The sequence below is a fragment of the Dyella sp. genome (genome assembly GCF_035486915.1).
Taxonomy (GTDB): domain Bacteria; phylum Pseudomonadota; class Gammaproteobacteria; order Xanthomonadales; family Rhodanobacteraceae; genus Dyella_B.
Genome location: NZ_DATHMR010000216.1, coordinates 1 through 42,917, shown reverse-complemented (window position 1 = coordinate 42,917; position 42,917 = coordinate 1). Strand labels below are relative to the sequence as shown.

General features: G+C 59.3%; 44 protein-coding genes and 1 pseudogene. 28 read left to right on the top strand and 17 right to left on the bottom strand.

Annotated features, from left to right (window positions below):
- Nucleotides 1-120: 120 nt before the first annotated feature.
- Nucleotides 121-744, bottom strand: coding sequence for a DUF998 domain-containing protein (locus VK725_RS18565; RefSeq protein WP_325319548.1), 624 nt, complete (start codon nucleotides 742-744; stop codon nucleotides 121-123).
- Nucleotides 745-992: 248 nt separating this feature from the next.
- On the opposite strand from VK725_RS18565, the gene VK725_RS18560 reads away from it, so the two are divergent.
- From VK725_RS18560 to hisIE, 9 genes are read left to right on the top strand one after another with little or no spacing between them, the layout of a single operon-like run.
- Nucleotides 993-1,328 (top strand): YerC/YecD family TrpR-related protein, encoded by a 336-nt coding sequence (locus VK725_RS18560; protein WP_325319547.1) that lies wholly within the window; start codon nucleotides 993-995, stop codon nucleotides 1,326-1,328.
- Nucleotides 1,325-2,218 (top strand): ATP phosphoribosyltransferase, encoded by an 894-nt coding sequence (gene hisG, locus VK725_RS18555; protein WP_325319546.1) that lies wholly within the window; start codon nucleotides 1,325-1,327, stop codon nucleotides 2,216-2,218. The genes VK725_RS18560 and hisG overlap by 4 nt, the downstream gene beginning before the upstream one ends.
- Before the next feature lie 10 nt (nucleotides 2,219-2,228).
- Nucleotides 2,229-3,536, top strand: coding sequence for a histidinol dehydrogenase (hisD, locus tag VK725_RS18550; protein ID WP_325319545.1), 1,308 nt, complete (start codon nucleotides 2,229-2,231; stop codon nucleotides 3,534-3,536).
- Nucleotides 3,533-4,594, top strand: a complete 1,062-nt coding sequence (gene hisC / locus VK725_RS18545; RefSeq protein WP_325319544.1) for a histidinol-phosphate transaminase — start codon at nucleotides 3,533-3,535, stop codon at nucleotides 4,592-4,594. Before hisD ends, hisC begins: the two co-directional genes overlap by 4 nt.
- Nucleotides 4,591-5,655 carry a bifunctional histidinol-phosphatase/imidazoleglycerol-phosphate dehydratase HisB gene (gene hisB, locus VK725_RS18540; protein WP_325319543.1) on the top strand — a complete coding sequence of 355 codons (1,065 nt, stop codon included), beginning with the start codon at nucleotides 4,591-4,593 and terminating at the stop codon, nucleotides 5,653-5,655. Before hisC ends, hisB begins: the two co-directional genes overlap by 4 nt.
- Complete coding sequence (hisH, locus tag VK725_RS18535) at nucleotides 5,655-6,245, top strand: imidazole glycerol phosphate synthase subunit HisH (protein WP_325319542.1); 591 nt, start codon at nucleotides 5,655-5,657, stop codon at nucleotides 6,243-6,245. The genes hisB and hisH overlap by 1 nt, the downstream gene beginning before the upstream one ends.
- Nucleotides 6,242-6,970: a 1-(5-phosphoribosyl)-5-[(5-phosphoribosylamino)methylideneamino]imidazole-4-carboxamide isomerase gene (gene hisA / locus VK725_RS18530; RefSeq protein ID WP_325319541.1), complete on the top strand. Its 729-nt coding sequence runs from the start codon at nucleotides 6,242-6,244 to the stop codon at nucleotides 6,968-6,970. Before hisH ends, hisA begins: the two co-directional genes overlap by 4 nt.
- Entirely contained in the window at nucleotides 6,964-7,749 is a 786-nt protein-coding gene (gene hisF, locus VK725_RS18525; protein ID WP_325319540.1) for an imidazole glycerol phosphate synthase subunit HisF, read from the top strand. The genes hisA and hisF overlap by 7 nt, the downstream gene beginning before the upstream one ends.
- A complete protein-coding gene (gene hisIE / locus VK725_RS18520; protein WP_325319539.1) occupies nucleotides 7,746-8,363 on the top strand; it encodes a bifunctional phosphoribosyl-AMP cyclohydrolase/phosphoribosyl-ATP diphosphatase HisIE in 618 nt (205 codons plus the stop codon). Before hisF ends, hisIE begins: the two co-directional genes overlap by 4 nt.
- A gap of 13 nt (nucleotides 8,364-8,376) precedes the next feature.
- Here the strand turns inward: hisIE and VK725_RS18515 are convergent, their stop codons facing one another.
- From VK725_RS18515 to VK725_RS18500, 4 genes are all read right to left on the bottom strand, one after another.
- Complete coding sequence (locus VK725_RS18515; protein WP_325319538.1) at nucleotides 8,377-9,393, bottom strand: C13 family peptidase; 1,017 nt, start codon at nucleotides 9,391-9,393, stop codon at nucleotides 8,377-8,379.
- Nucleotides 9,394-9,413: 20 nt separating this feature from the next.
- A complete protein-coding gene (gene mtnC, locus VK725_RS18510; RefSeq protein WP_325319537.1) occupies nucleotides 9,414-10,100 on the bottom strand; it encodes an acireductone synthase in 687 nt (228 codons plus the stop codon).
- A 108-nt stretch (nucleotides 10,101-10,208) separates the two neighbouring features.
- Nucleotides 10,209-10,769 carry an acireductone dioxygenase gene (locus tag VK725_RS18505; protein ID WP_325319536.1) on the bottom strand — a complete coding sequence of 187 codons (561 nt, stop codon included), beginning with the start codon at nucleotides 10,767-10,769 and terminating at the stop codon, nucleotides 10,209-10,211.
- Nucleotides 10,766-11,413 carry a methylthioribulose 1-phosphate dehydratase gene (locus tag VK725_RS18500; RefSeq protein WP_325319535.1) on the bottom strand — a complete coding sequence of 216 codons (648 nt, stop codon included), beginning with the start codon at nucleotides 11,411-11,413 and terminating at the stop codon, nucleotides 10,766-10,768. The genes VK725_RS18505 and VK725_RS18500 overlap by 4 nt, the downstream gene beginning before the upstream one ends.
- Nucleotides 11,414-11,568: 155 nt before the next feature.
- Between VK725_RS18500 and VK725_RS18495 the strand changes: the two genes are divergently transcribed.
- Nucleotides 11,569-11,901, top strand: coding sequence for a high-potential iron-sulfur protein (locus VK725_RS18495; protein WP_325319534.1), 333 nt, complete (start codon nucleotides 11,569-11,571; stop codon nucleotides 11,899-11,901).
- Between the two features lie 407 nt (nucleotides 11,902-12,308).
- Here the strand turns inward: VK725_RS18495 and VK725_RS18490 are convergent, their stop codons facing one another.
- Both VK725_RS18490 and VK725_RS18485 read right to left on the bottom strand, forming a co-directional pair.
- Nucleotides 12,309-13,769, bottom strand: a complete 1,461-nt coding sequence (locus VK725_RS18490) for an amino acid permease (RefSeq protein ID WP_325319533.1) — start codon at nucleotides 13,767-13,769, stop codon at nucleotides 12,309-12,311.
- 89 nt (nucleotides 13,770-13,858) lie between these two features.
- Nucleotides 13,859-15,346, bottom strand: a complete 1,488-nt coding sequence (locus VK725_RS18485) for an amino acid permease (RefSeq protein WP_325319532.1) — start codon at nucleotides 15,344-15,346, stop codon at nucleotides 13,859-13,861.
- Nucleotides 15,347-15,675: 329 nt separating this feature from the next.
- Between VK725_RS18485 and VK725_RS18480 the strand changes: the two genes are divergently transcribed.
- A complete protein-coding gene (locus VK725_RS18480; RefSeq protein ID WP_325319531.1) occupies nucleotides 15,676-16,218 on the top strand; it encodes an NUDIX hydrolase in 543 nt (180 codons plus the stop codon).
- Here the strand turns inward: VK725_RS18480 and VK725_RS18475 are convergent.
- The 3 genes from VK725_RS18475 to VK725_RS18465 form a co-directional block, all read right to left on the bottom strand.
- Complete coding sequence (locus VK725_RS18475; protein ID WP_325319530.1) at nucleotides 16,215-16,736, bottom strand: 3-hydroxyanthranilate 3,4-dioxygenase; 522 nt, start codon at nucleotides 16,734-16,736, stop codon at nucleotides 16,215-16,217. The two genes, VK725_RS18480 and VK725_RS18475, sit on opposite strands and share 4 nt — an antisense overlap.
- 184 nt (nucleotides 16,737-16,920) lie before the next feature.
- Nucleotides 16,921-18,810: a DNA topoisomerase IV subunit B gene (parE, locus tag VK725_RS18470; protein WP_325319529.1), complete on the bottom strand. Its 1,890-nt coding sequence runs from the start codon at nucleotides 18,808-18,810 to the stop codon at nucleotides 16,921-16,923.
- A gap of 79 nt (nucleotides 18,811-18,889) precedes the next feature.
- Nucleotides 18,890-20,689 (bottom strand): aminopeptidase P family protein, encoded by a 1,800-nt coding sequence (locus tag VK725_RS18465; protein WP_325319528.1) that lies wholly within the window; start codon nucleotides 20,687-20,689, stop codon nucleotides 18,890-18,892.
- Between the two features lie 319 nt (nucleotides 20,690-21,008).
- Here VK725_RS18465 and cyoA point away from each other — a divergent pair, with 319 nt between their 5' ends.
- The 9 genes from cyoA to truD all read left to right on the top strand — a co-directional run bounded on the left by cyoA (nucleotide 21,009) and on the right by truD (nucleotide 30,377).
- Entirely contained in the window at nucleotides 21,009-21,863 is an 855-nt protein-coding gene (cyoA, locus tag VK725_RS18460) for a ubiquinol oxidase subunit II (protein ID WP_414648532.1), read from the top strand.
- Nucleotides 21,864-21,866: 3 nt separating this feature from the next.
- Entirely contained in the window at nucleotides 21,867-23,879 is a 2,013-nt protein-coding gene (gene cyoB / locus VK725_RS18455; RefSeq protein ID WP_325319526.1) for a cytochrome o ubiquinol oxidase subunit I, read from the top strand.
- A 3-nt stretch (nucleotides 23,880-23,882) separates the two neighbouring features.
- Nucleotides 23,883-24,500, top strand: a complete 618-nt coding sequence (cyoC, locus tag VK725_RS18450; protein WP_325319525.1) for a cytochrome o ubiquinol oxidase subunit III — start codon at nucleotides 23,883-23,885, stop codon at nucleotides 24,498-24,500.
- Nucleotides 24,500-24,877, top strand: a complete 378-nt coding sequence (cyoD, locus tag VK725_RS18445; protein ID WP_325319524.1) for a cytochrome o ubiquinol oxidase subunit IV — start codon at nucleotides 24,500-24,502, stop codon at nucleotides 24,875-24,877. The genes cyoC and cyoD overlap by 1 nt, the downstream gene beginning before the upstream one ends.
- Nucleotides 24,878-25,074: 197 nt before the next feature.
- A complete protein-coding gene (locus VK725_RS18440) occupies nucleotides 25,075-26,748 on the top strand; it encodes a CTP synthase (RefSeq protein WP_325319523.1) in 1,674 nt (557 codons plus the stop codon).
- Nucleotides 26,745-27,578, top strand: coding sequence for a 3-deoxy-8-phosphooctulonate synthase (gene kdsA, locus VK725_RS18435; RefSeq protein ID WP_325319522.1), 834 nt, complete (start codon nucleotides 26,745-26,747; stop codon nucleotides 27,576-27,578). The genes VK725_RS18440 and kdsA overlap by 4 nt, the downstream gene beginning before the upstream one ends.
- A 60-nt stretch (nucleotides 27,579-27,638) precedes the next feature.
- Nucleotides 27,639-28,937: a phosphopyruvate hydratase gene (gene eno, locus VK725_RS18430; RefSeq protein ID WP_325319521.1), complete on the top strand. Its 1,299-nt coding sequence runs from the start codon at nucleotides 27,639-27,641 to the stop codon at nucleotides 28,935-28,937.
- Between the two features lie 14 nt (nucleotides 28,938-28,951).
- A complete protein-coding gene (gene ftsB, locus VK725_RS18425) occupies nucleotides 28,952-29,281 on the top strand; it encodes a cell division protein FtsB (RefSeq protein ID WP_325319520.1) in 330 nt (109 codons plus the stop codon).
- Nucleotides 29,282-29,351: 70 nt separating this feature from the next.
- Nucleotides 29,352-30,377, top strand: a complete 1,026-nt coding sequence (gene truD / locus VK725_RS18420) for a tRNA pseudouridine(13) synthase TruD (RefSeq protein ID WP_325319519.1) — start codon at nucleotides 29,352-29,354, stop codon at nucleotides 30,375-30,377.
- 4 nt (nucleotides 30,378-30,381) lie between these two features.
- On the opposite strand, the gene VK725_RS18415 is transcribed toward truD, so the two are convergent.
- Nucleotides 30,382-30,927, bottom strand: coding sequence for a Smr/MutS family protein (locus tag VK725_RS18415; RefSeq protein WP_325319518.1), 546 nt, complete (start codon nucleotides 30,925-30,927; stop codon nucleotides 30,382-30,384).
- A 167-nt stretch (nucleotides 30,928-31,094) separates the two neighbouring features.
- On the opposite strand from VK725_RS18415, the gene surE reads away from it, so the two are divergent.
- From surE to VK725_RS18395, 4 genes are all read left to right on the top strand, one after another.
- Nucleotides 31,095-31,886: a 5'/3'-nucleotidase SurE gene (surE, locus tag VK725_RS18410; protein WP_325319550.1), complete on the top strand. Its 792-nt coding sequence runs from the start codon at nucleotides 31,095-31,097 to the stop codon at nucleotides 31,884-31,886.
- Nucleotide 31,887: 1 nt separating this feature from the next.
- Nucleotides 31,888-32,583 (top strand): protein-L-isoaspartate(D-aspartate) O-methyltransferase, encoded by a 696-nt coding sequence (locus tag VK725_RS18405; protein ID WP_325319549.1) that lies wholly within the window; start codon nucleotides 31,888-31,890, stop codon nucleotides 32,581-32,583.
- Nucleotides 32,583-33,191: a YqaA family protein gene (locus VK725_RS18400; protein ID WP_325319517.1), complete on the top strand. Its 609-nt coding sequence runs from the start codon at nucleotides 32,583-32,585 to the stop codon at nucleotides 33,189-33,191. The genes VK725_RS18405 and VK725_RS18400 overlap by 1 nt, the downstream gene beginning before the upstream one ends.
- 76 nt (nucleotides 33,192-33,267) lie before the next feature.
- Nucleotides 33,268-34,155, top strand: coding sequence for a peptidoglycan DD-metalloendopeptidase family protein (locus tag VK725_RS18395; protein WP_325319516.1), 888 nt, complete (start codon nucleotides 33,268-33,270; stop codon nucleotides 34,153-34,155).
- Here the strand turns inward: VK725_RS18395 and VK725_RS18390 are convergent, their stop codons facing one another.
- Together VK725_RS18390 and VK725_RS18385 are read right to left on the bottom strand one after the other, a co-directional pair.
- Nucleotides 34,156-34,533, bottom strand: coding sequence for an Mth938-like domain-containing protein (locus VK725_RS18390; protein ID WP_325319515.1), 378 nt, complete (start codon nucleotides 34,531-34,533; stop codon nucleotides 34,156-34,158).
- A 9-nt stretch (nucleotides 34,534-34,542) separates the two neighbouring features.
- Nucleotides 34,543-34,839, bottom strand: coding sequence for a YhbY family RNA-binding protein (locus VK725_RS18385; RefSeq protein ID WP_325319514.1), 297 nt, complete (start codon nucleotides 34,837-34,839; stop codon nucleotides 34,543-34,545).
- 74 nt (nucleotides 34,840-34,913) lie between these two features.
- Here VK725_RS18385 and rlmE point away from each other — a divergent pair, with 74 nt between their 5' ends.
- The 3 genes from rlmE to VK725_RS18370 all read left to right on the top strand — a co-directional run bounded on the left by rlmE (nucleotide 34,914) and on the right by VK725_RS18370 (nucleotide 38,246).
- Complete coding sequence (rlmE, locus tag VK725_RS18380) at nucleotides 34,914-35,564, top strand: 23S rRNA (uridine(2552)-2'-O)-methyltransferase RlmE (protein ID WP_325319513.1); 651 nt, start codon at nucleotides 34,914-34,916, stop codon at nucleotides 35,562-35,564.
- On the top strand, nucleotides 35,561-37,498 hold the full coding sequence (gene ftsH, locus VK725_RS18375; RefSeq protein ID WP_325319512.1) for an ATP-dependent zinc metalloprotease FtsH: 1,938 nt from the start codon (nucleotides 35,561-35,563) through the stop codon (nucleotides 37,496-37,498). Before rlmE ends, ftsH begins: the two co-directional genes overlap by 4 nt.
- Before the next feature lie 142 nt (nucleotides 37,499-37,640).
- Nucleotides 37,641-38,246, top strand: a complete 606-nt coding sequence (locus tag VK725_RS18370) for a DUF2239 family protein (protein WP_325319511.1) — start codon at nucleotides 37,641-37,643, stop codon at nucleotides 38,244-38,246.
- A 17-nt stretch (nucleotides 38,247-38,263) separates the two neighbouring features.
- On the opposite strand, the gene arsC is transcribed toward VK725_RS18370, so the two are convergent.
- The 4 genes from arsC to VK725_RS18350 are packed head-to-tail and all read right to left on the bottom strand — an operon-like array spanning nucleotide 38,264 to nucleotide 41,959.
- Complete coding sequence (arsC, locus tag VK725_RS18365; protein WP_325319510.1) at nucleotides 38,264-38,608, bottom strand: arsenate reductase (glutaredoxin); 345 nt, start codon at nucleotides 38,606-38,608, stop codon at nucleotides 38,264-38,266.
- A 29-nt stretch (nucleotides 38,609-38,637) separates the two neighbouring features.
- The gene (locus tag VK725_RS18360) at nucleotides 38,638-40,110 is read right to left on the bottom strand and encodes a pseudouridine synthase (protein WP_325319509.1); all 1,473 of its coding nucleotides are present in this window, start codon (nucleotides 40,108-40,110) and stop codon (nucleotides 38,638-38,640) included.
- Entirely contained in the window at nucleotides 40,107-40,982 is an 876-nt protein-coding gene (gene scpB / locus VK725_RS18355; protein WP_325319508.1) for an SMC-Scp complex subunit ScpB, read from the bottom strand. The genes VK725_RS18360 and scpB overlap by 4 nt, the downstream gene beginning before the upstream one ends.
- Before the next feature lie 50 nt (nucleotides 40,983-41,032).
- A complete protein-coding gene (locus tag VK725_RS18350) occupies nucleotides 41,033-41,959 on the bottom strand; it encodes a segregation and condensation protein A (RefSeq protein WP_414648531.1) in 927 nt (308 codons plus the stop codon).
- Nucleotides 41,960-42,692: 733 nt separating this feature from the next.
- On the opposite strand from VK725_RS18350, the pseudogene VK725_RS18345 reads away from it, so the two are divergent.
- Nucleotides 42,693-42,917, top strand: a pseudogene (locus VK725_RS18345) (PilZ domain-containing protein); the annotation flags it as partial.

The following is a 42,917-nucleotide window of genomic DNA, read 5'->3' as shown; positions in this document are numbered from 1 at the left end:
CGCACGATGCGTTGCGTGGGCACGTCAGTTTCATGCATCGCGACCGCGCGATGGATGGCGATGTGCGGACCGTCTGCGAACTCGTCCAGAAGCGCGCGTTCTCAATCCTAATGCGCTGATTCACTCCGGCTGGGTAGCGCGCAACAAATGGCGCGAGGCCCAGCCCAACCAGATCAGTATCAACGCAATCGCCAGCTTTTCCATCAGTCCATTGGGAAAGATGGATACCAGCACCTGAAACCACAGCACGAATGTCGCCAGCCACGCGAGTACTAGGCCGAAGCGACTTCCTTCTTTCATGCGCTGATCACGCAGCCAGCGGCTCGAAAGCAACACCATGCCGAAGCTCAGCCACAGGAACGTTGCGAGTGTGGTCGAACGGTGAATGATCTTTGCCAGCGCGTGGTACGGCGTATCGGAAAATAATTCGGACGCTGCCACGATTGGCAAAATCAGCCCCGCGCCAGCAAAAAGCAAGGAGGCGAGCAGGCTGCGTCGCGTTCGCAAGGTTGCCTCATGGACGGCCCAGGCAAATGCCAGCAGCGCGGCGGCCATCAGGTAATACACGGAACGAACGTAGACACCACCGGGGCCCCGAAGATAGGTACTCAGTGGGGTCCGTATGAAGTTCAGATCGGTGCGCCAGAACTGTGCAGCGGCGCATACGCCGGTGAAGACGAGAACGGCGATAGCCATCAGGTAAGCCGCACGGCGAATGGTTATCACGTTGCGCAAAGCACTCATCGGATTTTGTCCAAGGGTCTCAAGTCGTTCGGCTGACCTAACCGCGACGCTGGCCGTCGGTTGGGGTTTGCCAGGGGATCAGCTTTGGCGTCAGAACGCATCACCCTTTCCTTGGATGACAGAAAGTATCGTCCGTCCGTTGGTAAGTTCTTGCTCTTTGGGGAATTTCTTCGGTTCAGGCGGCGGGGTTGTGAATGCCTTGTTTGTCGCGTATTATTCCATTCATCGTATTAACGCATTAGTACATTATGAAGCGCCGATCGATCGATCCCGAGACTCCTGATGAATCCGCCAAGGCCAGTTTGTGTCGTGCGTTGCTCTCGTTGAAAAACGAGGAGGAGATGGACGCTTTCCTCAACGACCTGTGCACGCCGGCCGAGCTGGAAGTGCTAGTGGACCGCTGGCGGGTGGTGCCCTATCTGCTCGAAGGTGTGTCATATCGTGAAATTCACGAGCGAACCGCGGTCAGCATTACGACCATCGGGCGTGTGGCGCGCTATCTGAATCAGGGTAGCGGCGGTTATCTTGCTGCCGCAGCACGCGCCGCACGAAGCCGCGCCGCGGCCAAAAGGGCCCGAGCATGAAGCAGCGGGATCGTTTGCGGATTGCCATGCAGAAGTCCGGGCGGCTGACCGAGCCTGCGCTGGACTTGCTCAAACGCTGCGGACTGACGTTTCGTCAGAGTCGCGACAAGTTGTTCTGCTTCGGCGAAGGCGAGCCGGTCGATCTGTTGCTGGTTCGCGATGACGATATTCCGGGACTGATCTCGCAGGGCGTGTGCGATCTCGGGATTGTCGGTCGCAATGTGCTGAACGAGTATCGCCGGGGGGCGGATGCAGATGCTGCTGCGCTTGCCGAATGGCGTCCGTTGGGTTTTGGCCGTTGCCGCCTGTCGATCGCTGTGCCGCAGGAAATCGAGTATCGGGAACCGAGCGATCTGGGTGGGCAACGTATCGCGACCTCGTATCCCGGCCTGCTCAGCGAATGGCTTAAAGCTCAGGATGTGAACGCCACTGTCGTCACGTTAGCCGGTTCCGTAGAGATCGCCCCCAAGTTGGGCACCGCCGATGCCATCTGCGATCTTGTGCAAAGCGGGGGCACCTTGGTCGCCAATCAATTGCGCGAGACCGAGGTGTTATTAGAAAGCGAGGCGGTGCTCGCTGGGCCTGATGCGCTACCGACGGATGAGCGCGGCGACATGATCGAGCTCTTGCTCAAGCGCCTCGATGGTGTGATTCAAGTCCGCGAATCGCGTCTCTTGTTGTTGCAAACCTCACGCACGTCACTCGATGCCGTCACGCGACTGTTGCCAGGCGGTCCCCAGCCGACGCTGCTCCCCGTTGCAGGGCAACCCGATCAGTTGATGTTGCAAGCCCTATGCGCAGGCGAAGTGAGCTGGCGTCAGTTGGAAGAAATCAAAAAAGCCGGTGCACGAGAGATGTTCGTGTTGCCGGTCGAAAAAATGTTGGCGTGAGCTGATTCATATGAAACGCATCACCTGGAATACCCTGGACGAAACCGCACGTCGCGATGCACTGGCACGGCCCGCACAATCCCGCGCAGATGAATTGCGGCGAGGTGTCGAAAAAATCATTGCCGAAGTACGTATTAACGGTGACGCCGCATTGCGAGAGTTTTCCGCGCGCTATGACCGTTGCACTCTCGATGCGATTGAAGTCACCGAAGCAGAATTTGTTGCCGCCGAGGCGAAGTTAGACCCGGAGTTAAAAACAGCGATTCGCGAGGCGGCGGCTCGCATCGAATCGTTTCATCGTGCCTGTGCTCCGCAACCCGTTTCCGTGAACACGGCCACTGGCGTCAGAGTGGAACGCGTATTGCGTCCGATTGGCCGCGTGGGTCTATACGTACCAGCCGGCAGCGCGCCATTACCTTCGACGGCACTTATGCTGGGTGTTCCCGCACACATTGCGGGTTGTCGCGAAATTGTTCTGTGCTCGCCAGCACGTCCTGATGGAACCTGCGACGAAGCGGTGCTGGTCGTTGCGCGCATGGTTGGCGTCCATCGCGTCTTCAAACTCGGCGGGGCACAAGCCATTGCCGCCATGGCCTACGGTACGGAAAGCGTGCCACGTTGCGACAAGCTGTTCGGTCCAGGCAACGCATGGGTGACCGAAGCGAAATTGCAGGTATCCGCCGATCCGGTTGGTGCCGCTATCGATATGCCGGCCGGTCCGTCGGAAGTGCTGGTGATTGCGGAGGCTGAAGCTAATCCTGTTTTCGTCGCCGCCGATTTGCTATCACAAGCGGAGCATGGTCCGGATTCCCAGGTCATACTTGTGAGTCCTTCTGCTACGTTGATCGACAAGGTATCCGCAGAGGTGGCACGACAGTGCGCGGAATTACCGCGCGGAGCTATTGCCGAGCGTGCGTTGGAGCAAAGTCGCCTCATCGAGGTTGATTCACTTGCGCAGGCCGTCGACGTCAGCAACCGGTATGCGCCTGAACATTTGATTCTGCAGGTGAACGCCGCGCGTGATTTGCTGGAACGTGTCGAAAGCGCAGGCTCGGTGTTTGTCGGTGCATGGACACCCGAATCCGTCGGTGACTATTGCAGTGGAAGCAATCACGTATTGCCGACCTACGGTCATGCACGTAGTTACAGCGGTGTCTCGGTGGCCAGTTATCAAAAGCAGATCACGGTGCAGGAGCTGGACCCCAACGGCTTGCGCGCCATCGGACCGTGCGCGGCGACGTTGGCCGCCGCTGAGCAATTAGAGGCGCACCGTCGTGCCGTCACGCTGCGTTTGGCGGCGCTCGGGGTTCGCTTATGAGCGTGTTGGATCTGGCCAGACCGGAAATACGCATCTTGCAGCCTTACTCCTCGGCACGTATGGAAGCGGGGAATGGGCAGATCATGCTTAACGCCAACGAGTCGGCGTGGCCACCCGCGGGCGATGTGGGATTGGGCTGCAATCGTTACCCCGATCCGCAACCGGAAGGGCTGCTCCAGGCATTGGCGACGCTCTATGGCGCGCGGTTTGAACAGTTGTTTGTGGGTCGCGGTAGTGATGAGGCGATCGATCTGCTTGTGCGCGCGTTCTGTCGCGCCGGGCAAGATGCCATTCTGATTCAGCCGCCAACCTTCGGTATGTACGCTGTCTGTGCGCGTATCCAGAACGCCGCAGTGATCGAGGTACCTTTGGCTGACGATTTCAGCCTGAACGTCGACAGGCTGATCGCTGCGATAACTCCTGCAGTAAAACTGGTGTTTCTATGTACGCCGAACAATCCAAGCGGCAAATCCATAGTTCGCTCCGATATCGAGTACCTTGCGAATGCCCTGATTGGCAAGGCACTCCTTGTTATCGATGAAGCGTATATCGAATTTTCCGATCAGCACAGCGCGGTCGACCTGATCAATATCTACGATCATGTCGCGGTACTGAGAACGTTATCCAAGGCGTGGGCGCTAGCTGGAGCCCGCGTGGGTAGCTTGCTGGCAAGCCCGGATGTCATCGCATTGATACGCCGGATCATGCCGCCGTATCCGCTACCGTTGCCGTGCGTATCTGCGGCAATGTCGGAACTATCGGCATCGGGACAGGCGGCTGCGCGCGATAACATAGTCATTGTGCGAGAACAGCGAGAAATCATGCGCGCGGCCTTGGCGCGTATTTCCGGCGTTCGCGAAGTGCTGCCGTCGGACGCCAACTTTCTCGCTGTGCGCTTCGATGATGCCGGTACGGTCTATCAACGATTGCTTATGGCAGGCATTGTGGTGCGCGATATTCGCCGGTATCCAAACTTGAAAGATGCTTTACGCATCACGATTGGCACACCAGAAGAAAATGCACGCGTGCTCACCGTGCTGGGTGGAGAAAAGCAATGAGCCGAAAAATTCTCTTTGTGGACAGAGATGGCTGTCTTATCGATGAGCCGGCCGATGAGCAGATCGACAGCTATGAAAAGCTTTCGCTGCTTCCTGGCGTAATCGCTGCATTGCAGCGCATCGTGGCAGCCGGCTACGAGCTGGTGATGGTCACGAATCAGGATGGTTTGGGCACCGAACGTTTTCCACAAGCTAGCTTCGACGGGCCGCACGATCTGCTCATGCGTATCTTCTCATCGCAGGGCGTGCATTTCCGCGAAGTGCTAATCGATCGCAGTTTTCCGCACGATGGCCTGGATACACGCAAACCCGGTGTCGGCATGATGCGCGAGTATCTGGCGGATGACGGCTGGATCCGCGCCGATTCCGCGATGGTTGGCGATCGAGAGACCGACTTGCAGTTTGCCGCCAATATGGGTGTGCACGGTTTTCGTGTCGGGCCCAAAGGCATTGGCTGGGATGAGATAGCGCATCAATTGCTCGACCGTCCACGTGTGGCCGAAATCGCTCGCAATACCAAGGAAACACGCATCAAGGTGCGCGTCGACCTGGATCGTCAGGCGGATCCTATCATCCATACCGGCTTGGGCTTCTTTGATCACATGCTCGAGCAGATCGGCAAACACGGCGGCTTTGCGCTACAACTCATATGCGAAGGCGACACCAAAGTCGACGAGCACCACACCATGGAAGATAGCGCCCTGGCGTTGGGACAGGCACTGCGTCAGGCGTTGGGCGATAAGCGCGGTATTGCACGCTACGGGTTCACATTGCCGATGGATGAGTCGCAGGCGAGCGCGGCACTGGATCTATCTGGTCGCCCTTACTTTGTTTTCGATGGACAATTTCCCCGCGAACGCGTGGGCGATGTGCCGACCGAACTGGTGCCGCACTTTTTCCGTTCGCTGTGCGACACGCTTGGCGCCAATCTCCACCTGACTGTGAAGGGCGAAAATGCGCATCACATGGTGGAAGGGTGCTTCAAGGCGACAGCGCGTGTGTTGCGCCAAGCCATTCGCCGTGAAGGTGATGAATTGCCAAGCACAAAAGGTGCGCTGTAATGAGCGTGGTGCTCGTCGATGCCGGAGGCACCAACATAGGATCGGTGCGTTATGCGTTGCAGCGTCTTGGCGTCGATGCCGAATTGACGTCGGATGCCGATGAGATACGTGCCGCCGATAAAGTCATATTGCCTGGTGTTGGCGCAGCGGGTCCTGGCATGGCGCGATTGCAGGAATTGCAGCTTGTCGATGTCATCCGGTCGTTGAGTCAGCCCGTACTGGGTGTATGCCTTGGCATGCAACTGCTATGCGAGCACTCGGAAGAGAGCGACACGTCATGCCTGGGTGTTATCCCCGCAAGCGTTTATCGCTTTAAGGAAGCGCCAGGTCAGTGTGTTCCGCATATGGGATGGAACCGATTGTCTGCCGTCGAAGCGCATCCCTTGATCAAGCAGATGGACGACGGCGATTGGGCGTATTTCGTGCACAGCTACGCCGTTCCACTCGGCACGTACACGCTGGCGAGCACGGACTACGGTGACGGTTTTTCATCCATTATCGCCCATCGAAATTTTCACGGGATGCAGTTCCATCCGGAGCGTTCGGCAAGCGTGGGCGCGAAGTTATTGAAGAATTTTCTAGAACTATGAATTTCGAAGTGATACCCGCTATCGACTTGCGCGGCGGTCAGGTCGTCCGTCTTCGGCAAGGCGACTATGCGCAGGAAACGCGTTACGACTCCGATCCGCGAGACCTCGCGGCGCGCTACGCCAATGCTGGGGCACGCTGGTTGCATATCGTGGATCTTGATGGTGCGCGTGCCGGTGATTTGTCCAATCTCGCTGTGATCGAGGCCATGGCCAAAGCGGGCATGCATGTTCAGGCCGGTGGCGGCGTGCGCAGCGAGGAAAATGTGCTTCGATTGTTTGCTGCCGGCGTCACGCGTGTTGTCGTAGGCAGTGTTGCGATTCGTGATCCGAAGAGCGTGGCAGCATGGATGAATCGCCACGGCGCCGACCGTTTCACCATCGCACTGGACACACGCTGGCGTGACGGCTACTGGAGTCTGCCGAGTGCAGGCTGGACAGAAGAAGAGACCCGTACGTTGGATGAACTCGCCCCGTGGTACGCCGAAAAAGGCGCGCGTCACTTGCTTTGCACCGATATCGACCGCGACGGCATGCTTGCGGGCTTCAATATCGATCTGTATCGGCACTTGAACCAAGTCGCGCCGAAACTTGCCGTGCAAGCATCAGGCGGTGTGAGATCGCTGGAGGATATTCGTGCTGCACGCAATGCCGGGGCACGTGGCGTGATTCTGGGACGTGCGCTGCTGGAAGGGCGTTTTACGCTGGACGGCGCGCTGGCATGCTGAGTCGCCGCATCATTCCCTGTCTGGATGTACGCGATGGCCAGGTCGTCAAGGGCGTGCGTTTTCGCGATCACGTTGTGATGGGCGAGATCGTCGATCTGGCTTTACGTTATCGCGACGAAGGCGCCGACGAGTTGGTGTTCTACGACATTACGGCCAGTCCGGAGGGCCGAAGTGTCGACCGAGCCTGGGTAGAGCGTGTCGCGCGTGTCATCGATATCCCATTTTGCGTGGCTGGAGGTATCCGCTCCGTCGGCGAAGCGCGCGATGTCTTGCACGCTGGTGCAGATAAAATTTCTGTCAACTCACCCGCTCTTGAGCGTCCCGAGTTGATCGATGAACTGGCTGCTGCATTTGGTGTGCAGTGCGTGGTGGTGGGCATCGATTCCCTGCGCGATGCGGATGGCGAATGGCGAGTGCGTCAGTACACGGGCGATCCTTCCAAGACGCGATCGCTGATGCGCCGTACGCTCGACTGGGTATTGGAAGCGCAACGACATGGTGCGGGCGAAATTGTTCTCAATTGCATGGATAGCGATGGTGTGCGTAGGGGTTACGACCTCGAACAGTTGAAGAAGGTGCGCGCCATTTGCCGCGTGCCGCTTATTGCATCGGGTGGTGCAGGTGCCGTCGAACATTTCCGTGACGCCTTCACGGAAGCACATGTCGATGGTGCATTGGCAGCCAGTGTTTTTCATAGCGGCGCGATCGCCGTGCCGGATCTGAAGCGCTACCTGCACGAGCAGGGCGTTACCGTTCGCGTGCAGGAGGCTCAGTTATGAGTGTCACAAAGCTCGACGTCGATCAGCTTGATTGGACCAAATCAAATGGACTGCTGCCTGCCATCGTGCAGCACTATTTGACTGGCGAAGTGCTGATGCTTGGCTATATGAATGCCCAGGCGCTTTCACGGACGCAGGTCAGCGGTCACGTCACCTTTTACAGTCGAAGCAAGCAACGCTTGTGGACCAAGGGAGAAAGTTCGGGCCACGTATTGCTGGTGAAATCCATTCGGGCAGATTGCGACGCCGATACGGTACTGGTGCAAGCCGATCCGCAAGGACCGACGTGCCATTTGGGCACCAGCAGCTGCTTCGGCGATACAGCGCGGCCGCCTTTGGGCTTTCTGGCTGAACTCGATGCCTTGGTGGCGAGCAGAAAAGCGGAGCTGCCCGAAGGTAGTTACACGACGCGATTGTTCAGTGGCGGTACGCGTCGCATTGCGCAAAAGGTTGGCGAAGAGGGTGTGGAGACAGCGCTTGCTGCCGTCACCCAGGGTGATGATGACCTATTGGGCGAAGCCGCTGATCTCGTTTTTCACTTGACAGTGTTGCTGCGCGCGCGTGGCTTCGGTTTGGCCGATGTCACACAGGTGCTGATCAAACGCCATTCCTGATGTGTGATCTACTTCATCGGGCGACGTCAGGTGCGCTGCTAGCGGATGGTGGTGGCGGTGTGAACGGCACGGCAGGGCCGGGCGTAATGTCCTTGCGCCACAAAGCGAGTTGCTGCGCGATGCCACTGCCCATATCGATCTGCGGTTCGGACGGTGTGAGTTTGTCTTCGTTCTCCCACCCGGCAATATCGTTCTTGGCCAATTGGAACGCATCGACGAAGTTGTCGGTCTTGTTCAGCGCATCCACCAGCCAAGCCTTGCCGAAATAAGTCATGTCGGAGTCGCTGCCACAGCCGAAAGAGCTGCGATCTGCGCGCGCTGCCGTGAGCACGAGCGTACCCGGGGCACGCAAATCGGGCACAAAACCACCCGAATAACATGCATTGACGATAACCACTTTCCACTTGAAAGGGCGCTTCTTGAGAATGCCGGCAAGATCCGGCGCACCGATCTGATCGAGTGGGATGGGGTCCATATCGACAAGCAGATTGTGGTCCTCATCGCCGTGCGAGGTCATGTAGAGAACCAGGACGTCCTCATCCGGTTTCATCGCGCTGGCCACACCATCCAGCGTGCTTTCAAGATTGCTCCAATCTGCGAGCGGGTGTGATTGCAACGTGGTGGGGTTGTTTTCGAGGACCAGCGCATGCGCGGTGGGACCGAAGCGTTTCGTGAACAACTGCGCGGCGTACTCCGCCTCGTTACGGAACACATCCTCGCCACCGTCACCTGCAAAGGTCACCAGATAGAGATTGGTCTTGCCGGGGACTCGAGGGCTGAGCTGCGTGAGCGCCTGATGCACCATGTTCGGTTGCGCGTACACCACTTGTTCCGGTGACGGTCCTTGGCTTGGCCAGTTGTCGTCGGCATCGCTGTCATCGGAATCGGTGCTGGAACTTGCATTGGCCGGCGAAGAAGCGCTGCTTGCCACACTCGCCGTCGCCACGCGATGCGAAGCCGAATGCCCAACCAACACCATTAGCAGGACGCCAGCGGCGAAAGCGAGCAGGGCAGTCAATACAGTGCGCATGCGTAAACTCGCGACGTGAGTCAGGGTTGGATGGCGTCGAACGTGGTGTAGGCAGGATGCGTGGGTTGTGCGGGAACGGTTAGCGGCGCGCGCACCAGCCAGCCGGTTTGCAGGCCGGCGGCCTTGGCGGCGTCCAGCTCTTCCACGATGTCGGACAGAAACAGCACATGTTCGGGGCGCTCGCCGATGGCCTCGACGATGCGCTGATACGAGATCGTTTCCCGTTTCGGACCGGTTTCCGTATCGAAGTATCCGGCAAAGACAGGAGTCAGATCGCCGGACTCGCTGTAACGGAAAAGCAGCTTCTGCGCGGGTACCGAGCCGGAGGAGTACACGTAAAGGTGCAAGCCTTCGCCGCGCCATGCATGCAGACGCGACGCCACTTCCGGATAGACATGCGCGCGGTATTCGCCGGCTTCGTAGCCTTCTTTCCAGATCATGCCCTGGAGGGCTTTCAGTGCGGTCGATTTGCGGTCTTCGTCGATCCAGCGCACCAGCAGCTCGATGACTTCCTGGCGGCTCGCTTCGATCAGACCTGCTTCCTTGGCGGCTTCATGCAGCCAATGTTGCACCTCGGCTTGGTCGGCGTGGGTTTCGATAAACGCGGGCAGGCGCTTACGCGCATACGGAAACAGCACGTCCTTGACGAAGCTGATCGAGCTGGTGGTTCCTTCGATATCGGTGACGATGGCGCGAATGGCGGTCATGGGCGTAGCTGAGGCATCAGGCTCTCAAGCTTAACCCGCCTCCGGGAACGCGCAAGCGACGAACGTCATAAACGATTGAAAAAATAGGCTGAAACAGGCAGCCGGGATTCAGGCTGCCGTGGCCAGGGGCGTCATGCGCGGGAAGTGGTCCGCGATATCGGAACCGGTGAAGTTCGCGACCCAGCCTTCCTTGTTCGTGAACAGGCGGATGGCCACGAAGTAGGGGGCCTCGCTCATATCGAACCAGTGGCGGGTGCCGTCCGGCACGCCGATCAGGTCGCCTTGCTCGCAAAGCACGTCGTAGATCTTGTCGCCGATGTGCAGCGTGAACTGACCTGCACCCGCAACGAAGAAGCGGACTTCGTCTTCGCTGTGCGTGTGCTCGCTGAGGAATTTCTTGCGCAGCGCCGCGCGATCGGGGTGGTCCGGTGTCAGGCTGATCACGTCCACCGCCTGATAACCCTCTTCGCTCATCAGGCGATCGATATCGTGACGATAGGCAGCGACGACCTGTTCCTGGCTGGCACCCGGCGCGACCGGCTGATTGGCTTCCCACTGCTCGAATCGCACGCCGACTTTGCCCAGTTCGCGGGCGATGTCCTTATGCGCGATGTGTACCGAGGACGGGTTCTGCGGTTGTTCCGCATCGAAAATGCGCAAGCGACTCATGCGTTCAGTCTCCTCAAGTCGAGTTCGCAGCAAAGCAGGAATTCCAGCGCTTCGAGATGACGCCGGGCTTCGGCCATGTCGTGGCCCCAGGTGTAGATGCCATGACCGTTGATCAAATACGCGTGCAGCGGTTTGCCCGATTCGATCCACGCATTCACTTGCGCCACTAGTTCGGGCATGTGCTGCGTGTTGGGAAAGACCGGAATGTCCAGCGCGCTCTCATGCGTGGTGTGACCGCGAATGGCCTTCTGCAATTCCCAGCCTTCCAGTTTCACCGCGCCGTCTTTGGCAAACAAACGCGACGCAACACTCTGCGTGCGCGAGTGCGTGTGCAGCACTACGTTGATGTCGGGCCAGTGGCGGTACACCTGCGTATGCAATTCGGTTTCCGCGCTGGGACGCGACTCGGTGCCGACCGCTTTGCCTTGCATATCGACAAGCATGATGTCGTCACGGCCGAGCTTGCCTTTGTCGCGTCCGGAGATCGTGATGGCTGCGTGATCGGCGTCTACACGCATCGAGAAATTGCTGCTGGTCGCAGGTGTCCAGCCGTGTTGCGCAAGCTCGCGCGCCGCTTCGGCAATAGCGTCGGCTCGCTCGTGAAAGAGCGCTGCGGGAATGGAGGCGGGCAAGACTTGGCTCATGGCAAATGGACGTCCAAACGAAGCATCACTATAGCATGGGGGCGGAAGGTGAAAATGCGAGCTATTCGCGAACAGGCCCCTAGGGCCCTGATGGCGTTACGATGCCCGCGGAGTCGCCGCAATGGAGCGGCATACAAACCGTGATGGGGATTGTTATGTCTGGGCATGAAGATATCGAATCACGTCGTCGTTTCCTCAAGCTTGCTGCCGGCACTGCTGTCGCCGCGGCGCTGGTGACTGGACTGCCGCGCACAGCGCGCGCCGACGATTTGCCGCACCTCTCTGAAGCGGATCCCACCGCCAAGGCGCTGGGTTATGTCGAAGATGCTGCAACGACAAAAGATCCCAAGCACACGGCTGGCAATACGTGTGCCAATTGTCAATTCTATTCAGGTGCGGCGACGGGTTACGGCCCTTGCCAGCTGTTCCCCGGCAAGGCGGTGAGTGCGAAGGGTTGGTGCATCTCACACACCGCTAAGAAAGCCTGACGCGCATTCACGACGCCATATGTTTGTGCAGGCCGGCTACGCGCCGGCCTTTTATTTGCGCAAAAGAAAACGCCCGCACAAGTGCAGGCGCTCGATGAAAACGAAAGGGTGTCGCTAAGAAGTGCTACCCGGACACGTCAGGCTGAGGAGCTGACTCGCCTGACGTGCCGGGTCGCGATCCGGGGCCCACTGCCAAGTGATCAACCCTCGGGCTGTCGATCATACTCCGGTTGACTTCGGAGGGGCGAACCGCGACTGGAAATTTCTGGTGAGACGACTATTTATATATATTTTTCAATGACTTATGACAAATTTACAGATCCATCATTTCATGTCAATAGAAAGCCGTTCGCAACACGTTATTGGTAATTAAAGGAAATTAGGCACTTTTTGCTGGAGATGGACGATTATTTGGTCTGTGCTGAGTTATTGGCGAGACGCAGGTGACTATGGCGAACCCCATAGGCGAAATAAATCGCCAGCCCGATGACTGTCCAGGCGATCATTAGCGCCCAGTTGAACCAGTCCATCGTGGCCAGTAGCGCCAGGCAGCTGAGCACGCCTGCTATGCAGGTGAAGTGCGCCCACGGCACGCGGAAGGTGCGCGGCAGTTCCGGTGACGTGTAGCGAAGAATCAGCACGCCTGCGCAGACCGCGACGAAAGCGATCAAGGTACCCATCGACGTGAGATTGGCGAGCAGGTCGAGCGGAAAGATTGCCGCGAGTATCGCGATGCCGACGCCCGTAATGATGGTATTGAGGTGCGGCGTTCGATGTTTGGGATGAATGCGGCTGAACACAGGAGGCAGCAATCCGTCGCGCGACATGATCATGAAGATGCGCGGCTGCGCGATGATCATGACCAGGATCACCGATGACAATCCAATCAGCGCGCCGACCTCGACCCACGGACGTAGCCAGTTGAGTTCTGCATGCGCCCGGATCGCCGTGACGATGGGTTCGTCCGTACCCAGCTGCGTATACGAAATCAGGCCGGTAAGTACCGCAGCCATCGCCAGATATAAAACTGTGCAGATAACCAGCGACACGAGCGTACCGAACGGCAGGTCGCGCTGTGGGTTCTTGCACTCCTGCGCCGCGGTCGACGTCGCCTCGAATCCGATATAGGCGAAGAACACCATGCCCGCGCCGCGCAGGATGCCATCCCAGCCGTACTTGTGATTACCTTGCGAGGCCGGAATGAAAGGGTGCCAGTTCGCCGGATTCACATAGCGATAACCGGCGACCACGACGAGGATGATCAGGCCCACTTTCAGCGCGACCATGCCCAGATTGATACCGGCGGATTCGCGAATACCGACGTAGCACACCCACGTCAGTGCGAGGACGATTGCGACCGCGGGCAGGTTAATAAGGTGACCCGTCGCCACCAATCCATTGTTCGTATAAGCAAGGGGCGCATCAGAAAGTGAAGGTGGCAGATGGATGCCGACGCTATCGAGCAAACTGGTGAAATAACCCGTCCAGCTGGTCGCTACCGCCGAAGCGGAGATGCCGTATTCCAGCACCATGTTCCAGCCGATAAACCAGGCGACCACTTCGCCCAGCGTGGCATATGCATACGAATACGAACTACCGGAAATCGGAATCAACGTCGCGAATTCCGAATAGCACAGCGCTGTAAAGCCGCTGCAGATCGCAGCAAGAATGAAAGAGATCAACACGGCGGGACCGGCGTGCTCTGCAGCAGCCTGACCCGTCACGACGAAAATGCCGCTTCCGATTACCGCGCCGATACCCAGTGCGGTAATGCCCCAGGGGCCGAGCGTGCGACGAAGGCTGGGGCCGTGCGTCGTATCGGCGTCTTCTGAGAAATCGGTCTTGCGGGCGAAAAGCTGCTTGAGCATGCGTAAACCTGCTTGGTGCTAGGCGCTGAACTATCGAAACATTCGGATAAATGCAAAAGGCCGGCTCGAAGCCGGCCCCTTGGACGTGGTCAGGCGGACTTTTTGCGCAGCTTGCTGTGCGAATAGCCGTAACCGAAATAGATGATCTGGCCCAGCACAATCCACGTCACCATCCAGCGCCAGTGTTCCACGAAGGACTGCATGAACAAATACATACAGGCCAATGCACCCAGTGGGCAAACGATGACCGCAAGCGGTACGCGGAATGCTCGCTTCAGCTCTGGGCGTGTGCGGCGCAAAACTAGCACGCCGATGCAAACCGTCGCGAAGGCCAACAGCGTACCCATGGCCACCATTTCGCCAAGTACACCAATGTTGAACATGCCACCCAGCAAAGCAGCCGCTACGCCAACAACTACGGTGCCGACGTGTGGCGTGCGGAACTTCGGATGGATGCGGCCGAACAAAGCGGGAATGAGACCGTCACGCGCCATCGAGTAGAAGATGCGTGGCTGCCCCATCAACATCACGAGGATCACCGAACTCAAACCTGTGACGGCACCGATCACAACGATCACCTGCAGCCAGTGCAGTTGAGGATAGCCGTCTAGTGCGGTCGATACAGGTTCCGGCGTGCCGAGCAGACGGAAGTCAGTGAGGCCGGTAATGATCGCGGAAACGATGATGTACAGGATCGTGCACAAAATCAGCGAGCCGAGGATTCCGATCGGCATGTCGCGTTGCGGATTCTTGGCTTCGCCTGCTGCGGTAGAAACCGCATCAAAACCGATGTACGAGAAGAAGACGATGGCAGCTGCGCGAGTCACGCCACTCCAGCCGTATTTGGAACCACCTTCGTTGGCGGGGATGAAAGGGTGCCAGTGATCGGGATTGACGTACTTGGCGGCAAACGCGATGAACAACAGAATCACCGTGACCTTAATCGCGACGATGATCGAGTTGACGAAAGCCGATTGAGTGATACCGACGTAGCACAGTCCCGCGATGGCGGCGATGATCGCTACTGCAGGCAAGTTGATCAGCATGCCCGTTGCCTGGATATGTCCATTCACCACGGTAAAGGGCGCCGCGGAGAGTGTCTGCGGTAGTGACACGTCATGACCAATCCAGCCACTGATCAACAAAAGTAGTTTGTTAAAATAACCCGACCAGCCAGCTGCGACGGTGGCCACCGTGAAAAGGTACTCAAGTACGAGACTCCAGCCGACGAACCAGGCGACATATTCACCGAGCGTGGCGTAGGAATAAGAGTAGGCGCTGCCCGAGACAGGCAGCATGGCGGCGAACTCTGCGTAGCAAACCGCCGCCAATGCGCAGGCGATACCCGCGAGCACGAAACTCAGCACAACAGCCGGCCCTGCATGTTCTGCCGCGGCCTGGCCGGTGATTACAAAAATACCGGCACCGATGATGGCGCCAATACCCAGCAAGATAAGGTGGCGAGCGGTCAGCGCGCGCTTGAGTGTCACTTCACCAGGGGCGCCGCCGTCGGGGATATCTCCCGAGCCGCTCGACGATTCCGCAATGGATGTCGTCGCAAAAAGATTCTTCAGCATGTAGCTCCCCCTCTGGGAATGGCAGCTTTTAGTTGTAGGAAGGCCTGTAGCACCGCTCGGGGACACCCCTGCACGCAAGCCTCGAACCATAGCCCAGCGGAGGCCGCAGGTACAAGCTGCATTGCGGCTAGGCGTCGCCGGTCAGCACTCCATTCCAGCAACATTTTTGCCGCGGCCACATGGCACTTGCGTAGCGTGAGTTTTTGCACGGGCTGGCTGGAGATCCATGCGGTCGCGTACGATTGAAGAACATCTTCAGAGCGCGGCTGTTTTATGCATTCCATGCTGTGATTCGTTTTAGTCAGATTTTTTGAATGTCGAGAGATCGTGTGAATTTGCAACAAAGCTTGTTGGATTACGCGCACCGCTACCCCGGTGATGCTCACGCGGCGGACTGTCTATCGTTTCTAGCCAGCGCTTCGCATCCCTTCGATCGCGAGTATGAATCGGGACATTTCACCGGTTCGGCATGGCTTGTGGATGCAAGCGGCAAGCGCGTCTTGCTCACGCATCACCGCAAGTTGAACAGATGGCTTCAGTTGGGTGGTCACGCTGATGGCGACAGCGACCTTGCCGCTGTCGCATTACGCGAGGCTGAAGAAGAATCAGGTATTCCCGGACTTACAATTGAGTACGACATTTTCGATGTCGATCGGCACTGGATTCCCGAACGGACAAATGAGTCCGGACATTGGCATTACGACGTGCGCTACGTCGTGCGCGCGGGCGTGCGCGATACGTTTGCAGTCAGCGATGAATCCCTGGAGCTGGCCTGGGTGCAGATAGAAACGCTCGCTACGGCGCGCGACACCGATGAGTCGCTGCGCCGCATGGCGCAAAAATGGCTCACGCGCGAGGCGAGTGCCTTTTAGCCGTAACGCGCCGGCGCGGGATTGAGATGGCCGCACACTTTGCAGGTGCGCGCATCGTGAGAGGCATAGAAGCGATCGAATACCGGCGGAAAATCGGTTTCGATGTCATTTAGCGTGAAATATTCTTCGTAAAGCTTGCTATTGCAGCGTTCGCAGAACCATAGAAGACCATCCTTCTCGTTCCTCAGGCGTCGCCGCTCGATCACCATGCCGATGGAATCGGGCATGCGTTGTGGTGAATGGGGTACACGCGGCGGCAAATAGAAAATCTCGCCAGCTCGAATGGGAATATCTCGTGCCTGCCCATCGTCCTGCACCTTCAACACCATCTCGCCTTCGATCTGATAGAAGAACTCGGGGCCTTCGTCATGGTGATAGTCGGTGCGCGCGTTCGGTCCACCCACGATCATGATGATGAAATCGCCATCGACGATGCATTTGTTGCCCACCGGCGGTTTGAGCAGGTGACGGTGTTCGGCGATCCAGCGCTGGAGATCGAAGGGCGGCACAAGTGCCATGGCAGAAATCCGACAGGAAAAGACGCTTTACCTTAGCGCTGTAGGTGCTCCAAATGAAGCCTCTTCGGGCTGGTTGGCGCGCCAAGCGCTATCGCGCAAAAAAATTCTTACCGGATGTCCCCCTCCGTAGATGGAAAAAGCGCCGCTTGGGGCGGCGCGTTCATGGCTTATGTCATGGATGTGCTCAGACTTCGAGTGTGGCCAGATCGCCTTTTTCTTCAAGCCAGCTCTTGCGGTCGCCCGCACGTTTCTTGGCCAGCAGCATATCCATCAGCTTTGTCGTACCCTCGGGATCGTCGACAGTAAGTTGCACCAAGCGACGCGTGTCAGGGTAAATGGCCGATTCGCGCAGCTGCGACGGGTTCATTTCACCCAGGCCCTTGAAGCGCGTGACCGTGACCTGGCCTTTGATCTTTTCACGCTCGATGCGTTGGAGCATCGCGGCTTTTTCGTTTTCGTCCAGGCAATAGAACACCTGTTTGCCCACGTCGACACGGAACAATGGCGGCATGGCGACGAACACGTGACCGTCGCGAACCAGCGTCGGGAAGTGACGCAGGAAGAGTGCGCTGAGCAGCGTGGCAATGTGCAGGCCGTCAGAATCGGCGTCGGCGAGGATGATGACTTTGCCGTAGCGCAAGCCGCTCAAATCGTCCTTGCCCGGATCGCAACCGATAGCGATGGCCAGGTTGTGGACCTCCTCCGACGCGAGCACGGAAGTGGATTCCACTTCCCACGTATTGAGGATTTTGCCGCGCAATGGAAGGATGGCCTGAAAGTCTTTATCGCGTGCCTGCTTCGCACTACCGCCTGCCGAGTCACCTTCGACAAGGAACAGTTCGGTGCGCGTGAGATCGGTCGCGGTGCAGTCTGCGAGCTTGCCGGGAAGGGCAGGACCTTGCGTGATCTTCTTGCGCACGACTTGCTTGGCCGCCTTCAGGCGCGCGCTGGCGCGTTCGATCGCCAATTGCGCAATGCGTTCGCCAAGATCGACGTGCTGGTTGAGCCAAAGACTGAAACCGTCGTGCGCGACGCTTTCGACGAGTGCCGCCGCATCGCGTGAAGAGAGACGTTCTTTGGTTTGCCCAGCGAATTGTGGGTCCTGCAGTTTGACGGACAGCACGAACGCCAGGCGTTCCCAGACATCTTCGGGCGCGAGCTTCACACCGCGCGGCAGCAGATTGCGGATATCGCAGAACTCGCGTACGGCGTTGGTCAGGCCCGTGCGCAATCCGTTGACGTGCGTGCCGCCTTGCATGGTAGGAATGAGGTTGACGTAGCTTTCCTGGACAAGCTCGCCTTCTGGCGACCACGTCAGCGCGACATCCAGGCCTTCTTTTTCGCGTGCGATGTGATGTACGAACAGCTCGGCGGGAAGACACTCGGCACCGTCGAGCTCGCCGCGCAGGTAATCGCGCAAGCCGTCTTCGTAGTACCACTCGCTGACTTCACCGCTTGCTTCATCGGTGAGTTTGACATTGAGGCCGGCGCACAGGACCGCTTTCGCACGCAGCAGATGCTTGAGCTTGGGAAGCGAGATCTTCGGTGAATCGAAATATTTGGGATCGGCCCAGAAGCGAACCGTGGTGCCGGTTTTCTTTTTCGGTACGGTGCCGATGATTTTCAGGTCGCTTACGCGGTCGCCATGTGCGAAGCCCATGGTGTATTCGTTGCCATCGCGGCGAATGGTGACCAGCACCTTGCTCGACAACGCATTCACCACCGAGACGCCCACGCCGTGCAAGCCGCCGGAGAAGTTGTAGTTCTTGCCGGAGAATTTGCCGCCTGCATGCAGGCGCGTGAGGATCAGCTCGACGCCTGGAATGCCTTCGTCGGGATGGATGTCGACCGGCATACCGCGACCATCGTCGCTCACTTCCACCGAGCCATCGGTATGAAGGATCACTTCAATCGACTTGGCGTGACCGGCCAGCGCCTCGTCCACCGAGTTGTCGATGACTTCCTGCGCCAGATGGTTCGGGCGCGAGGTGTCGGTGTACATGCCCGGGCGGCGTTTGACGGGGTCAAGGCCGGAGAGGACTTCGATATCGGCGGCGTTGTAGCGACTGCTCATTCGGAGGCGATGACTTCGAGGTGGGTTAAGCGCGAGAGAATGGGTTGCGTCGTCGAACTGGTCAAGCGTCGCATGGCTTTCAAAGTGGCGCGCAGTGTTTTTCCAACCACGCCAGATCGGCGTCTTCCAGCAGAGGGCTCAGCGCGGCGCGAACGTTGGCATGATAGTCGTCCAGCCACGCTCTTTCTTCGGGATTCAGAAGACCCGGTTCCAGAGCGCGGCGGTCGAACGGACAGAGTGTGAGTGTTTCGAATGCATAGAACTCACCGAATTCGGTCTGATCGGCTTCGATCACCACAGCCAGGTTCTCGTGGCGAATGCCGTGACGTGCAGGCTTGTACAGGCCCGGCTCGATCGAGGTGATCATGCCAGGTTCGAGTGGCACGAGTGCGCCGCCGTTGACGGGCGGACGAATACCCTGCGGGCCTTCGTGCACATTAAGGAAGTAACCCACGCCGTGACCGGTGCCATGACCGTAGTCCATGCCGGAGGCCCACAGCGGCGCGCGGGCGAGTGCATCCAGTTGCGGGCCGCTCGCACCTTTCGGGAAGCGCGCGCGGGAAAGCGCAATCATGCCTTTCATCACTAACGTCGCATCGCGCCGCTGTTCGGCCGTGGTGGGACCCAGCGCCAGCACCCGTGTGATGTCGGTGGTGCCGCCAAGATACTGACCGCCGGAATCGATCAACAACAAACCGTGGCGCTGTAGCGTGTTGTGCGATTCCTGCGTCGCGCGATAGTGAGGCAGCGCGCCGTTTTCCATGTAACCGGCAATGGTCGCAAAGCTTTCGCCAACAAAATTGGGTTGTGCCGAGCGTTCTTCGCGCAGCAGGCTGTCGACATCCAGCTCGGTTTGCGTCATCCCGGCGGTGAGGCGTTCTTCCAGTCGGCGAAACGCGCGCACCAAAGCAGTACCGTCGCGACGCATCACTTCGCGGATGTGTGCGAGTTCGTCCTTGCTCTTGTTGGCCTTGAATGCCGTGGAAGGATTGGCACCTTCGAGGAGTTTTGCGCTGACGCCAACCTTTTTCAGGATGGCGCTGACGATGCGGCCCGGATCGAACAATAACGTGTGATCGGCGTTAAGCTCACCCAAGGCATCGCCAATCGTTGCGTAATTGGCGACATGCACGCCGTCGTTGGCGAGCGCAGCAACTAGGCCGTCGTTGAGCTTGGTGCGATCGACAAATAGTGTCGCCCGGCCTTCGGTTTCGACCAGAAGGTGCGCGAGGAAAACCGGATTGCACTCGACATCGCTGCCGCGAAGATTCGTCAGCCACGCGATGTCGTCGAGACTGGACACAAGATGATGCGTGACGTGCTGCTTGCGCAGCGCGTTGCGGAGCTTGTCGAACTTATCGGCGCGGGCTGTACCCGCGAACGTGGCAGGGTGCTCGACAACGGCAGCGCTGGGCAGAGCAGGGCGATCGTTCCAGATCATGCCGGGCAGATCGAGGTCGACACGCAGCTTGATGCCAACGCCGCCGAGCTGACGTTCGATCTGACGTTGCGTGGCTACCGACACGCTGTCGCCAGCAATGGCAATCGCGTCGCCTTGATGCAGTTGCTGTTGCAGCCACGTCAGATGCTCGGGTGCATACGACACGCGCTGCTTCATCAAGGCAACACCGGTGCCCGCGAGTTGTTGTTCGGCTTGCGAGAAGTAACGCGAGTCTGTCCACACTCCGGCTTCAGTCGCCGTAACGACCAGCGTGCCCGCCGAGCCGTCGAAACTCGACAACCATTTGCGCGCCTGCCAATGTGCAGGCAGGTATTCCGAAAGATGCGGATCGGCAGTCGGAACGATGCACGCGGCGACGCCATGTTTGGCCATGGCGTCGCGCAGCGCGGCGATTCGGGCGGGAATGGGTGTGCTCATTGGAGCATGGTAGCAGGGTGCCGGGCGGTCGCCTCATGTGCCTAAAAATCAGGCGTTTTACGCGCGTATGACGGCTCGGTTTCGATTTGCGCACAGGTGGGGCTTGCGACGTTCGTTCGAGGGATGCTAAGCGTCAAACAACGGCGCGGCATTATGTCTCGGACTATTCAATAGATGTTGCGGCGCGATATCCTATGCAGGTCGTCCCCACGACATTCCCCCGTCAGCCTGTCTAGTAGAGTCGTACGTGAACAACCGTTCTCTCTGTGCGTTGCGCTGGTCTTGCGCAAGCGTCGCCGTGTTCCTCGGCGGTTGCAACATGGATGTCCTCGCGCCTAAGGGCGACGTGGGCATACAGGAAAAGTCCCTCATTCTGATCGCCATGGGTTTGATGTTGGTCGTGGTGATTCCGGTCATCGCGATGACCCTGTACTTCGCCTGGCGCTATCGGGCGTCCAACACCAAGGCTACGTACGCACCGAAGTGGTCGCACTCGACCGCCATCGAAGCGGTGGTGTGGACCATTCCGTGCATCATCATCGCGATCCTTGCGACGATCACCTGGCGTACGTCTCACACGCTCGATCCATACAAGCCGCTGCAGTCCAACGTCAAGCCGATCACCATCCAGGCCGTGGCGCTCGACTGGAAGTGGCTCTTCATTTATCCGGACTACGGCGTGGCGAGCGTAAACGAAGTGGCTTTTCCGGCCGGTACGCCGGTGCACTTCGAAATCACCTCCGACTCGGTGATGAATGCGTTCTTCATCCCGCAGCTGGGCAGCCAGATCTACGCCATGGCCGGTATGAACACCGATCTGAACCTGATCGCGAATGAGCCAGGCAAGTTTGCGGGTCTGTCGTCGAACTACAGCGGCGAAGGCTTCTCGGATATGCACTTCACGGCCGTCGCGACGTCGCAGCAAGGTTTCACCGATTGGGTGAACAAGGCGAAGTCCAGCGCGAGCCCGCTTGACGCGCAGACGTATCACGCGCTGTCTCAGCCGAGCGAGAAACAACCGGTGTCGTATTACGCATCCGTCAAGTCGGATCTCTACAACGACATCATCAAGCAGTACATGGGCGACATGAATATGGGCCGCATCGGCGAGTCATCGCCTTCGCAAGCGAGTGCGGCTCCCTCGCCCAACGATCACGCCAAGGCTTCGGAGTAGGCCATGTTCGGAAAACTTTCTTTATCGGCCATTCCTTTCCATGAGCCGATCATTATGGGCACCCTGCTTATGGTGTGCCTGGGTGGTGCAGCGCTGCTCGGCTGGGTGACTTACCAGCGCAAGTGGGGTTATTTGTGGAGCGAATGGTTCACCACGGTGGATCACAAGCGCATCGGCGTGATGTACATCATCATGGCGCTTGTGATGCTGCTACGCGGCTTCGCGGACGCCATCATGATGCGCGCGCAACAGGCAGTGGCCTCGGCTGACGCGGCTGGTTATCTGCCGCCGCATCACTACGACCAGATCTTCACCGCGCACGGCGACATCATGATCTTCTTCATGGCGATGCCGTTCATCACAGGTCTGATGAACCTCGTGGTGCCGCTGCAGATCGGCGCGCGGGACGTGGCCTATCCGTTCCTGAACTCGCTCAGCTACTGGCTGACGGCAGGCGGTGTGGTGTTGATCATGATGTCGATGTTCGTCGGCGACTTCGCCGCGACCGGCTGGCTCGCTTATCCACCGCTGTCCGAGCTGAAATTCAGCCCGACCGTGGGCGTGGATTACTACATCTGGGCGTTGCAGCTTTCGGGCTTGGGTACAACGCTTAGCGGTATCAACTTCATCGTGACCATCCTGCGTATGCGCACACCGGGCATGACGCTGATGAAGATGCCGGTATTCACCTGGACCGCCTTGGTCACCAACATCCTGATCGTCGCGGCATTTCCGGTGTTGACGGTGACGCTCGCGCTGCTCGCGGCCGACCGTTATCTGGACATGCACTTCTTCACGAACGAACTTGGCGGCAACGCCATGATGTACGTGAATCTGATCTGGATCTGGGGCCACCCCGAGGTCTATATCCTGATCCTGCCGTGCTTCGGTGCGTTCTCCGAAATCGTCGCCACGTTCTCGGGCAAGCCGCTCTTTGGCTACAAGTCGATGGTGTATGCCACGGCGGGTATCGGTGTGCTGTCCTTCGTGGTGTGGCTGCACCACTTCTTCACTATGGGCTCGGGCGCCGACGTCAATGCCTTCTTCGGCATCTCCACGATGATCATCTCCGTGCCGACTGGCGTGAAGTTGTTCAACTGGCTGTTCACCATGTATCGCGGCCGCATTCGCTTCAGCGTGCCGATGTTGTGGACGGTAGGCTTCATGGTCACGTTCACCATCGGTGGCATGACCGGCGTGCTGATGGCGGTGCCGGGTGCTGACTTCGTGCTGCACAACAGTCTGTTCCTGATCGCGCACTTCCATAACGTGATCATCGGCGGTGTGATGTTCGGTTGTTTGGCTGCGATGAACTACTGGTTTCCGAAGGCCTTCGGCTTCAAGCTGGATGAGCGTTTCGGCAGGTACTCGTTCTGGTGTTGGCTGGTCGGTTTCTATCTGGCGTTCATGCCGCTATACGCGCTGGGCCTGATGGGCATGACGCGTCGCATGAACCATTACGACAACCCGGCATGGCAGCCGTACCTGATCGTGGCCTTTGCCGGCGCGGGCATCATCGCCCTGGGTATCGGCTTCACCATCCTGCAGCTCATCGTGAGCGTGCGCAATCGTGCGGAAAACCGCGATCTAACGGGCGATCCGTGGGGCGGTCGTACGCTGGAATGGTCGACCAGCTCGCCCGCGCCGTTCTACAACTTCGCGGTGCTGCCGCAGGTTGATGAGCTCGATCAGTTCTGGGCGGACAAGGAACACAAGCGCGCCTATAAGCGTCAGGAGCACTACGCCGACATCCACATGCCACGTAACACCGGTATCGGTGTGTCCATGGCTGCATTCGGCACGGTGCTCGGTTTCGCGATGGTGTGGCACATCTGGTGGCTGGCGTCGCTGGGCCTGATCGGGATGGTCGGCTCGTTCCTGGTTCGCGCCTACGACACCAATATCGATTACTACGTGTCGGGTGCCGAGGTCGAGAAGATCGAACGTGCACGCCTGATTCCGCAGCCGGGCATCGATCACGTGGATCCGGCCAAGGCCGGCCAGAAGGTGGCTTAAGAGATGAACAACGTTACTACTGCAGACCACGGCATCGCCGCACACGGTCACGACGAGCATCACGACGACGGATCCAAGACCCTGCTCGGGTTCTGGATCTACCTGATGAGCGACTGCCTGATCTTCTCAGCACTGTTCGCAACCTTCGCCGTGCTGGCCAACGCCACTGCTGGCGGCCCCACCGGTAAGGAGCTGTTCGATCTGCCGTACGTAGGCGGTGAAACGCTGCTGCTGCTGGTCAGTAGCTTCACCTTCGGCGTGGCGATGCTCAACATGCACGCCGGCAAGCGCAACAAGGTCATGGCGTGGCTCTTCATCACGTTCCTGTTCGGCGCTTCGTTCGTGGCGATGGAGGTGCATGAGTTCGCACATCTGATTCATGAAGGTGCCGGTCCGAGCCGCAGCGCGTTTTTGTCGTCTTACTTCACGCTGGTCGGTACGCACGGTCTGCACGTGACCTGCGGTTTGATCTGGATCGTGGTGATGATGGACATGGTGCGTCGTTTCGGCTTGAACGATGCCGTCACACGCCGTCTTTCCTGCCTCAGCCTGTTCTGGCATTTCCTGGACGTGGTCTGGATTTGCGTGTTCACCATCGTTTATCTGCGAGGAGTGCTGTGATGTCGAACCTACATGCTCATGCTCATGCTGCCGATCACCAGCACGCCAATCACGGCAGCCTGAAGTCGTATATCGTCGGTTTCATTCTGTCCATCGTTCTTACCGCTATGTCGTTCGGCTGCGTAATGTCCGGCGCGGTGCCGCACGACCTGATCCTGCCGGGCATCATGGTGTTGTGCGTGGCGCAGGTGCTGGTGCAGCTGATCTTCTTCCTGCATTTGAGCGCCAAGCCTGGCCAGCGGGACAACCTGTCGATCGGTGTATTCACCTTGCTGATCATCGCCATCGTGGTGGTGGGATCGCTGTGGGTGCTGCACAACATGAATGTGAACATGATGCACCCCGTGCCAACGATGTCGTCGGACAGCCTCGGCTGATCCTCGCTAGCGGCCGGGAAGCGCCCCAATAGGCGCCTGCAGCAACGCCCAGCCTTCGCGCCGGGCGTTCTGCTTTCCGATGTTGAAAATCGGAAAAGGTCGGTGATGGCTGAATTATTTTCCCTATTGTCGCCGCAGCATCTCGCGGCTAGGTCGATCGTCCGCTAAAATGCCGATTTCCAGCACGGCTGCTTTCCATGACCCCCCTGATTTTCGTCACTGGCGGTGTGGTGTCCTCGCTTGGCAAGGGCATCGCGGCGGCGTCGCTTGCGTCCATTCTCGAGGCCCGCGGCCTCTCGGTCACCATGATGAAGCTCGATCCATATATCAATGTGGATCCGGGCACCATGAGTCCCTTCCAGCACGGCGAGGTCTATGTGACCGACGACGGCGCGGAGACCGATCTGGACCTGGGCCACTACGAGCGCTTCGTCCACACCCGCCTGACCGGCAAGAACTCCATCACCACCGGCAAGATCTACGAATCGGTGATCCGCAAGGAGCGCCGGGGCGACTACCTGGGGGCCACCGTCCAGGTGATTCCCCACATTACCGACGAGATCAAGCACTGCATCCACGAGGCCACGCGTGGCTTCGACGTCGCGCTGGTCGAAATCGGCGGCACGGTCGGTGACATCGAGTCCCAGCCCTTCCTCGAGGCGATCCGTCAGCTGCGCATCGAGCACGGTCCGGAAAAATGTCTGTTCATGCATCTGACCCTGGTGCCGTATATCAAGGCCGCCGGCGAGATCAAAACCAAGCCGACCCAGCACTCCGTGAAGGAACTGCGCTCCATCGGTATCCAGCCGGACATCCTGCTGTGCCGGTGCGAGCAGCCGCTGCCGGACGGCGAGCGCCGCAAGATCGCGCTTTTCACCAACGTTCCGGAACAGGCCGTCATCAGCGCCGCGGACGTGGACGTCATCTACAAGCAACCACTGTGGCTGCATCAGCAAGGCTTGGACGACATCGTCGTCAAGAAAATGGGTCTGGATGCCAAACCGGCCGATCTCTCGGGCTGGCAGCGCACGGTGGATGCGGTCGAGCATCCCAAAGACGAGGTGACCGTTGCCATCGTAGGCAAGTATGTCGAACACAAAGACGCGTACAAGTCGCTCGGCGAAGCGTTGCGTCATGGTGGCATCAAGCAGCAGACGCGCGTGAATCTGGAGTGGATCGATTCGGAGCAGATCGAAGCGGAAGGCGCGCAGAAAGTGCTCGGCGCGGCGGATGCGATCCTTGTGCCGGGCGGTTTCGGCAAACGCGGTTTCGAAGGCAAGGTGCTGGCGGCCAAATACGCTCGCGAAAACCGCGTTCCGTACTTCGGCATCTGCTACGGCATGCATGCGGCGGTGGTGGATTTCGCCCGTAACGTTGCTGGCCTTACCGACGCCGATTCCAGCGAGAACGATCGTCATACGCCCAATCCCGTGATCGCACTGATCACCGAATGGACCACGGCCACCGGCGAAGTCGAACAGCGCACCGAGCGTTCGGACCTCGGCGGCACGATGCGTCTTGGTGCGCAGGAATGTCGCCTGAAGACCGGCACGCTGGCACGTCAGATGTATGGCCAGGACATCGTGCGCGAGCGTCATCGCCATCGCTACGAATTCAACAACCGCTATCGCCAGCCGTTCGAAGACCTCGGCATGGTGATTTCCGGCAAGTCGATGGACGACCTACTGGTTGAAATCGTCGAACTGCCAATGCAGAAGCATCCGTGGTTCCTCGGTTGCCAGGCGCATCCGGAATTCACGTCCACGCCGCGCGATGGCCATCCGCTATTCATCGGTTTCGTACGCGCAGCACGCGAATACAAGGCCGTGCGCGAAGGCGAGAAGCTGGCGACTAAGGGAGCCGCAGCATGAAGTTATGCGGTTTCGACATTGGTCTGGACAAACCCTTCTTTCTTATTGCCGGTCCCTGCGTCATCGAATCGGAGCAGTTGCAGGTCGACACCGCCGGCACACTGAAGGAAATCACCGGCAAACTCGGCATCAACTTCATCTTCAAATCCAGCTTCGACAAAGCCAATCGCTCTTCCACCGGCAGTTTTCGCGGCCCGGGCATGGAAGAGGGATTGCGTGTGTTGTCGGAGGTGAAGCGTCAGCTCAACGTGCCTGTGCTCACTGACGTGCACGAATACACGCCGATGAATGAAGTGGCCGCGGTGGTCGATGTATTGCAAACGCCGGCCTTCCTCTGCCGCCAGACCGATTTCATCCAGAACGTGGCGCGCGCCGGCAAGCCGGTGAACATCAAGAAAGGCCAGTTCCTCGCGCCGTGGGATATGAAAAACGTGGTCGATAAGGCGAAAGCCGTTGGCAATAACGACATTCTCGTGTGCGAACGCGGTGCCAGCTTCGGCTATAACAACCTGGTATCCGACATGCGCTCGCTGAGCGTGATGCGCGATACGGGTTGCCCGGTAGTGTTCGATGCCACGCATTCCGTGCAGTTGCCGGGCGGTCAGGGCACGACTTCAGGCGGTCAGCGCGAATTCGTGCCCGTGCTGGCGCGCGCGGCCGTTGCCGTCGGCGTGTCCGGTCTTTTCGCCGAAACCCATCCGGACCCCAGCAAGGCGCTCAGCGATGGGCCCAATGCGTGGCCGCTGGGCAAGATGGAGGCGCTGTTGCATACGCTGCTCGAACTAGATGCGGTGACCAAGCGTCACGGCTTCCTCGAACATACGCTGTAACGCGCTGCGCGCATTGCGCGCACTGACAATCGTTTTTCATTTCCTCGACCTGGATTAGTCATGAGCACCCAAATCACCCGCATTCATGCCCGTGAAATTCTCGACTCGCGCGGTAATCCCACACTAGAAGCTGACGTGATCCTGGCCGACGGCGCGTTTGGTCGCGCGGCTGTTCCCAGTGGTGCCTCGACCGGCACGCGCGAAGCGGTAGAACTGCGCGACGGCGACAAGTCGCGTTACCAGGGCAAGGGTGTGAAGAACGCCGTGGCGAACGTCAATGGTGCGATTGCCGACGCGCTCAAGGGTTTTGATGCGGCGGATCAAAAAGGTCTTGATGCAAAGCTGATCGATCTCGACGGCACGCCTAACAAGGGTCGCCTGGGCGCCAATGCGTTGCTCGGTGTATCGTTGGCCGCGGCGCACGCGGTGGCAGCTTCGCGCAAAGAACCGCTGTGGAAGTACCTGTCGCACGACAAGCCGGGTGTGTTGCCGGTGCCAATGATGAACATCATCAACGGTGGTGCGCATGCCGACAACAACGTCGATGTGCAGGAATTCATGGTCCTTCCGGTCGGTCTTCCAAGCTTCTCCGAAGCGCTGCGTGCCGGTGTGGAAATCTTCCATGCACTAAAGGGTGTGCTCAAAAGCAAGGGCCTCAACACCGCGGTGGGCGATGAAGGCGGTTTCGCGCCGAACCTGCGCTCTAACATCGAAGCGCTCGATACCATTCTCGAAGCGGTGAACAAGACCGGCTACAAGGTCGGTAGCGAGATACTGCTCGGTCTTGACGTCGCCAGCTCCGAATTCTTCAAGGGTGGTAAGTACGATCTCGAAGGCGAGGGCAAGGTTTACACCCCGGAACAGTTCGTCGACGTGCTCGCCAGCTGGGCGCAGCAGTACCCGATCGTCACCATCGAAGACGGCATGGCCGAAGGCGATTGGGACGGCTGGAAGTTGCTCACCGACAAGATCGGCAAGAAGGTGCAGTTGGTGGGCGACGATATCTTCGTCACCAACCCGAAGATCTTCCGCGAGGCGATCGACAAGAAGATCGCCAACGCGATCCTGATCAAGGTCAACCAGATCGGCACGCTCTCGGAAACGCTCGAGGCCATCGCGATGGCCGATGCGGCCAAATACGCGGCTATCGTCTCCCACCGCTCGGGCGAAACCGAAGACACCACCATTGCCGATATCGCGGTCGCCACCACGGCCACCCAGATCAAGACCGGTTCGCTGTGCCGCACCGACCGCGTGGCCAAGTACAACCAGTTGCTGCGCATCGAGGAACAGTTGGGCAGCGCGGCGCGCTATGCTGGCCGCAACGCGTTCCCGAATCTGTCTCATTTGCCCGGTTGAGGTAGCGCCTACCCATGTTGCGTTGGATCGCCTTGATCCTGCTGCTGATACTGATTGGACTGCAGCTGAAACTGTGGTCCAGTCACGGCGGCATGTCCGAGGTGGCCAGTTTGCGTGTCGCGGTGAAGAAACAGAGCGACGAAAACGACAAGCTCGTCCAACGCAATCAGGCGCTCGCCGCCGACGTGAACGATCTCAAGCACGGCGAGCAAGCCGTCGAAGCACGCGCGCGTGCCGAACTAGGTTTGATCAAACCGGGTGAGACGTTCTATCAGGTGGTCGAGAAACCCGCCAACGGCTCAAGTGCCGCTGCACCTGCGACTTCGGCCAGCAGCGGTAATTGATTCGATCGTGGTGTCGTTGCGAATGGCAACGCACCGTACATAACGCCGCCATTGAAACCGATCGAACCGAATGTCCGACACGCCCGCTACCGACATCGAATTGCCCCGCGCCTATGGAACGCCGCCGATCAAGGCGGAGCTTCGTCGCGCGCCTGAAGATTTTCGTGTCGATGAAATCCTCGGTTACGACGCCGACGGTGAGGGCGAACACGCATTGCTTTGGGTCGAAAAGCGTGGCGCCAACACCGATTGGGTTGCGAAGGAGCTGGCGCGTTTTGCCGGCGTTCCCCCGCTCAATGTCGGTTACGCAGGACTGAAAGATCGCCACGCCGTCACCCGCCAGGCATTCACCGTGCAATTGCCCGGCAAAGCCGATCCCGACTGGAGCGCCTTTCCGCATGAAGATGTGAAGGTGCTCGCGGCGACGCGACACAAACGCAAGCTCAAACGTGGCGCTTTGCGCGGCAATCGTTTCGTGCTGGTGCTGCGCGATGTCAGCGGCGATAAAGCACGTGCTGAAGAAGTGCTGCATGCCATCGCCACGCGCGGTGTTCCGAACTACTTCGGTGAGCAACGCTTTGGCCGCGAAGGTGGAAATATTGCGCAGGCGCGTGCGATGTTCGCCGGGCGTCGCGTGGATCGCGACAAGCGATCAATCCTTCTCTCCGCAGCGCGCTCGCATATCTTCAATAGCGTTTTGGCTGCTCGCGTTGAGCGCGATGTATGGGACAAACCACTCGAAGGCGAAATCTGGTCGCTGGCCGGATCGCGCTCATGGTTCGGCCCAGAGACGTTTGACGAAACGCTGGCCGCGCGATTGGCGCAAGGCGATATTCATCCCTCCGGCCCGTTGTGGGGTGATGGCGAACCGCCGACCACCGCCGAAGCAGGTGATCTGGAGCGTAACGTTGCTGCTACTAACGGCAACCTGGTGGAAGGCTTGGCCAAAGCGCGCATGGAGCAGGAACGCCGTCCGCTGCGGCTGAGACCCAAAGACACACGTTGGCGCTGGCTGGAAGAAGAAACGTTAGAACTTGCCTTTGAGTTGCCAGCAGGCGCTTACGCAACCGTTGTCGCACGCGAGTTGATCGGCTAACAGCTCAACCTTTGAGCAACACCACGACCGCGCCGGTGCCTCCCTGCATCGGACGGGCGGATGCAAAGGCAATCACATCATCGCGCCGGCGTAGCAATCGATCTGTCAGCGCTTTCAAAACAGGACCCGCCGCTTTGGAGCGCAAGCCCTTCCCATGCACGATGCGCACACAGCGGAAGCCTCGTTCGGATGCTTCGGCCAGAAATGTCGAAATGGTCGACTGGGCCGCTGCAGCATTCAGGTGGTGAAGATCGATCTCGTCTTGCACGCTGTACTGGCCGCGTTTCAAATGGCGCAGTAATTTCGGCGGGTAGCCGTCGCGCAGGTAGCTCAATTCCTCGCCCACTTCCATCAACGCAGGATCGAAGGCCATATCCAGCAATTCGCTGGGCACGGCGGCCTCATCCGCTTCCAACATGTAGGGGTGCGGCTCCGGCTTGGGCATCGCAGGCGGTGGTGCGACGGGGTCAAGTTTGCGCACTTCGCCAATAGCGTCCCGGAACAGGCGGCTATCGTCGTCGCTAACCGTAGGGGGCGGGCGGCGTTTCATGGAAATCATCCTAACTAATGCGGAATCGCTCCGGTATGGGTTCGGCCAGAACTTGCGCTGCGCATGGCGATGAAACCGCCGGTCCGCTCGGTTAGACTCCAAGGTTCGGGGAACGTGCGGATTCGCCTCGCGGCCGCGCGTCGAACATTGGCTTTCTACGGATCATGATGCGAGTTCTTGTCAGCAACGACGATGGCGTGGATGCACCGGGCATCCGCGTGCTCGCCGAACGCCTCGGCGCGGTCGGCCAGGTCACGGTGGTAGCCCCGGATCGCGATCGTTCCGGAGCAAGCAATTCTTTGACGCTCGACGCGCCCATTCGCGCGCTCCGTATGGATAACGGTTATTACCGTGTCGCCGGCACGCCGACGGATTGCGTGCATCTGGCGCTGGCGGGCATGCTCGATGAGGAGCCGGATATCGTTGTGTCGGGCATCAACAATTCTGCCAATCTAGGCGACGACGTGATTTATTCCGGCACAGTGTCGGCAGCGATGGAAGGGCGTTTCCTCGGATTGCCCGCGATTGCCGTGTCGCTGGTGAGTAAGGATCACAAGGGCGAACACTACGATTCCGCAGCGAAAGCCGTGCTGCTGTTGATGGAACGTCTGCTGGTCGACCCACTTCCTGCCGATACGATTCTCAACGTCAACGTGCCCGATCGTCCGTGGGAAGAGATCAAAGGTTTCGAAGTGACGCGGCTTGGCAAGCGCCATCGTTCCGCGCCATGCATCAAGCAGACCGATCCGCGCGGTAAAACGATCTGGTGGATCGGCCCGGCGGGCGATGTCGACGATGCAGGTCCCGGCACCGATTTCCATGCCGTGCATCGTGGCTTTATTTCCGTCACGCCCATCCACGTCGATCTCACACGCTTTCAGGCGCTGGAAAAAGTCAGCAGCTGGGTGCATGCCCTCACTGACGGCATGAGCGGCAATACCGATGGAAAGGCCGCTTGAGATGGCCGTGCATCCGCTTCCACCGTCGGCATTGAAAGGCGAGGGGATGACTTCCCAGCGCGCGCGCGATCGCCTTATCGCCAAGTTGAAAGAAGAAGGTATCAACGATAAGCGCGTGCTTGATGTCATACGCAATCTTCCGCGGCACCATTTCATCGATCAGGCGCTGAGTTCGCGCGCTTACGAAAATACTGCGTTGCCGATCGGTCATGGCCAGACCATTTCGCAGCCGTGGGTGGTGGCGCGCATGACCGAAGCCTTGCTCGAACCCTTCGAGGCAAAATCCGGCCGCCCGCAGAAAGTGTTGGAGATCGGCACGGGTTCCGGCTATCAGGCCGTGGTGCTGGCGAGCCTGGTGCCGCAGGTTTATACGGTCGAACGCATCGAAGAGTTGTTGCGTCAGGCACGCCGGCGTTTCCGCCAGCTCGGTATCGAGAACATTCGTTCACGGCATGACGATGGCAAACTCGGCTGGTCAGTCGAGGCGCCTTTCGATGCCATCATTCTTACAGCGGCGGGTGATGCGATTCCCACACAGGTTCTCGATCAGCTAAGCCCCGACGGCGTGCTCGTCGCACCGGTTGGGTCCCCCAGCAGTCAAACCTTGATCCGCATGCGCGGTGATGGCAAAGGTGATTTTGTGCAGGAAGAACTCGCAGCAGTCAGTTTCGTACCTTTGCTGGGTGGCATCGGCTAATGCAACTTTTTGGAAAGCTTTATGCGCGTGCTCTGGTGTTGGCACGCGACCCCAGAGCGGTTTATTACCTGTGTGGACTGAGCTTCATCGAAGCCTTCATCTTCCCGATCATGCCGGAAGTGATGCTCGCGCCGATGATGCTCGGCAAGCGGCATCGCGCGTTTTTCTACGCCAATATCAGCCTACTTTTTTCGCTGATCGGTTCGCTGGTCGGTTATGCGCTGGGTCATTGGGCCTTTCATGCGCTGACACCGGTGCTGCAATCGCTGCATCTCTACGATTCGATTGAGCGTGGTGTAGAAAGTCTTCGCACCGAGATGAATCAGCATTGGCTCGAGTTGTTGCTCGTGCTGATGCTGGCTGCGCTGCAGCCTGTCGTGCCGATGAAGTTCGTCACATGGGCCTCCGGTATTGTCGGTGTGCCGATCATTCCATTCCTGGTCTGCATCCTGCTCGGTCGCGGCAAGCGTGTGTGGTTGCTTGCGTTGCTCGTTCGTCTTTTTGGCGAGCGCGCTGAGCGCATCCTGCACAAGAACATCGAATGGATCGGATGGGCGGCACTCGCAGTATTGGTCGCGCTGGGTGCATGGTGGCTGTTGCGGCACTGAACACATGCTGGCGCGCGCATTGGACCCGTATGAAAACGCTACCGGACCCCGCTATGCTCATGCCATGAATGGATTGATGCGATCGTCTGCCGCTATCTCGATGGCATTGCTCGTGGCCGGGTGCACTACGACGGTGGTGCAAGAGCCCCCCAGCAGACCTTTCAACCCTGCGCCCGTTGTGCGCGCGAGTGCACCGGGTAACGGTTACACCGTTGTAAAGGGCGACACCCTTTACTCCATCGCCTTTCGCAACGGGATGGACTTTCGCCAGCTGGCTCAGATGAACGGCATCGCTGCGCCGTACACGATCTGGCCAGGGCAGGTGCTGACATTGTCAGGACACGCACCACGTAATCCGCCGCCTGTCATCGCCAAGGCACCGCCGCCGCCATCACCACCTCCATCGACGCCACCGAGCAGCAGTTTCCAAAATGTTGCACCGGCCGTCGTCACAACAACTCAGGTTCCGCCGCCGGCACATCCGGCAACCGTCGTGCCTGCAGCGTCTGTTGCGCCACCGCCGCCCGTCGCGCCGACACCGGTACCGGCAGCAACACCGATCGTTGCAGCAAGCGGCGGTTCGCGAACAGCGGGCGGTGTGAAGTGGCGCTGGCCCGCATCAGGTTCGGTTGTAGGTCGATTCCAAAGCAGCGCTGCCATTCCCGGCATCGATATTGCGGGCAAGGAAGGCGATGCCGTCGTCGCTGCCGCCGATGGCGTGGTGGTCTACAGCGGTAACGGCCTGGTCGGTTATGGCGAGCTGGTGATCATCAAGCATAACGACAGTCTCCTGTCTGCCTATGGTCACAACCGCAAGCGTCTGGTGACGGAAGGGCAGCAAGTCAAAGCCGGTCAGGAAATTGCGGAAATGGGATCGAGCGGCTCGTCGCGCGATGAACTGGAATTCCAGATTCGCAAGGACGGCAGTCCCGTCGATCCGCTCGACTATTTGCCTAGTCGCTGATCAACCCGCCGGAAGAATGAAAGCCGCGACCACGCGGCGACCTTCGCTTGCAAGCAGATCGTAGGTGCGCGCAGCGGCGGCGTTGTCCATCACTTCGATGCCAATGCCGCGGCGAAGAAAGCCGGCCATAAACGAAGCGGATGGAAATTGCTGACGCGTGCCTGTGCCGAGCAGCACTAGCTCCGGCTTTAGTTCGAGAACGCTTTCGACATGGCCCTCGTCCAGGTGAGCTGCACTGGAAACCGGCCAGTCTTCGATGGCGCGTTCGGGCGAGAGGATAAAACTTGTCTTCAGCTCGCGATCGACCACCGTGACGCTATGCGGTGCCACGCGTCGAACGAACAAATAGCCTTCCGGCCGATCAAGCGATAGATCCATGGCGATGACTCAACGCGGTAGGGCTAGACGAGGGTCTTCCTCGTTGCGGCGGAACAACACCACGATATGACCGATCTGCTGGATGCTTTCCGCGCCCGTGCCATCGATCAGGAATTTGATCTGCCCATCGCGTTCGTCCTTGTCGCCGCCCGAAAGCTTCACCTTCACCAGCTCATGATGAGAGAGCGCCAGGTCCAGCTCTTTGACCACGGCCTCGGTCGCGCCCTTGGCGCCCAGCAGAATCACCGGGTGCAGATCGTGGGCGAGGCTACGCAGGTAGCGTTGTTGCGAGGGGGAAATGGCCATGCGTTCAGTCTCGGATTCGCGGCGAGGGGATCGTAAAGGTTATCATGTCAGCCCCATTCCCCGGCCGTGGCCGCATGTCCCGCAGCAAAAGCAGTTCCCGCTGGTTACGGGAGCATTTCGACGATGTCTACGTCAAAAAGGCCCAGGCCGAGGGACTGCGTTCGCGCGCCGTTTTCAAGCTGGAAGAGCTGATCGATCGCGACCATCTGTTAAAGCCCGGTATGCGGGTGGTCGATCTGGGGGCAGCCCCGGGTGGCTGGTCGCAGCTGGTTCGTCAGCGCCTGGGCGATAGTGGTACCGTGGTGGCGCTGGATATTCTGCCGATGCAGGGCATTGGCGGGGTGGATTTCCTGCAAGGCGACTTCCGTGAAGAAAGCGTCTTGCGCGAGCTCGAATCGCGCATGGACGGCCAAAAGCTCGATCTTGTGCTGTCGGACATGGCCCCCAATATGAGTGGTGTGGCACTGGCCGATCAAATTCGGGCGATGGACTTGGCGGAACTCGCGCTTGATTTCAGCCGGCACTGGCTCAAACCTGGTGGAGCGTTTCTAATCAAGCTATTCCAGGGAACGGGCTTTGACGATTATTTGCGAAGCTTGCGCGCAGAATTCTCGCGCGTGAGCATGCGTAAACCTAAGGCCTCACGCGCGCGTTCGCGTGAGGTATACGCGCTGGCTACCGGGTTTAGACCGGGTGGCCGGCAAAATGGCGAGAACCGCGCATGAATGAGACATGGAAAACCCTGTTGCTCTGGCTGTTGATAGCGGTGGTGCTTATCACCGTATTCCAGAGCTTCAACCCGCGTGGTGGTGCCTCCTCGGACCTGCCATACAGCAGCTTTGTGCAGAGCGTGGATAGCGGCAACGTCCAGACTGCCACCATCAGCGCTGAGAACCCGGCCACCATCAGCGGCAAGCTGAAGGATGGCAGCAACTACCGCACCGTCGCTCCTGTGCTTGGCTTCTCCACCAACTCGGTGGTCAAGCAGATGCAGGACAAGAACGTAACGGTCACGCAGGATTCCGGCACGGGCTTCTCGCTGATCGGTCTGCTGGTGAACTGGCTGCCGGTGATCCTCATCGTTGGTGTCTTCATCTGGTTTATGCGTCAGATGCAGCAGGGCGGTGGCGGGCGCGGTGCGATGAGCTTCGGCCGCTCGCGCGCGAAGTTGCAGGGCGAAGATCAGGTCAAGGTCAATTTCAGCGACGTCGCCGGGTGCGACGAAGCCAAAGAAGAAGTCGGCGAACTCGTCGAGTTCCTGCGCGACCCGGGCAAGTTCCAGCGCCTCGGTGGCAAGATTCCGCGTGGCGTGTTGATGGTCGGTCCGCCGGGTACCGGTAAGACGCTGCTCGCCAAGGCGATTGCCGGCGAAGCGAAAGTACCGTTCTTCTCGATCTCCGGCTCCGACTTCGTCGAAATGTTCGTGGGTGTGGGCGCCTCGCGCGTTCGCGACATGTTCGATCAGGCGAAGAAGCACGCGCCGTGCATCATCTTCATCGACGAAATCGATGCGGTCGGTCGTCATCGCGGCGCCGGTCTGGGCGGCGGTCACGACGAACGCGAGCAGACGCTCAACCAGTTGCTGGTCGAGATGGATGGTTTCGAAGGTACCGAAGGCATCATCGTCATCGCTGCCACCAACCGTCCGGACGTACTCGATCCTGCGCTGCTGCGTCCGGGTCGTTTCGATCGTCAGGTCGTGGTCGGTCTGCCGGACGTCAAGGGTCGCGAGCAGATCCTCAAAGTACATCTGCGCAAGGTGCCGACGGCCAGCGATGTCGAGCCGATGGTTATCGCACGCGGTACGCCGGGCTTCTCGGGCGCGGACCTTGCCAATCTCGTCAACGAGGCGGCTTTGTTTGCTGCACGCGAGAATGCGCGTGAAGTGCGCATGAGCCATATGGACAAGGCGCGCGACAAGATCCTGATGGGCACCGAGCGCCGCTCGATGGCCATGAGCGAAGACGAGAAGAAGCTCACGGCCTATCACGAAGCCGGCCATGCAATTGTTGGTCGCCTCGTGCCCGAACATGACCCTGTGTATAAGGTCACGATCATCCCGCGTGGTCGCGCGCTGGGTGTCACCATGTACCTGCCCGAAGGCGACAAGTACAGCATGAACAAGATTGCGATCGAATCGCAGCTGTGCTCGCTGTATGGCGGTCGTGTGGCCGAGGAAATCATCTTCGGTAACGACAAGGTCACCACCGGCGCTTCGAACGATATTGAGCGTGCCACCAAGATGGCGCGCAACATGGCCACCAAGTGGGGGCTGTCCGATGCACTCGGTCCGGTCACCTACGGCGAAGAAGAAGACGAAGTGTTCCTAGGCCGCTCCGTGACCCAGCACAAAAATGTTTCCAACGAGACCGCACACAAGATCGATGAGGTTGTGCGCGATATTCTCGATCACGCCTATGGCCGCACCAAGCAGATATTGACCGACAACATCGACAAGCTGCACGTGATGGCCGATGCACTGTTGCAATACGAAACCATTGATGCGCGCCAGATCGACGACATCATGAATGGCCGCGTTCCGGGACCTCCTGCGGATTGGTCCAAGACCTCTTCGTCTGGTTCGTCCGTGCCGCCTCCACCCCCGCGTGGCGACGCCGGTGCCAAGGTAGGTGATCCGGCTACGCAGAACCGGGTCTGATCTCCGAAGCGAGACGTCAGCCAAAGAAAAGCCACCCGAGAGGGTGGCTTTTTTGTTGCGCGGGTAAAGTATTTACCCGGGTAATATTGATTGTGCAATTTTACCCGGGTATTATTTGAATACTCTATCGGACTCAACGCCCATGATGAGCGGCTCTTTCCCGCATACGTACTCAAGCTTCCAAGGTCATCGGCTTATCGAGTCGGGTCCCCTGTCTACCGTCGCACTCGCGACAAAGCGCGCCGTGGAAACTGGCCCCGACGAGCCGATTCTTATTTTCGATGACCATACAGGTCGATCTATCGACATCGATACGCGGGGGACCGATGCCGATGTGCTGGCACGGTTCGCTGCTAGCGATGAGTTGGACGACGCAAAAGAGGCCAAGCCCGATGCGCCGGAGTCGCGCGGAAGAGGGCGCCCCAAGTTGGGCGTGATCGCACGCGAAGTGACGTTATTACCGCGACACTGGGAGTGGCTGGCTGCGCAACCAGGCGGCGCGTCCGTCGCATTGCGTAAACTCGTCGATGAAGCGCGCCGCGCGAACAGCGGGCGCGATGGCGCGCGTGCAGCGCAAGAGCGCGCGTATTACTTCATATCGGCCATCGCCGGCGATATGCCGGGTTTTGAAGAAGCAAGCCGTGCCTTGTTCGCGAACGACAAGACGATGTTCAGCGAACGCATCGCCGCATGGCCACCCGACGTTCGCACTCACGCTGCGCGATTGGCCTACGGCGACGACGCCTGATCGAAAGAGCGGCCGATCTAGAGGATATCGAGCACTTTTTCCGGCGGTCGACCGATAACGGCTTTGCCATGGGCAACGACAATCGGTCGTTCGATCAGGCGAGGGTATTTCGTCATTGCATCGATCAACGTGTTGTCCTCGAGCGATGCGTTGTCCAGATTCAGTTCTTGGTAGACGTCTTCTCCGGTGCGCAGCAATTGCCGCGCCGGGAGACCAAGCTGCGATAACAATGCTTTCAGCTCGCCGGTACTTGGTGGCGTTTCGAGATAGTTGACGATCTCGAACGGTTCACCGTGTTCTTCAAGCAAAGCCAGCGCGCTGCGTGATTTCGAGCAGCGGCTGTTGTGGTAGATGCGAATCATGCGTCGTGTGTTCTACGGCGCTGCATGTTTCAACGATTGCCCGAACGATTCCCGCCGCCTTGCGGGCGACCCCCACCGTGAGGACGACCGCCGCCTTGAGGGCGATTGCCACCGCGACCCTGCGGGCGGCCACCTTGGCCCTGCGGACGGCCGCCTTGACCTTGACCGCCACCCGGACGACCGCCACGGTTGTTCCGGTTGGCGTTACCGCCGCCGAAGCCGCCGTATGGATTTGCATTGGCGTGAGCGGCACCGCCGCCAGCGCCATGGACGCCCCCAGCAGCGCGGCCGCCGCCGCTGCCACCGCGACGATTGCCCGTTGGATTGCCAGACGGATTGCCGCCGCCCTGACGACGACCGCCTTCGCGGCTTTCGCCCGCAAACCAGGTGCGCGCGGGTGGCAGTTCCTGACCAGGCGCAATGCCACGTTTTTTATTGTTCCGGTTCGGTCCCTTCGGACGATCCGGCCTGTCGACGTTGCCGTTCACTTCGCGATTCGGGCCAGCACCACGTCGGCGTTGTTGCTTGCCGCGCGGCGGCTCTTCGCGAATGCGATCGAATGCGCGCAATTCGCGCGCTTCCTCGTGATAACCGCCGCTCCACGATGATCCCGCACCTTTCTCAGGGCGATATTCGGTGACGTTGCGCGGTGCGCGGCGTTGATGCAGTACCGGGCTCAGTGTGAGCACGGGCTGCGGTGCGCCGAGACCGGCGACCTTGCGCAAATCCTTGACGGTCTCTTCGTTGAGCGCTTCGCAATCACTGCGACGCAGCGTGCGCGGCAGTTCGATGTTGCCGTAACGAATGCGCTTGAGTCGGCTAACCAGGAAACCCTGCGAGTCCCACAGACGACGCACTTCGCGATTGCGGCCTTCACGAATCACGACGCGGAACCAGCTGTGGCTACCGCCGCGGCTGATGATCGCGATTTCGTCGAAACGGGCTGGCCCGTCTTCGAGTTCTACGCCGGCCTTGAGTTTTTCGATGATTTCATCCGGCACTTCACCGTGCACGCGGCACAGGTACTCGCGCTCCAGACCGCTGCGCGGATGCATCAGCGCATTGGCGAGTTCGCCGTCGGTGGTGAGCAACAGAAGGCCGGTAGTGTTGATGTCGAGGCGGCCCACAGCGACCCAGCGCGCGCCTTTGAGTCGCGGCAGCTGTTCGAACACGGTGGGACGTCCTTCGGGGTCTTCGCGGGTGGTCACCACGCCTTCGGGCTTGTGATAGACCAGTACTTCGGCGTCGTCGCGGCTGTCGGTGCTGACGACGAATTGTTTGCCGTCGATCATCACGCGGTCGCCGGCGCGAACGCTGGCACCAATGTTGGCGGCGGCGCCATTCACTTCCACTTCGCCGGCCTGGATGCGTTGTTCCAGCATGCGGCGGGAGCCGAGACCGGCGTTGGCCAGCACTTTGTGCAGGCGCTCTTCGATGGTCGGGGCGTTTTCAGGCGGCGCGTTGCGCTTAAGGCTTAATACGGATTTTTGTGGCGCATTCATGCGCGATACTCCTCGGTGTCTTGCTCGGCGGGGCCGTCTTGGGCGTCCGCGCTATCCGCTGCCTCATCGGCAGTGGTGAGATGGGTTTCGACGTTTGCGTCCGCGTCGTTAGCGGGTTCGTCGTGATGATGTTCAGTGTCTTCGGTGTCGTGATGCGATTTGGTGTCGTCGACCTGATGCTCGTCGTGCAGCACTTCCGGCTCGTGTTCGCCCACTTCTTGTGCAGTGTGTGCTTCTTCGTCGTGCGCTTGGGTCTCGTCTGCTTCTTCCGCATCGGGATCGATTGGCAGGTCGCGCACGACACGCGGCGGGAACGGGTCGTCATCCAGACGAAGCTGCGGGTCTTCCAGGTCGCGGATTTCCGCCAACGATGGCAGTTCGTCCAGCGATTTGAGGTTGAAGTAATCGAGGAAGGCGCGGGTGGTGCCGAACAGCGCCGGTTTGCCGGGGACGTCGCGGTGGCCGACGACGCGGATCCATTCGCGCTCTTCCATGGTTTTGATGATGTTGGATGAGACCACTACGCCGCGGATTTGTTCGATTTCCGGTCGCGTGATGGGCTGGCGATAAGCGATCAATGCCAGGGTTTCGAGCAGTGCGCGCGAGTAGCGGCTCGGCTTTTCGCTCCACATGCGCGACACCCACGGATGCACGTCCTGGCGAACCTGATAACGGAAGCCCGACGCCACTTCCTTCAGCTCGACGCCGCGGCCTTCGCACGCCGCGGCCAGCTGCTCCAGCGCCATGGCGATTTGTGCACGGTCGACGTCGTCTTCCTCCACGAACAATTCGCTCAGTTGCGCGACGCTCAATGGCTGGCTGGCGGCGAGGAGGGCGCCTTCGATAATCGGTTTCAGTTGGTCGATCTGCATAACCTTAGGATCGGTCCATGGCGGGTTGCGCGTTTTATATGGGTGCCGGTTTATTCGGTGCCGGACGCGGAATTTTGTTCTTCGAACGCATCATCATCAGCGGCCACTTCGGCTTCTTCCTCGGCCGAGTTGGCATTGGCCTTGACGTAAATCGCGGCCAAGGGTTCTTCTTGCACGATGTTGATCAAAAACTCCTTGGCCAGCTCCAGCATGGCCAGGAAGGTCACCACCACGCCGAGCCGTCCTTCGGTGACATCGAACAGGCTCTCGAAGCGGTGGAACTGGTCGTCGTCCAGACGACTGAGCAGTTCGCCCATGCGCTGGCGCACACTCAGCGCCTCGCGCTTGATAGCGTGGTGCCCGAACAACTCGGCCCGATGCATCACATCCTTCAGGGCCAGCAGCATTTCCTTGAGGTCCAGCGGCGGCGGCAGCTTGATGACGTTGCGCTCGCCCGTATCGGCCTGCACGGCTACCGTGTCGCGTTCCATGCGGGGGAGGGCTTCGATGTCCTCCGCAGCCTTCTTGAAGCGCTCGTACTCCTGCAGGCGTCGCACCAACTCGGCGCGGGGGTCTTCCTCCAGGCCTTCTTCCGACGGCGGCCTTGGCAGCAGCAGGCGTGATTTGATCTCGCCCAGGATCGCCGCCATCAGCAGGTATTCGGCAGCCAGCTCCAGACGCATCACATCGCGCATCATGTCGATGTATTCCATGTACTGCCGGGTGATTTCGGCAATCGGAATGTCGAGGATGTCGAGGTTCTGCCGACGGATCAGGTAAAGCAGAAGATCCAGCGGTCCTTCGAACGCTTCCAGGATGACTTCCAGTGCATCCGGCGGGATATACAAGTCCTGCGGCATCTGCAGCATGGGTTCGCCGCGCACGATTGCCAGCGGCATTTCCTGCTGCTGCGGAACCCCTGCAAACGCATCTTGCGTTGCTTGTATAGGCTGAGACTCGCTTGGCTCAGTGCTCATCAATGCATGTCGTTGGGCCGCCCGGCATGGGCTGGCTATTCGTTCTGTTGACGATCAAAACCGATTCCGACCCTAACCGGAGAAAGGTTCATGCCCGGAATGCCTGGGTTGCTGAGGCGATTCCCTTTAAAATCTGATCTTTCACGATGCCCAGCCAAGGGCTGCGGGTTTCCCGCCAATTCAACGCCCTGATGAAGCCACGCTACGCGGTTCGGTCAGGTAGGCGGTCGCTGGTGCCAGAGTCGTGACAGGGTAACGATCAAGCAGAAACCAAGCGTGACGCCGCTGGCGTCGCCCGCGATTCGCAAAAGTCGGCTGAATGCATCGGGTGGAGACCATCCCGACCGGGGCTCCCGGCGGGCATCCATGCATGGCTCCACACGCGGGTTACAGATTAGCGGCACTAGCACGGCATGTCCAGCAAGCGCTTCAGCTGCCGTAGGGGTTTGTTTGCTGCACCGATGCTGCATTCACGCGCCACGCGGCAACTTGTGACCTACTACGTCCGTCTGCGGACCCGCGATTCTTTGAAATAGACGTAATTTCTGCGTGAAACGTAGTTGTAGCAGTGGCATGTCGCTTGCTTCATGATACGCAGCTAACCGGGGGACGCTGGCAGGTCCTGGCCGGCGCGGGAAACAATGACGCCTTTGCCGACGGACGGCATTTGGCATCGTTGCGATACAGGGGTAGGCGTGTGGTGGCAACATCGCGCGGGAGGGAGATGAAAAGCATGACGACAATGGGTGGTGACGCCATGGACGGTTCCGATAGCGAGCATTTGCGCCCCGCGCGCATGCGCATCAAAACCACGGTGTTGATGAGTCACGGAGACGAATCGCATCCCACAGACCTGATCGACATTTCTGCGACAGGTGTGTTGCTGCGTCGCCCGCGCAACTGGAACGGTAAGGCGGGCGAGAGTTGGGTGCTGGACATGATCTTCGGCCACGACCTG

Excerpts from the sequence above, each read along its gene's own strand:
- VK725_RS18565 (WP_325319548.1), bottom strand. The coding sequence starts at position 744 with ATGAGTGCTTTGCGCAACGTGATAACCATTCGCCGTGCGGCTTACCTG.
- VK725_RS18560 (WP_325319547.1), top strand. The coding sequence starts at position 993 with ATGAAGCGCCGATCGATCGATCCCGAGACTCCTGATGAATCCGCCAAG.
- hisG (WP_325319546.1), top strand. The coding sequence starts at position 1,325 with ATGAAGCAGCGGGATCGTTTGCGGATTGCCATGCAGAAGTCCGGGCGG.
- hisD (WP_325319545.1), top strand. The coding sequence starts at position 2,229 with ATGAAACGCATCACCTGGAATACCCTGGACGAAACCGCACGTCGCGAT.
- hisC (WP_325319544.1), top strand. The coding sequence starts at position 3,533 with ATGAGCGTGTTGGATCTGGCCAGACCGGAAATACGCATCTTGCAGCCT.
- hisB (WP_325319543.1), top strand. The coding sequence starts at position 4,591 with ATGAGCCGAAAAATTCTCTTTGTGGACAGAGATGGCTGTCTTATCGAT.
- hisH (WP_325319542.1), top strand. The coding sequence starts at position 5,655 with ATGAGCGTGGTGCTCGTCGATGCCGGAGGCACCAACATAGGATCGGTG.
- hisA (WP_325319541.1), top strand. The coding sequence starts at position 6,242 with ATGAATTTCGAAGTGATACCCGCTATCGACTTGCGCGGCGGTCAGGTC.
- hisF (WP_325319540.1), top strand. The coding sequence starts at position 6,964 with ATGCTGAGTCGCCGCATCATTCCCTGTCTGGATGTACGCGATGGCCAG.
- hisIE (WP_325319539.1), top strand. The coding sequence starts at position 7,746 with ATGAGTGTCACAAAGCTCGACGTCGATCAGCTTGATTGGACCAAATCA.
- VK725_RS18515 (WP_325319538.1), bottom strand. The coding sequence starts at position 9,393 with ATGCGCACTGTATTGACTGCCCTGCTCGCTTTCGCCGCTGGCGTCCTG.
- mtnC (WP_325319537.1), bottom strand. The coding sequence starts at position 10,100 with ATGACCGCCATTCGCGCCATCGTCACCGATATCGAAGGAACCACCAGC.
- VK725_RS18505 (WP_325319536.1), bottom strand. The coding sequence starts at position 10,769 with ATGAGTCGCTTGCGCATTTTCGATGCGGAACAACCGCAGAACCCGTCC.
- VK725_RS18500 (WP_325319535.1), bottom strand. The coding sequence starts at position 11,413 with ATGAGCCAAGTCTTGCCCGCCTCCATTCCCGCAGCGCTCTTTCACGAG.
- VK725_RS18495 (WP_325319534.1), top strand. The coding sequence starts at position 11,569 with ATGTCTGGGCATGAAGATATCGAATCACGTCGTCGTTTCCTCAAGCTT.
- VK725_RS18490 (WP_325319533.1), bottom strand. The coding sequence starts at position 13,769 with ATGCTCAAGCAGCTTTTCGCCCGCAAGACCGATTTCTCAGAAGACGCC.
- VK725_RS18485 (WP_325319532.1), bottom strand. The coding sequence starts at position 15,346 with ATGCTGAAGAATCTTTTTGCGACGACATCCATTGCGGAATCGTCGAGC.
- VK725_RS18475 (WP_325319530.1), bottom strand. The coding sequence starts at position 16,736 with ATGGCACTTGTGCCGCCCTTCGATCTCCAGCGCTGGATCGCCGAACAC.
- parE (WP_325319529.1), bottom strand. The coding sequence starts at position 18,810 with ATGAGCAGTCGCTACAACGCCGCCGATATCGAAGTCCTCTCCGGCCTT.
- VK725_RS18465 (WP_325319528.1), bottom strand. The coding sequence starts at position 20,689 with ATGAGCACACCCATTCCCGCCCGAATCGCCGCGCTGCGCGACGCCATG.
- cyoA (WP_414648532.1), top strand. The coding sequence starts at position 21,009 with ATGGATGTCCTCGCGCCTAAGGGCGACGTGGGCATACAGGAAAAGTCC.
- cyoB (WP_325319526.1), top strand. The coding sequence starts at position 21,867 with ATGTTCGGAAAACTTTCTTTATCGGCCATTCCTTTCCATGAGCCGATC.
- cyoC (WP_325319525.1), top strand. The coding sequence starts at position 23,883 with ATGAACAACGTTACTACTGCAGACCACGGCATCGCCGCACACGGTCAC.
- cyoD (WP_325319524.1), top strand. The coding sequence starts at position 24,500 with ATGTCGAACCTACATGCTCATGCTCATGCTGCCGATCACCAGCACGCC.
- VK725_RS18440 (WP_325319523.1), top strand. The coding sequence starts at position 25,075 with ATGACCCCCCTGATTTTCGTCACTGGCGGTGTGGTGTCCTCGCTTGGC.
- kdsA (WP_325319522.1), top strand. The coding sequence starts at position 26,745 with ATGAAGTTATGCGGTTTCGACATTGGTCTGGACAAACCCTTCTTTCTT.
- eno (WP_325319521.1), top strand. The coding sequence starts at position 27,639 with ATGAGCACCCAAATCACCCGCATTCATGCCCGTGAAATTCTCGACTCG.
- ftsB (WP_325319520.1), top strand. The coding sequence starts at position 28,952 with ATGTTGCGTTGGATCGCCTTGATCCTGCTGCTGATACTGATTGGACTG.
- truD (WP_325319519.1), top strand. The coding sequence starts at position 29,352 with ATGTCCGACACGCCCGCTACCGACATCGAATTGCCCCGCGCCTATGGA.
- VK725_RS18415 (WP_325319518.1), bottom strand. The coding sequence starts at position 30,927 with ATGAAACGCCGCCCGCCCCCTACGGTTAGCGACGACGATAGCCGCCTG.
- surE (WP_325319550.1), top strand. The coding sequence starts at position 31,095 with ATGCGAGTTCTTGTCAGCAACGACGATGGCGTGGATGCACCGGGCATC.
- VK725_RS18405 (WP_325319549.1), top strand. The coding sequence starts at position 31,888 with ATGGCCGTGCATCCGCTTCCACCGTCGGCATTGAAAGGCGAGGGGATG.
- VK725_RS18400 (WP_325319517.1), top strand. The coding sequence starts at position 32,583 with ATGCAACTTTTTGGAAAGCTTTATGCGCGTGCTCTGGTGTTGGCACGC.
- VK725_RS18395 (WP_325319516.1), top strand. The coding sequence starts at position 33,268 with ATGCGATCGTCTGCCGCTATCTCGATGGCATTGCTCGTGGCCGGGTGC.
- VK725_RS18390 (WP_325319515.1), bottom strand. The coding sequence starts at position 34,533 with ATGGATCTATCGCTTGATCGGCCGGAAGGCTATTTGTTCGTTCGACGC.
- VK725_RS18385 (WP_325319514.1), bottom strand. The coding sequence starts at position 34,839 with ATGGCCATTTCCCCCTCGCAACAACGCTACCTGCGTAGCCTCGCCCAC.
- rlmE (WP_325319513.1), top strand. The coding sequence starts at position 34,914 with ATGTCCCGCAGCAAAAGCAGTTCCCGCTGGTTACGGGAGCATTTCGAC.
- ftsH (WP_325319512.1), top strand. The coding sequence starts at position 35,561 with ATGAATGAGACATGGAAAACCCTGTTGCTCTGGCTGTTGATAGCGGTG.
- VK725_RS18370 (WP_325319511.1), top strand. The coding sequence starts at position 37,641 with ATGATGAGCGGCTCTTTCCCGCATACGTACTCAAGCTTCCAAGGTCAT.
- arsC (WP_325319510.1), bottom strand. The coding sequence starts at position 38,608 with ATGATTCGCATCTACCACAACAGCCGCTGCTCGAAATCACGCAGCGCG.
- VK725_RS18360 (WP_325319509.1), bottom strand. The coding sequence starts at position 40,110 with ATGAATGCGCCACAAAAATCCGTATTAAGCCTTAAGCGCAACGCGCCG.
- scpB (WP_325319508.1), bottom strand. The coding sequence starts at position 40,982 with ATGCAGATCGACCAACTGAAACCGATTATCGAAGGCGCCCTCCTCGCC.
- VK725_RS18350 (WP_414648531.1), bottom strand. The coding sequence starts at position 41,959 with ATGAGCACTGAGCCAAGCGAGTCTCAGCCTATACAAGCAACGCAAGAT.